The organism is Streptomyces sp. NPDC003691 (genome assembly GCF_053981115.1).
Genome location: NZ_JBSFNQ010000015.1, coordinates 55392 through 109124, shown reverse-complemented (window position 1 = coordinate 109124; position 53733 = coordinate 55392). Strand labels below are relative to the sequence as shown.

Genomic DNA, 53733 nt, shown 5'->3' with positions numbered 1-53733 from the left:
CCGATGAGTCCGTGGACCAGGGGGACGCCGGGGCAGGCGAAGCGGGAGAGGCTGGCGCTCTCTTCGCTCAGGAAGGCCGCTCGGCATCGCGTGCACTGGAGGCGGCCTTCAGGGCGGCGGCGCAGATGGTGTCGCTTCACTTCCGCTTGGCGAGGAGCTGCTCGAAGGCGTCCTCGGTCTGGAGGTGGTGCCGGCGCTTCTCCAGGTGGGTGACGCGGTCCTGGAGTCCCTGGATCTTCCGCTCGATCATGCGGATGTCGGAGTCCGTCTTGTCGTAGCGCATGTGTCGCTCCCGGCGCGCGAAGTCCTCAGCCTTCTTGTGGGCGAGTCCGCTTACGCGGTGGTGCCATGCGAGGGCGTAGATCACCTGTCGCGTCTTGGCCTGGGTGCCGCTGGGAGCGGGCTCTTCGTAGATACCGCTGAGGTCGGGGCGGCGGACGGTGAACCTGGTGTCCGGCGTGTCGAGGGTGACTCCGCCCACGAGAGGTACTCCGTTGACTTGAAGTGTCCCTTCGGAGCAGCGGGGGAAGTGGTGACGCTCGCGCCTCCCGTAGTAGATGCGCAGGGCAGACGGGATGACCTCGTAGGCGACCTCGTCGGGGATGCCGTACGGCTGGGAGGAGAGGACGGGCTCGTGAAAGGCGGGCTCGATCACGACGGTGCCCTCAATGCGGCGTCCGGCAAGCCGGTAGACGGTGGCCCAGGGGCGGTCTTCAGGGTCGTCGAGGCGTTCGACTGTGACGGGGCCGGACTCGATGGTGACGGTGTGCATGTGGGCTCTCCTCTGGGTGGGGCCCGCCCTGCCCGCGAGGAGCGCGGGCGGGCCGTGATCGGGGTGGGTCAGGCGCCGTAGCAGGCCCGGACGGGGATGCCCTCGGCATTGGCGTGTTGGATGCAGTTCTCGGCGCACTCGGTGAAGAAGGCGAGGGCATTCTCGGCGGCCTCGTCCGCAGTGCCGGCGAACTCGTAGCGCGGGTTCTGCATGGGGAGCAGCTCCCGGCCGTCGAACATCAGGTAGAGGTTCTGGCCGCTCCAGTAGATCCGCCCTCCGCCTCCCGGGTTGTTCGAGTTCTGCTCGTGGAGTACCGCGTCGTCGGTGATGCCTCGCTCGACGCGGACCCGGACCGTGGCGCCGTCCGAGAGGGTTACGCGGTCGGTGCAGGTCTTCATGTCAGCTGCCCTTCGAGGCGTTCGCAGAGCAGGCCGTTCCGGTCGACGGCCCAGGTGTGGCCGGGGTTCGTCCAGAAGTCCAGGTCGGGGTCTATGTGAGAGCCACAGCTTGAGCAAGCGAACTCTCTGGAGGGCACGGCATGGAGGGGTCCGGCGCCGCAGTTGCACCAGGCGTGGAAGTGTTCAGGGACGTAGGTGTTCACGCGGGGCCACCTCGGCGGGCGGCGAAGGCGCTCAGCGCATCACGGGCTTCAGCGCGGGCGTAGGGGCCCCCATAGAGCCCCCAGGAGTTGTCGACCATGTCCCACGCTCCCGCGGAATCGTCTGGATCCTCATCGCGGGTCCAGTCGACGCGCTCCTCGACGGCGAAGCCCCACACGTCACCTGCGCGCCATGCTTCGTACTCCTCCATCTCCGCTTCGATGTACGCCTCGGAGAGGAGTCCACGGTCCAGGTCGAAGATTTCCGGGCCGGTCATGTACCAGAGGGAGCGCGGACCCTTCTCCGGTGCGGACTCCAGGACGATGCCGCCGTGCATGATCGACACGTAGCGGGTGAAGGTGTCCACGCCGTTCCAGCGGTTCCACTTCAGGCGCTCCCAGGCCCAGGCGAGCGGTCCGCCGTCCGGGTCGACGGGCGGGTACTGGTCGAGGTGGGTGTCGATCGTGATGACGTGGGCGACCGCGTCGTGGCGGGGGTTGGGGGCGTTCTTGTCGCGGATCCGGCGGACGCGGAAGCGGCCGTCGTCGGTGGTGGCGAGTACGGACTCGGACACGAGATCTCTGGTCATGGGTCAGACCGCCGCGTGGTCGTTGATGTCGTAGACCGTGCGGTCGTTGACACGCATGTCCGTGAGCTCGATCTTTTCGATCCAGTGGTCCTCGTTGTTGTTGAGCCAGTCCTTCAGTGCGTCGGGGTCGCCCAGCAGGGCGTCCGCCTCGGCGGCGTCCACCTCGATGTCGGTGTTAATCGTTCCGAGGGTGACCTCGTTGAAGTCGAAGCTGACGCGGATGGTGCGGGTGTTGCTCATGGTTGGTGTCCTTCGGTTCAGGCGGTGAGGGCGGAGCGGGCGTCGGTGTCCCAGGCGGGGATGGCAAGGCGGAGTTCGAGGTACCGCTCGGCCCGCTTCTTGGCGCGGCGGGCCCCGGAGAACTCACAGCCCTTGTGGCGGCGCGGAGGGGCGGGGTTCTTGCCCGTGCGTTCGCGCATGTGGCTGGGGTAGGGCTCGATGTCGACGGAGCACAGCAAGCAGTGCAGGGCCCAGCGGTGTTCGCTGCCGGGGTAGCCCTGGTGCACGCCGACGCATCGGGTGCGGGTGCAGCCTTCGGGTTCGTCGACCGGCTCGGTTCGGGTGGTGTATCCGAGTTCGACCGCGCGCAGCCAGGCGGCGGCGAACGAGTCGCGGTTGCGCTTGACGTTGGGCAGGAAGGAGGAGAGGGACGGTCCGGCGGTCATGTTGGCCTTTCTCAAGAGTTGGGAGATCAGTTGCCGTTGGCGCGGTCGAGGGCTTCGTCGGCGTGGTCGGTGAGGATTCGGCGGGCGGTCTCGTGCTGCCGGTACTCCCCCGCCATCCGGGCGAGGGTTGCCCCGTAGGCGCCGAGGTATCCGACGTATGAGCCGAAGTCCAAGGTCACGGCGTGCTTCATGTCGGCGTCGATCTGCGCCTTCTCTGCGGTCAGGGCGTCGTGGTCGTGGATGCTCTTCACAGGGGTGTCCCAGGTCCAGGGGGAGTCGGGGGCGGGGAGGTAGCCGAGGGTGCCGGCGGAGTCGACAGCCCAGACCTCGCCGGGGTCGAGGACGAGATCGCTGGCGGTGATCTCGGAGCGGCAGTGGTCGCAGCGGAAGAGTCCGGCGACCGTCACCCCGAAGGGGGCTTTGCTGCACTCGGAACAGATGATGGTGATCACGGGTAGCCTTTCCGGGCGGCCCCCTCCCTCTCCCTGTGGGAGGGGGCCGTGCGCGTCAGGAAGTGGTCTTGAAACCGTCGCGGCACGTGATGTGCGTGGTGTCTCCGACCAGGGCCCAGCAGTCGTGGTGGCCGTCGTATTCGCCCCACGGGACGCGGCCCTCGGTCTTCATGCGCTCGGTGAACGCGGGGGTGGGTGTCGGTTCGGCGGGCTTCGGCGGATGGTCGGCGCCCACCTGGGCGGCGAGGAGAACGGACAGGGTGGCGGCGAGTCCGGCGGCGGTGGCGCGGAGGAGTTTCACTTGCCCTCGCTCCCTTCGAGCAGCGCGAGGATCTCGGCGCAGGCCGCGTACTCGCCGGGGCTGACGTAACGCCACTCCTTGTCGGGGAGCATCTCGACTGGCAGGGACAGGGCCAGGCTCTCGGCGGTCTCGGAGAGGTTGAGGAGCGTGTACCACTCCTGCGTGCCGGGGTCGTAGTCGGTGCGCCACTGGGTGATCTCTCGCGTGGCCTTGAGCACGTCGGCGACGAGGTTCTTGATCCTGTCGAACGCGATCGACTCGGTGTTCCGGATGGACGGCATCATGTGAGCGTCTTTCGGTGTGGGGGCCGCCCCTGCTCTCCCTGTGTGCAGGGGCGGCCGGAAACGGGGGAGGCAGTCAGGCGGAGAGGGCTCGTCGTCCGACGACGCGGGTCTGACCGAGGTCGGCGCGGTTGGCCGCCGCGCGGCCCTCACCGGCACCGCTTACGCCGCGCGCCAACCTGCCGCGCGACCGGATCTTGGGGTACGCGCTCGTGAAGCGCGCCTGAACGACGGCCTGGCGGTCAGCGACAACCAACTCGGCGGAACGGCCGGAAGCAGCGGGCGAAGCTTCCTGCCGGGTGCGGGCTTCAATCTCCAGGAGCCGTTCATTGATCCGGAGGATGAACCCAGCGAGCCACGACTTCCGATAGGTGACCGCGCTCTCGCCGTACGTAGGGCGGGCATTTCTCACGCCGTTGAACATCTGGAGGAGGAGCGAGGTAAAGAGAATCTCTGTGCGATCGAGATCGGACTCGTAACCGAATAGGTGGACCTCCGATCCATCCTTACCCTTCTTCAGGGTCACGCACCGGCAGTTGAAGGCCATCGCGATGTACCTGAAAAGGATTCGCCGGTCTTTCTCGTACACGCCTTTGATGGTGATGATGCGGTCACCGGGGCGGTCGAGGTTGGGGTCGGAGTCGGCGAGCATTGCTCGCTCGATCCCGTACTTCGCCATCAGCTCAGCGGCCTTCGCGAAGTAGGATTGGGCCTCTTCCGGGGTAGTCGCCGGGTCCTCCGCTTTCGCGAGGAGGGCTCGAACCTTGGCGAGCTTGCCGTCTTCAGGCATGGAGGTGTTCATTTCACTGCTTTCGGAAGTTTGATGGGAACCGGGTATCGCGCAGGGCGGCGGGCACAGCCTGCCCGGCCTCAGGCTGTCGCAAGAATCGCGGCAGCTATCGATTCACCCAGGTAGAGACTCACGGGCATTGCGATCCCAGCAGTCTTCAGCGGTTGTCCGCCCTGGGTTTGGGGGGCAATGTCTTCGCGAACAATGCGCATGGGGCGCCTTGGGTGGTGCGCTTCAATGTGAAATCCTGGAGGCAGGCGGTCAAGCCATTCACTGTTGGCTGCGATGGGCTCGGCGCGGGAGATGCCTCCGAGGCGCGCGGGGCCACGGGCCGCGCCGGTGTATGCCCACTCAGACCAGAAGACTGGTTTCCATTCCCCCGCCCGGTCGTCGGACGTACGCGAAAAGTGAGATTCCGAGGATTCGGCGCTGAGGTGTTCACTACTCACGCGCACGGCCGTGCCGTTTTTTCGGAATCTGTAGGTTCCTGGGGCGGCGATTCCATCCGGGCACTGCACGCCCGACAGGAGGGAGATGTCCCACATGACGCACTGATCAGTCAAGAACTGATTGGTCACGTATACCTTTTCCGGTCGAATCATTAGGTCGTACAGATTCTTCATGGATCCTCGTTTCTTAATTCACTTCCGATCGGCGCCGCCAGGGGCAGTCAGGTGCTGATCAGGTCCCAGCCGCCCATGATGTGGGCAATGGCAATGGCGTCGATGTGGGCTTTCGCCGCAGCCTCGCGCTCCGCATACGCGGGAAAGTCATACGTCACGGTCAGCTCGGCAAGGGGTTCGTGCGCCAGGGCTGCGAAGAGCCCCGCTACTAGCACGTCGCCGAATCGAAGGGTGAGAGAGTGCGCGCCGCCGTCTGAGGAGCGGAAGGCAATTTGATCGTCGGGCTTGATCATGATTGAGGTCACTTTCCGAAAGGGCCTCCCTGCTCTCCCTGTGCGCAGGGAGGCCCGGGGCGGGATGGTCAGACGGAAGGGGTGCGGAATGCGTCACGCACAGCGGTGAGCTTCAATTTCAGCTCGGCGCACCCGTCTGCGTTCGTCGTCGCGCGGCTGCACTCCCAGGCCCAGATTTCGCCATAGACCTTGTCGTCCGGGTTGCTGGCGAGCAGGCTCTCGGCCCGGTTCTTCTCGGCCAGGTCGTACGCCTCGCGGCGGACCACGGCCCCCAGAAGCGCTTCCCAGTGCAGCGCGATCAGCTCGGCGTCGTCTATGTACGGCCAGGAGACGGCGTGGTGCAGCCCGGCCGCGAGATCGGCACGCTGGTGGTACTCCTCCGCCCTGTCCGGAAGGTTGCTGTCCTCGGCCTTGCGTGCCAGCAGGCGGAACTCCTGGCGGTCGTACGACAGGGCGAGGCAGTAGATCGCGGAGTACGGGGCCAGGGTGCCGGCGGCAGCCGTCACCGCGGATTCGGTGTGGGTGTTCATGTGTCCTCGTGTTCGTGTGAGTGGTGCTGACGCTGGTTGGCTCGTCAGAGGGCAGGGTCCGCCTGCCGCTGACGCCCCGGAGGGGGCGTTTCGCCTTTGGTCAGGAGTGGGGGCGCCGGGTCATGGAGTGGGCGGTCGTGTGGTCCCTGGATCGCCCGGCGTTGGCGCGGAACCCATGGCGGCCGTAGAAGCGGCGGAGGCGGTGCACGCTGGTGGCGCCGAATTCGGTCGTCGGGGTGCCGGACATGGTCACGGCCTGGCGGTCCGCCTCGGCGGTGAGGAGTTGCATCACTCGCGTCCCGATGCCCTGGTTGCGCAGGTGGCGTGGGACGACCAGCTTGTTCAGGGTGAGGTGTCCGGCGGAGTCGAAGGCGATCCAGATGTGGACCTGTGGGGCCTCGGCCGCTATCTGCGCACGGAGGGGGGCGAGCCAGTCGGGGGCGAGGTTGGTGTACCCGGGCTTGAGCATGAGCTGTGCCTGCTTCTGGTGAGGACCGCGCTCTCACGTCCGGCGCAAGAGCGCGGCTGTCGGGCTGTGTGTCAGGCGCAGAGAAGCGGCGGGGTGATCAGGGACATCTCTCCCTCGACTTCCTGAACGGAGATGCCGTGGGGCTCCCAGAAGCCGCACTCCGGGTCTTCTCCGCACGGGCAGTCGCGGCGGGCGGTCTCGACAAGGGCCGCAGCGCCATCACGGGCGAAGTCCAGGGCGGCGCCCTCGCGGTCGAACTCGGTCTCCTCGTGGTGGTCGTAGGTGACGATGTACCGGTCACGTCCAGCACGCTGGACTTCCCACACTCCGAGCAGATCGGCGGCCTCGTTCCAGACACGGACCTCGTACGGCCGGGCAGTAGACATGTGTCCTCGTATTCGCAGGCAGGGGCCGCCCCCGTGGGGAGGCAGGAGACGGCGGCGGATCAAAGGGAGTCAGGCGGGAATGAGGGCGGTCTGCCCGGGGATCTCGTTGCGCATGAAGGTCCGGCCGAGATCAAGGAAGTGCAGGTCGCGGCCCAGGTCGTACGCACGCCGTGCGTCGTCCAAGTCCACGTAGCCGTCGGGCTCGTTGTGTTCCAGCTCCCACAGGTCATCGGAGGCGTGCTCGACGATGCCCCTGTGGTCCTCTTCGGTGTCGCAGGGGAAGTGCAGCCGTATGTCTTCCAAGACCGCGTCAAGGCTGGCCTCGAACGTCTCGCGGCGCTGCTCGTAATAGTCGTCCTCGTCGAGGAACGGGTGATCATTCTTGATGTACTCGGCGAGGGCGACGGCCGTACGGAACGCTGCGGTGTAGGTGCGGGTCCCCCGGCAGTCGCCTTCGCAGTCCTGCCCAAGGCAGAGCTCTGCCGTGGACTCCAGCCGGGCGATCAGGGCCGGAGGCAGGAAGACGCGCGCCTTGCAGTAGGTACACCGCTGCTCGGCGTCCTCGGCGGTCGCCTCCCGCTCATAGAAAGAGGCGTCGAAGCAGTCGAAGCATCGGAAGTCATTCGCCCGGATGAGAAGGCCGGTCGCCCGGCCGTGGGTGCGCTCGCGGTCATCGAATCGGTGGCGGACCTCAGCAGAGGCGTCACACTCAGGCGGGCACTCCTGTGCATGTCCAGGGCAGTCATCCGGGCAACCGCCCTCGTAGACCTGGACGTAGAGCTGTGCCACATCCCAGGCGCTGGACCCACCACCACACTCGTACACCTGCTCATCCGACACCTCCGTGTCGGTGCGACCCTCGTCAGCAGCCGCCCGGATCAGGCAGCGGGCCCCCTCAACGTTCGACTTGTCGCCGATCCATCCTTCGTTGTCCCTGTGCCACCACATCAGCTCGATATGTGTGGGCACGTCCTCCCGATGCGGCCCTGTGAACCACGACGGCCAGGAGCGGGTGTAGTCGCCGAGGAGCGAGGCATACCGGGCAAGAACTTCATCGGATGGCGCATCTGGCTTGAGCATGTGACCGAACCTTTCCGATCTGGTCTTAACTTAACACTTGCTGCGGATTCGCCGCTACCTAGCCGGTCCGGCGGAACATCGCCCCCATCGAGCCGTAATGCGCTCCCACATGGACTGGCCAGCGCTGCGATCTCATTTCGCAACCCCAGGGCCATGACCCGCGACGGGCGCCCCGACCCTCAGGCCGTTCCGCTCGATGTGGTCTTACCTTAACACTCTGTCCGGAGGATTCCGCAACTCCCTTGCGAGCGATGCGCCTTCACTGTCCGGATCGCACCGCCGCCCGGCCCGTTCCCGGCCCGTTCGCTGCGGTGTGGTCATAACTTAACACGCCATCGGGGGGAGAGCGCAAGTCAGCGGCACCGGCCCCGCCGGTTCCTCAGCCTCTGCGCGCGCGTACATGCGAGCACCGGACAGAGCAATGGCCCCCTATGCGGACATACGCCGCGATTGCCGTGCGCGTGGCGCAGCGGCGGAGGGGGTGGGGGTATGACCCCCGAAGGGCGACCTCCCCGACCACCAGGTCTTAGCAGCTCTGGTTCTGCCACGGTTCCAGGGTTCGTCAGTCCAGCGGCGAACTGAAGAGAAGACGGTAAACCCGCAGGTCGCAGCCCTGGCGAGGGCTTGTTGCAGCGGCGGGCGACTGCAAAGAATGAGGTGTTTCACCTACTGCCCGCCCTGCCGGCTGTGGGGCGACAGTCGAGCCTGAGCAACGCGACGGCGAAGGGGAGGGCAAGGGGGCAAGCCCTGGTGCAGCGGCGAGCGGGAGTGTCCGCGAGGGCAGGCCGCAAGGCTTTCGGGCTTCACCTTCACCCCCCGGAGGGGGGCATCTCCCCGCAGGCCCTTGCCTTTGCGTAAGCCGCCTTCGCCTGTCGCCCCCGGAGGGGGGCGCCCTGCCGAAGACCCCTTCGCCGCTGCCTGCCCTCTGAGCCGTGCAGGCAGATGCCCGCCGCTTCTCGCCGCCGCCTGGTCGCCGCCGAGGCGTGACCGAGGTCACGTCCCTTCGCCTTTCCGAATCCGGGATCATCCTGCGACTTCTATATGTAAGTACGTAAGCGGCAGACAAAGGCTCTTGGCCCCTGTCGGGGCCCGCAAAAATGAAGACGCCTTGCCGATTTACATGTCCGCGAATTGCGGAATTGGCCCCCGGAGGGGGCCATCTGAATGAAGACGAAAGACGTAAGCGGGAAAGCGCGTCTTTCATATCTGGGGGGTCTGCTTGCGGATCCTTGAGCTCTGCGCAGGGTACGGCGGTCTCGGAATGGCTGTCGCCCCTCTTGTCGGGGGACGGGTCGCCTACGTGGCCGAAGACGCACCAGGCCCAAGTGCCGTCCTCGCTGAAACATATCCGGACGCCCCGAACCTCGGCGATATCCGCGAGATCGACTGGACCGAGCTCGTCGGCCTGGTCGACGTAATCACGGCGGGAACACCCTGCCAGGACATCAGCATTGCGGGGAACCGGGTTGGAATTCGAGGTGCTCGCTCTGGAATCTGGGCCAATGCCCTTGATGCAATTCGCATCATTCGACCGAGGCTCGTCTTCCTGGAGAACGTCTCAAATATCCGGACGCGCGGCCTCGACGTCGTCCTCGGTGACCTGGCCGAGATCGGGTACAGCGCGCGGTGGGTGTGCGTACGAGCTACCGCAGCTAAGGCTCCTCACCTCCGTGACAGGTGGTTCTGTGTCGCGTCCCCTGAAGACCCCGACCTCCAATCTGGGGTCTAACGGCGGCGCTCGCCCTCCGGCCGAACGTCGAGCTGGTGGTCACGGCCCCACGCTCGATGACGAAGCCTGCTACCTCCTTCCGTACTCGGAGGCGATCCGCGAAGGCCGCGAGCCCGAAGCCGCGGTGGCCGGCACCCGCTCCCCCGCCCACTGGTGGGGCGAGTACCTATCGGCCATCCGGCAGTGGGAGGACGTGACCGGCCGAGCGGCGCCGCCGCCCACGGAGGCCGGACGCAAGGGCGGGCCGCGTGTGACCGCCGAGTGGGTCGAGTGGCTCATGGGACTCCCCCTCGGTCACGTCACGTCCGTCCCCGGCCTGACGCGCGGACAGCAGCTCCAGATTCTCGGAAACGGGGTCGTCCCCCAGCAGGCCGCGCGCGCGTTCGCTGCGCTTCTCGACCTGGAGGTGTGATGCCGAACTGGTCTGGGTCGGACAGGCGCGAGCGCCTGCCGGCCGACTGGTCCCGCATCCGCCTTCGGATCCTCCGGCGGGACGGCCACCGCTGCACTCACCGCGATCAGTACGGGGAGCGCTGCGAGGAGCTGGCCACGGATGTCGACCACATCGTGCCTGGTGATGACCATCGAGACGCCAACCTGAGATCGCTCTGCGGGTGGCATCACCAGGCCAAGTCCGCGCGCGAGGGGGGCCTTGCTCTGGCCGCCCAGCGTCGGCGTATCAACGGCAGATTCAGGCGGATGGAGGCCCACCCCGGCCTGACCGGCTAGGAGGTGAGTCCATGCCCGGACCTGTACCGAATCGCGAGTCCGACCTCGCCCGTCCGCGTGAGCGCAAGGGCGGCGACATCATGCCGGTGACGCGGGGCGTCGCCCGGCCGTCGAAGGTCCCGAATGCGGATCGCGAGTGGCATCCAATCGCCCGCCGCCTCTGGGATGCCCTCAAGGTGTCCGGCCAGGCCGACTTCTATCAGGCAAGTGACTGGGCATTGGCCTACTCGCTGTGTGAAGACCTGAGCTTCTACAAGAAGTCCGGGAAGCGGTCGGGCCAGATGCTCCAGACCATCTATTCGGCCTTCGAGCGGCTGCTCGTCGCCGAGGGTGATCGCCGTCGCGTGAGGGTCGAGCTGCACGAGCCGGAGCCGGAGACGCAGTCTGCGGCGGTGCTGGCCATCGCTGATTACAAGAGGGATCTCGGACTCGACTGAGCGCCGCCCTCTCGGACCTTGCCGAGGGGGTGAGACCTATCGCAGCTCTGACCGCTGAAGAGATCGACGCGCTTGAACCCATTTTCCTCGGACCCACTTGGAAGCGCGGGCCGGATGGCTCGTGGCTGCTGCCCAAGTACACCCTGGGGTGGCAGATCGCCGGGTGGTGCGCGGAATATCTGAACGCCGAGGACGGCGGGCCGTGGCGCTTCACGCCTGAGCAACTCCGCTTCATTCTTCACTGGTACGCCGTTGACGAGTCCGGCCGGTTCACATACCGGAAGGGCGTCCTTCAGCGGCTGAAGGGCTGGGGCTTACCGGCAAGGATCCGCTCCTCGCCGTCGTCTCGCTAGTCGAATTCGTCGGCCCGTCCCGATTCTCCCACTGGAGCCCGGACGGACAGCCGGTAGGAATTCCGCACCCGCAGGCGTGGGTACAGGTTGCCGCGACGAGCCGCGACCAGACCCGCAACACCATGACTCTGATGCCGAGCCTGATGAGCGAAAAGCTCATCGAGACCTACGGCATCAAAGCGGGGGCTGAGCTGATCCGTGCCAACGGCGGCCGTCAGCGCCTTGAGGCGGTGACAAGTAGTTACCGCGCCCTGGAAGGGGCGCGGTCCTTAAGTCCACGTTCGTATGCATCAACGAGTCTCATCACTGGGTCAGCGGCAATACCGGTGACCGGATGTACGAGACGATCGACGGCAACACCACCAAGCGGGACAGCCGCTATCTCGCCATCACGAATGCTTACTTGCCCGGCGAGAATTCCGTCGCCGAACGAATGCGCGAGGCATACGAGAAGGTAGTCGAGGGCCGCGCGGCGGACATCGGCTTCATGTACGACAGCATCGAGGCGCACCCCGCGACTCCGCTGACGCCGGAGGCGATTCGGATCGTCCTGCCGAAGATCCGCGGTGACGCGGTCTGGCTGCGCATCGAGACGATCCTTCAGTCGATCCTCGACACGACGATCGCCCCGTCGCGGTCGCGCCGGATGTGGCTGAACCAGATCGTGGCGTCCGAGGATGCCTTGTACGGGCCCGCGCAGTGGGACGTACTGAGGGACGACTCGCTGACGCTCCGCCCCGGCGACGAGATCGTTTGCGGCTTCGACGGGGGCCTTCGGGATGACAGCACAGCATTGGTGGCTCTGCGCGTGTCCGACATGGCGGCCTTCGTGCTGGGCCTGTGGGAGAAGCCCGACGGCCCGAAGGGGCAGGGCTGGGAAGTCCCCCGCGCCCAGGTCGACTCGGCCGTGCACGATGCCTTCCGCACCTTCAGCGTGCAGGGCTTCTACGCCGATGTCGCTCTCTGGGAGAGCTACATATCCGAGTGGGACGCAGCGTACGGCGAGGGCCTGGCCGTGAAGGCGCCCGGCAAGGACGCGGTCGGCTGGGACATGCGGACCAGCCTGAAGAGTTCGACCCTCGCGAACGAGCGGCTGATGCGCAGTGTCTACGACCGGAAGCTCAAGCACGACGGCGACCGCAAGTTGCGCCGGCATCTCCTGAACGCCGTGAGGCGCACGAACAACTACGGCGTTTCCTTCGGCAAGGAGTCCCGGGAGTCCCCCCGGAAGGTGGACGCCTACGCCGCGCTGATGCTGGCGCACGAGGCCCTGTTCGATCTCCGCGCTCGCGGCAAAAGGGTCCACAAGAGGACCGGCCGGGGCTTTTTCCTTTGACCCACGTTTTAAGTTAGTACCAGGGGTGGTGAACTATGGCCGCTCCTTCTCCGCTGTCGCTCGCCCGGCAGCTCCTCGGTGTTCTGCATCGGGACGGCGACCGGCTGCGTCGGATCGACGACTATCTTCACGGTCGGCACGCGGACCCGTACATGCCGCCGCAGGCCGACTCGGAGTACCGGCTGCTGGCCCGCCGGTCGGTGCTGAACTGGCTGCCGCTGATCGTGTCGACTCCGGCGCAGGCGCTGTATGTGGACGGTCACCGGCCCGGACGCGGCACGGATTCCGCGGTGGAGCCGGATTCGGCGACGCCGGAGTGGGCGCACTGGCAGCGCTCGCGCCTCGATGCGCGACAGGCTGCTGTCTACAGGGGGGCCCTCGCCTACGGACATTCGTTCACGGTCACGGAGCGGGACCGTGCTGGCCAGGTCGTAACCCGGGGCCTGTCGGCCCTGAAGACGGCCGCGCTCTTCGAGGATCCGGCGAACGACGACACCCCGGCTGCGGCGCTGACTGTGACTGCATGGCCGGTGGGCGAAGCCCGGGGCCAGGCCCGGATGTGGGACGAGCGGCGGGAGTACACCGTCTCCTTCCTCTCTCTCACCGACGAGAAGTCGATCCGCGTCCAGGCGCGGCGACTCCACGGTTCGGCGGAATGCCCCGTGACTCGCTTCGCTGCGAGCGTCGACCTGGAGGGCCGGACCGTCGGGGTCATCGAGCCGATGATCCCGACCCAGGACCGGATCAACCAGACTGTCTTCGACCTGCTGTTGGCCCAGTCCTACGGCTCCACCAAGGTCCGGACCGTAACCGGCATGGCGCCTCCGATCCGGCGGGATCCGGAGACGGGCGAGCCTGTGCTCGACGCCTCCGGCAATCCGGTCCCGCTGCCGATCAACCACAACTCGAAACGCTTCCTCTTCGCGGAAGATCCAGACGTCAAATTCGGCTCCCTTGACGAGACGCCCCTCGGCGGCTTCGTCGAGTCGCTGGAGATGTCGATCCGGCATCTCAGCGCGCTGGCACAGGTGCCTCCCCACGCGACGCTCGGCCAGATCGCGAACCTCTCAGCTGAGGCGCTCCAGGCGGCCGAGGTGTCCCTGTCGCGGATGGTCGCGGAGTTCCGGACGAGCTTCGGCGAGTCGTGGGAGCGGGTCTTCCGGCTCGCGGGCGAGCTGGCCGGCAACACCGCGTCGGCCGTCGACTACAGCAGCGAGGTCATCTGGCGAGACATGGAGTCCCGGTCGCTGGCCCAGGTCGCCGACGCCCTCGGAAAGCTCCGCGAGCAGCTCGGCATTCCGAAGAGGGGTTTGTGGCGACGTGTTCCCGGTGTGACCCAGACGGAGCTGGAGGACTGGGACGAGTGGGAGGAGGAGGGCGACTCGGTGAGGCAGCTCGCCGGAGCCCTCAACCGTTCCACTCCCGACACACGACCAGTTGAAGCGGTGGCGGCGTGACCGCGCCCGCTGCCCGGCACGCGGAGACCGACCAGGCCACCGAGGCGTTCCACACCGCGCTCGCGCAGATCGGTGCGGAGACGGCTGCCGGGGCGCTGGCTCTGTGGGCGGATGTGCCGGCCGATCTGCGGGGGGCGACGGCCGGGGCCTGGCTGAGGCGGGCGATCACGCTCGTCATGGGCCAGCGGCGGCGGTCGCGAGACCTCGCCAGGGCGTTCTACCGTCTCGCCCGCGCTCTTCAGACCGGCCGTACGGTCGCCGACCCCTACCACCCAGAACCGACACACGTCACCCTCGCTGATCTGCGTCGCGAGTTCGCGGCGCTGGCGGGCCCTTCCCGCCCTGCGGCCCCGGCCGGGGGTGGGGCCGCGACCGGCGAGCCCGGGGAAGCCCCGCACCTGGCCGACCAGGACGAGCGCGTTCTCGTCGAGGAGCTGCCCGGCCTGCGGGAGTCCGAGGAGCTGATCGAGCGCCAGGCCGAGGAGGAACTCGCCACGGTCCTCGAAGCCCTCGGCACCCTCAACCTGAACCGCAAGCTCGCCGAGGTCGACGACGGGCAGCCCGCGCGGGACGCCGACCGCGAGCGGGCAGAGGCCCACCAGCAGTCCGGTGCCCAGCAGGCCGCCGCAGCGGCCCGGGTCGCCATGAACGGCGCCCGGTCAACGACGTGGAATCACATGCGCAGGGACGGAAGGGCCATGGGCTATGTCCGGCTCTCCAAGACGGGCACGCCGTGCGGCTGGTGCGCGATGCTGATCAGCCGGGGCGCCACCTACAAGAGCCGCGAGTCCGCGACCTTCGCCGACGGCGACAAGTTCCACGACAACTGCCTCTGCTACGCCGTCCCGGTGTTCAGCAGGCAGCAGTTCCAGGGCTCGGAGCTGATGGCCCTGTCCCGCGAGTACGGGGCCCTGTGGCCGACGGTCACCAAGGGCCTGTCCGGCAAAGCAGCCGTGAGCGCCTGGCGGCGCTTCATCCGCCAGAAACACCGCGCCGCAGCCCAGGAGGCCGCGCGGCAGTCCACCGACACCGCCCAGGAGGCGTGACCCTGTCCGAGCAGAACACCACCGCGACCAGCACCGACGACGTGACCTCCCCGTCCGGCGAGAGCACCGAGGCGCCCGCCGGGCAGCCGGAGCAGTCCGGGCCCGACGGCCAGGAGGACGCCCTCCCGGAGTGGGCCCGCAAGGAGCTGACGAAAGTCCGCGGTGAGGCCGCCTCGTACCGGACCCGGCTCCGTGACGCCGAATCCCGCCTGTCCGAGGCGAAGTCCCCGGAGGAGTTCGAGACCGCGCTCGCCGAGGTGAGGGCGAAGAACTCCGCCCTGGAGCGCTCTTTGCTGGTGACGCGAGTCATCGCACAGTTCGACCTCCCCGGGGAGCTGGCCGACCGGCTGCGCGGCGAGTCCGCCGCCGAGCTGGAGGCCGACGCGAAGGCGCTCCGGGCTCTGCTGGCCCCGGCCGCGCCTGAGGCCCTGTCCGGCGGGCTGGACCCGTCCGGCGGGGACGACGGCGAGATGGACCCGCGCGCGCTCGCCCGCCTCGTCCGCCGCTGACCTTCCCCCCTTTCCCTCTCTCCCGCCTCCGGTCTCCCGGGGGCTTTTTTATGCCCTCAGGAGGCTTTAGTCAGTGACATTTGAGCACCAGGTCGTCAAGCCGGAAAAGCTGATCGCCACCGCCATCGGAATGCTTGAGCAGGAACTCACCGTTCCGAACCTTTTCGTCAAGGAAGGCACCGACAAGTTCAAGGGTGCCAAGGACGACACCGTCAATGTGAAGATCGAGGGTGTCCTTCCGTTCCATGACTACGAGTGGCGCTCCGGTTCGGCGAAGAGTTCAACGCCCGGCGTTCGTCAGCGGGTTGTGTTCGACGAATACTCGGAGAGGACCGTCCCGGTCAAGTTCGGCGGCAACGTCTACAACGGTGTCCGCCTCACCGACGAGCAGAACGACTTCGACATCCAGCAGTGGGGCAAGCTCCTCACCCCGCAGGTGAAGGCGGTCTCCCGGGGCCTCCAGCGGCGGGCCGTGAAGACGCTGGTGACCCAGCCGTACGCGGTGACCATTGGCAACGCCGAACAGGCCCTGCGGAAGGCGATCATCGAGGCCCGGCGGGTGATGCGGAAGTTCAACGCCCCTCAGGGGTCGTGGTACATGGTGGTCGGCTCGGACTTCGAGACCGCCCTTCTGTCCGACCCGGATCTGAATCTGGCCTCGAACGTCGGTGACAATCAGGCCGAGTCGGCTCTCGTGAACGCCACCCTCGGAAACCGGTACGGATTCCGCTTCATTGTGGACCAGACGATCCCGTCCGATACTGCTTTCGCGTTCGCGTCCTCGGCGTTCATTTTCGCCTCCGCCGCACCGTCGGTTCCGCAGTCGGTTCCGTTCGGCGCCACCACGTCGTTCGAGGGCCTGGCGCTGCGCTGGCTCCGCGACTACGACAGCGAGTTCTTCCAGGACCGGTCGATGGTGAACTGCTATGCCGGTTTCCGCTCGGTCGAGGATGTTCTCGTGGGCTGGGATCCGGTCGCGGAGAAGGAGATCATCTCCACGGACGAGCACTTCGTCCGGGGCATCAAGCTGACCCTCGACGGCAAGTCCGACTACCCGGCGGCTTCGTCCGAGCTTGCGAAGATCACCGGTATCTCCGACGCGAAGGTCTGGACCCCGACCGGCGGCAAGCCGGAGACCGACCCGGCCAACGCCTGATCCCCCCTCCCCTGACCGGCAGGCCCGGCGCCCCTCGTGGCGCCGGGCCCTCGCTGGTCTGCCCGAAGGAGGGCGATCACTCTGTACGCGACTCTCGACGAGCTGCGCGAGCGGGTCGACTGGGAACTCGACGCGGATGAGCTGCGGATCGGGGCCTCGGCGCTCCAGGACGCCTCGGATCTGGCGATGATGCACGGCCGTGAGTGGCCCGTCGCTACGGTCCCCCGGCTGGTGAAGACCCTCGTCCTCAAGGCGGCCAGCAGGTACCTGCGCAACCCCAACGGCTACACACAGTCGAGAGCGGGTGACGAGACGCTGGCCTGGGGCGACGCGCACGGCCGCGACGCCGGGTCGGTGTACTTCACCCGCGAGGAGATCCGTCTCCTGGAGGAACTCGCGGGGCGCCGGCCGACCCTGTCGAGTGTGCCGGTGATGGCCTGGGGCACGGTTCTCGGCTCGGCCGTCGGCAGCGGCCGGGTTCCGGTCGACGGGCCCGGCAAGTCCTTCCCGTTCTTCCCTGACGACGGGGGGCCGTGGTGAGTGTTCAGCGCCGCCGGGGCCAGAAGGCGAAGGTGTGGCGCACGGTCGCCACCACCGACCGGCGCGGGAACACGGTCTTCATGGCCGACCCGGGCGGCCCCATCGAGGTGCGGGCAGCGTTCATCCCCCAGCGCTCCGCCCGCGCCGAAGTCCCGGGCCAGCAGCAGATCAACGTCACGCGCATGATCGTGGCCGCCGACCTGCCCGGAGTAACCCTGTGGTCCCGGGTCGAGTGGGCCGGACGGGAGTGGGACATCGTCTCGCCGCCCGCCTACCACCACGGGGACCGCCGCACCCGGCACTGGTCCATGGACCTGCGCGAGCGCCCCTGATGGCCCAGGTCTACGACAACGTGCGCGGCGGCCAGCAGTTGGAGAGGTTCCTCGCGACCATGCCCGGCGTCCAGGCCGAGCTGGACAAGGCGCGTTTCGAGATCGCCGCCCGCGCGGAGGAACTTCTCCTCCAGCACCGCCAGGAGGGCCACGCCAGCATCGACGTTGAAGACGGCAAGGTCGACAAGTACGTCGTCCTGGACGACGAGCGCGGCGCGAAGGCCGCCCTGTCGATCGAGTACGGCCGGGCCGAGTCCATCATCGTCCGGCGCCGCCGCGACGGCTCGACCTACCTCGACGTACTGCCCGGATCGCAGGGCCTGTTCATCCTGGCCCGCGCCGCGAACCTCCCGAAGAAGCGGAAGGGCAAGGTGCACCTCTGATGGCCGGACTGCCCGACCACGTCAAGGCTTTGGCCGAGCTGAGCCCCGTGGAGGATCTGCTCCTGGCCGTGCTCCGGGAAGGTCTGCCCGGCGTCCGCGTGAAGTCCCTGATCGACCAGCGGGAAACCTTCCCTCTGGTCCTGGTCCGGCGGGACCCCACCTGGGGCGAATGGCAGGGCGATCCCCGGTTCACCGACGCCGCCCGCATCGTCGTCCAGTGCTTCGTCCCGGACCCGGACGGCGACCAGGACGCGGCCATTCTCTCCGAGGCCGTGCGGGTCGTCCTGCGGAACGCATGGCTGAACCAGCGGGTGTATCCCCGGCTCGGTCACATCATCCGCGTGGACATGAATTCGGCACCCCGCCGGGCCACCGACTGGGCGACCGCGACGGGGCCGGTGCAGTACGCCGACCTGCCCACCGGGATCTGGCGCTACGAGAGCGTCTTCGACGTTCAGATCCGGAAGCCACGCACTCGCCCCTACTCCTGACCGACCGCTCACCAAGAAGGGCCTGCCGCACCTGCGGTGGGCCCTTTTTTATGCCTGGAAGAGGACCGTTTCTCTTTGCCCATCAATGATTCCGCAACACTCGTCGTCGGCAGTGGCAACTATCTGACGGCCCCCGTCGGAACCCCCATGCCCGCCGACCTCCTCACCCCCACTTCCCCCTGGCAGGCCGTCGGCCACACCAGCCTGGAAGACGTTTTCGGCATCACGTCCGAAGGCGGCGAGGCGACCACCATCGGGTCACTTCAGAACAACTCCCTCCGCACGAAGTATTCGGCGAGGGTTGAGACAATGACTTTCACTTTGCAGCAATTCGACACCGCCGCCCTCCGGCTCTACTTCGGCGCCAACTCTCCGATTCTGCCCGATGGTTCAGTCGGCGTCCCGACGACTCCGGAGCCGACCCAGTCCGCGTTTCTCGCGATCTTCGTGGACGGTGAGAATTTCTTTGCCTTCTACGCGCCCCGCAGCGAGATCTACCGCGCGGACGACATGGCCATCGCTGACACGGAGTCCCTGGCGGGCCTCCCCCTCGGCGTGAAGCCCATGGCCTACGGCAGCAACCCGTGGACGTACGCGATCACGCCGCTCGGCGGGGTCCTGGCGACCGGCGCGACCGCCGGCACCCCGGGGGCCTTCACTCCGGACGGCGCCACGCCCCCGGCGGGCCTGTCATCCCTGTCCAGCGTCATCGCGACACCCGCGACAGCCTGGCCAGTCGGTCAGCACGTGGTGCTGGGCGACGCGTCCCGGGCGCACTGGAACGGCACCGCCTGGGCCGCCGGACAGGCCGCCTGACGGCTCCCGGCGCGAGCGCTGCGGACCCGCCCGCGCCGGGCCCCCCGGCCTTCCGGTCCGCCCCTCAACTCCCCCCTCTTCCTGTTTCGTTCTCCCGGAGGTCCGCACCCCCTTGGCTTCTTACACCCTCGACGACATCCGCGCCGCCGCAGACCGCAAGTACGGCTCCACCGATATCCAGACCGGCGATGAGATGGTCCGGCTCCTCAATCCGCTCCGCCTCCCCAAGAGCAAGCGAGATGTCCTACTCGGTCTTCAGGAGCAGATGGTCCGGGACGACGCCGACCAGGCGGAGCTTCTGTCTCAGGCGATTCGCACGGTGGCCGCGTCCGAGACCGCCGCGGATTCCCTTCTCGCCGCTATCGACGGCGACCTCGCTGTTCTCGCCGAGGTGTTCGGCCGGTACGGCGACAACACCCAGGCGGGGGAAGCCTCGGCCTCGCACGGCTGATCGACGAGTATGGGGCCGGGATCTATCCCGATCTCCTCTTTCATTTCGGTGTCGATTTGACCGAGGTGATAGCGGGCCGGGGCCCGGCTCCGTCGCTTGTCCTTCTGCTTGTGGAGAGGCTTCCCGACACTTCTCTCACGACCGCTCTCGCGTCCGGCGGCCGTGAGCATTTCGGCTGGGGCCAGGACCGGCACCTGTCCGCCGACCTTTTCGACGCGATCAATCAGAACACCAGGTCGACCGGTCAGTGGGAAAAGGGCAAGGTCCCGAAGATTCCCGTCTATCCGCGCCCGCAGGCAAAGACGGCTCCGGCTGATACTCCGGCCAAGCCGCGCTCCGTTGCGGAGATTTACCAGCACTTCCAGCGGAGGTAACACCTTTTGTCGGACGCATCAGTCGTCGGCCGTGTGGCCATCAAGGTCATGCCGGACACCGCAGGGTTCCGGGACGACCTGAAGGACAAGTTGCGGCGCATCGAGCGGGATCTCGATGTCACGGTGGACGCCCGGCTCGACGGCGACAACCTCGGCCGGCAGGCCCGCGCAGCCCGCGACAACGCCCAGCGGCAGCTCAAGGATCTCAAGATCCGGGTGAACCTGGACAACCAGGAGTCGGTGAAGCGGGCCATCGCCCAGACCCGGCGGGCCCTGGACACCCTGCGGGAGACCGTGATCGAGGTCGACCTCAACGAGGCGTCCTTGCAGGCCGCGATCGACATGTTCGAGGAGCACCTCGACAACATCGCGACCATCTCCCTCCAGGTCGACCGCGACTCCGAGTCCTCCGTCAAAAGCGCGGTCGCCCGCATCGACCGGGAGTTGGAGCGCCTCGCCGAGACCGAACTCGTGGTCCGGCTGGACCGGGACGCTCTGGAGGAGGCCAAGCGGGACCTCCTGGCCGCGTCCCGCGCGGCGGCCCAGCAGGCGGCCGACGAGATCCAGGCGGCACTGGACGACATCGACATCCGCCCGGAGCTGGACCACGCGCACGTCGCGAAGACGAAGCGCGAGCTGGAGGCGGCGTTCGTCCGGATGCGGGAGCTGCGGGCGAAGATCACGCCCGAACTCGACGCGCTCGCGGTCCGCGCGGTCGAGCGGGACATGGAGGAACTCCAGGAGCGGATCGACGGCCTGCGGGCCGAGATCGAGCCGGAGGTGTCCCGCTCCGGGGCGATGGCCGCCCTCGCCCACATCGCGGCTCTCGCGCGCGATCGGATCGTTCAGCTGGTACCCCGGGTGAGCCTGTCGGCCGCAGCGGGCGCGACCGCGATGCTCAAGGCCCTGTCCGGGGGCCGGGTGATCACCAGCATGATGGAGCGGCTGGGCCGGACGATCAGCAACCTCGACAAGTCCGTCCCGATCATCGGGACGATGGCGACCGCCATCGCCGGACTCGCCGGGTGGGGCATCACCGCAGCCTCCAACCTCTTCACGCTCGCCGCGTCCCTCGCCCAGATCGGCTACACCGCTCTCCTCCTGCCGGGTCTCCTCGGCGGTATCGCCGTCGGCATCGGCGTCACCGTCGCGGCGCTCAAGGACTTCAACAAGCAGGTCCCGGAGGCGAAGGCCGCGCTGGCTGGTCTCCAGGACGCCATCTCGGACAACTTCTGGGACAAGGCGCGGGAGCCGATCCGGTCGCTCGTCGAGGAGCTGCTCCCGCAGTTCCGGAAGGGCCTGGAGCAGACCGCCGGCCAGCTCGGCGGTTTCTTCGGCGGCCTCGCCACCGGGCTGGAGGGCGCGCTCAGTCCGGCGCTCGACCAGATGTTCTCGGACCTGTCCGAGTCCATCGGCATCGCGACCGAGGGAACCGACACTTTCGCGTCGGTCATCGCGATTCTGGGGAAGGTCGGCACCAGCTATCTCCCGGAATTGGCGCGGTGGTTCGTCACCATCGCGGAGCGGTTCGACTCCTTCCTCAAGCGGAAGGGCGAGTCGGGTCTCAAGCGGGAGATCGACGAGGGGATCGAGGCCCTCCAGGATCTCGGCTCGGTCCTGTTTCACACCGGCGGTATTTTCGCCGGGTTCTCGCGGGCCGCGACGGCGGCCGGTGGTTCGACGCTCGACTCCCTTGCGGGCGGGCTGGAGCGGATCCACAAGACGGTCGACTCGCCGTCGTTTCAGTCGGGCCTGACCCAGCTTTTCTTTGCCGCGCACGAGGCGATGCGGGAAATCGCCACCGTGTCCGGCCCGGCGGTCGAGGAGTTTTTCAAGTCCTTCGGCCGTCTGCTGCGGGATATCCTCCCGCAGGTCGGTGCCATCATCGGCACCGCGATGGATGCCATCGCCACGGCGCTTTCCCAGCCTGCGGTGACCGACGGCGTCAAGGGGCTGTTCGACGGGATTCAGTCCGCCGTCGATGCGCTGGCCCCGGCGATGGTGCCGGCCGGTGCCGCCCTCGGCACCCTGCTGGACCTGGCGGGAGCCCTCGCGGCCAGCCTCGGCCCCCTCGCGGCGGCCGTCCTGGTCCCCCTCTCGGACACGTTCGTTCAGCTCGGATCTGCGGTCCTGCCGCTGGTCGGACTGCTGGGGGATGTCCTCCTCGGCGTCGTCGCAGCGCTGACCCCGCTGTTCATGTCGGTCGTCGCGGCCGTCGTCCCGCTGGTCGATGCGCTGGTCACCGGGCTGACCCCTGTCGTCCCGATCCTGACCGCTGCCTTCCAGGTGATGTCGGAGGCCCTTCAGCCGGTCGTCGACATCCTGATGAGGATTCTGACGGCTGCGATCCTGCCGCTGATCCCGATTGTTCAGCAGCTCGCCGCCGAATACATTCCGCAGCTTTCCGCCGCCTTCTCGGCGATCGTGGAATCCCTCCAGCCCTTTTTGGAAGCGCTGGAAGCGATCGTCGATTTCCTGATGCCCATCCTGGGCCCGGCGATCATGTTCATCGCCAGTGTCCTGCTGGATTCACTGGTCACGGCGGCGAATGCCGTAGCCGATGTTTTCAACGGCCTGCGGGGCATCCTCGTTGGCATCTGGGATTTCCTTGTCGGCTACTTCAAGGTCATCGTCGGATTCTTCAAGGGCACCCTAACCGGTGACTGGTCGATGTTCTCCGATGGACTGAAGCAGCTCTGGAACGGCATCAAGGGTTTCCTCTCCGGCCTGTGGGATGTCATCAAGGGGCTTTTCCTGCTCTTCCTGAGCGTCGGGATCCTCGGCGCCGCGAAGAAAATCCTCGGCGGGGTAAAGACCCTGTGGAACGACATCTGGAACGGCATCAAGTCCGCCGCGATCTCCTCGTGGAACTCGATCCGGTCGAACTTCAGCAGCTTCATGACGACGCTGCGGGAAACTCCCGGCGCCGCCCTCCGCGCGATCGGCCAGTTGTTCTCCAGCACCTGGAGCAGCATCCGCACCGCAGCCGGAGAGGCGTGGGATGCCGTCCGCAGGATCTTCGCCGACAAGGTGAACGGATGCGTTGAGGTGGTCCGGGGCCTCCCGTCCACCCTGCGGGGCATCTTCAGTGACGCGAAGAGCCTGCTCGTGGACGCCGGTCGGCGGATCATCCAGGGCCTGATCGACGGCCTCAAGTCGATGGTGGGGTCGGTCAAGTCGACCCTGGGCGACCTCACGTCGAAGATCAAGGACTGGAAGGGGCCGCCGAAGAAGGACGGCCGCCTCCTCTACGACGCGGGCAAGCTGATCATTAAGGGCCTCGTCAAGGGCTTGGAGTCCGAGTACGACAAGGTCCGGCAGTCCCTGAACGGACTGACGGCGAAGATCCCGAAGACCGCGTCCAAGGGGCTGAAGGACCGGGTCAACCGGGACCGTGCCGAACTGCTCAGACTGGCCTCCCAGTGGGAGACCGGGGCGGCGCGACTGGAGGCCGCCCGCGACCAGCTCGACAAGCTGCGCGAGGAGGCCCGGAACTACGCGGCCCAGGTCGCGGAGCGGGTGATCGACACCGGCGACGTGACCAAGGTCAAGGACCCCACGTACGCGTCGATCGCCGACTCCTTGAAGGCGGCGGTCGAGCAGGCGAAGAAGTTCGCGACCGTGCTGGCCCGGCTCAAGGCACTCGGCCTCAACCAGACGACGTTCGACCAGATCGCCATGGCCGGACCGGAAGCCGGTCTCGCCGCAGCCGAGGCCATCGCCAACGCGGGCAAGAGCGGCGTCGGTGAGATCAACGATCTCCAGAAGGAGTTGGAGAAGCACGCCAACGCCGCCGGGAAGACCGCCTCGGCGCACATGTACGAAGCGGGTCTCGCGGCGGCCGAGGGCCTGGTCAAGGGGCTCGAAGCCAAGCAGGCCGTGATCGAGAAGGCCATGCTCCGCATCGCGGAGTCCATGGTCGGTGCGATCAAGAAGGCGCTCGACATCAGGTCTCCCTCCAGGCTCCTGCGGCGGATCGGCTCCTTCGCGGGCCGGGGCTTCGGCCTCGGCGTCGAGGACGAGACACAGCTCGTCGAGCAGGCCGGGCAGTCCCTCGCCCGCAGCGCCGCCACCGGCGCATCGGGGGAGATCACGGCCGCTGTCTCCGGCGGCCTGGCCCGGCCGGACGCCCAGGCGGCGCCGGTCACGAAGGTTCTCAACTACTACGCGGGCACCAGCAGTTCCCTCTCCAGCGAGGAGGAGCTGTTCACGGCTGCCTCGCGGGCAAGGATGGTCGGCTGGTGAAGCTCGAACTCGCTTCCCTCTCGGACAGGCTGGATCTGTCCGAGGGGGAGACGGGCGGGGTGGGGTACCAGGCCCTCGCCGGGATCACCGGCATGGGCCTGCCCCAGCTCTCCGCGCAGTGGCTCGAAGGCGCCGGGGACGGCGGCGCCTACCGGGGTCGCAGGGTCCTGCCCCGTGACCTGGACATCCCTCTCGACATCTGTGGCCGCGACCGGTCGCATCTCGCCGAGCTGGTCGCCCGCCTCGCGCGGGTCCTCGCCTCGGACGCGTGCACCCTCACCGTCATCGACACCTCCGGCGACCGCTGGACCACCCCCGTCCACTGGACCGGCGGAGGCGCCATCGACCCCGGAGCCGGACAGCGCGACGTGCAGACGATCATCACCCTCCGGGCCCCGTCCCCGTACTTCCTGGCGGAGACGGCGCAGACGGTCACCATCGGGGGCAGCACCGTGGCCCCGTTCCTCTCCTCCCTGGCATCCATACCCCTCGCCTCCTCGCAGGCGCTGGGTTCGGTGACCCTCACCAACGTCGGCGACGCACCGGCCTACCCCGTGTGGGAGGTCACCGGCCCCGGCGAGAACTTCAAGGCGGTCAGCCCCGACGGCCGGGCCCTGCACTGGACCGGCCGCCTCCAGGCCGGGGAGACGCTGACCGTCGACATGGGCGCCGGCACCGTCCGCGACCACACCGGCACCAGCCGGTACGCCTCCCTCGCCCCCGCGCCGGCGTTCTGGTCCGTCCCGCCCGGCGAGTCGACCGCGACCGCATCCCTCGACGGCATCACACCCGCCTCCCGGGTCGTGTGCACCTGGCGACCCAGGAAATGGGTGGTGATCTGATGCGTATCGAAGACCTCCTCGTCGAGGTCCGCGACAAGACGCTGACCCGCGTCGGGGCGATCCCTTCGGAGCAGCTCCTCCTCGAAGCCGAGGTCCCCCACAACAACGTCGGCACCTGGAAGGTGCAGCTCCCGGACGAGCATCCCCTCGCGGCCGTCCTCTCCACCCCCGGCGCGGGCATCATCGTCACCGGCCCGGGTGGCGTCCTCTTCTCCGGGCCGGTCGTGCAGGCGGATTCCGCGGTGACCGCGACCGACCCCCTCGGCACCCTCACCGTCGAGGGAGTCACCGACGCCGTCGTCCTGTCCGACATGCTCGCCTGGCCCGACCCCGCCCAGCCCGACCCCGCGAAGCAGGCGGTCGCGGCCGACGAGCGGACCGGACCGGCCGAGTCCCTCATGCACGCCTACGTCTCCGCGAACTGCGGACCGGCCGCCCCGGCCGCCCGCCGCAGGGCCGGACTCATCATGGGCCCCGACAGCGCGCGCGGCACAACGGTCACCAAGTCGGCGCGGTTTCCGCAGCTCGGCGAACTGTGCAAGGAACTCGCGGAGCCGAACAACCTCGGCTTCCGGATCGTTCAGCGCGGACACCAGCTCGTGTTCGAGACGTACGCGGTCACCGACCGCACCAAGGACGCCCGCCTCGGCGTCGTGAACAACACCCTCGCCGGACAGCGCACCAGCACGGCCACCCCGCAGAGGACGCGGGTCATCGTCGGCGGCGACGGCGACGGCACGGCGCGACTGTTCGTCGGCGTCGACAACCCCGACTCTCGCGCGTCCGAGGAGGCGTGGGGGCGGCGCATCGAGACGTTCATCGACGAACGCTCCTCCAAGGACACCGCCGAACTCGCGCAGAAGGGCGCGGAATCCCTCGCGGACGGCGGCCGGACCCGTACCGCCGCCCAGGCCGTACCCATGGAGGACGCGGCACTCGTCTTCGGGGAGGACTGGGCACTCGGCGACCGGGTGTCGGTCATCGTCGGCAACACTGAGATGGCCGCGATCGTCACCGGGATGATCCTCAAGGCCACCGAGGACGGCGTCCGGCTCGGCGCCACCCTCGGCGACCCCACCCCGCTCAGCCCCCAGACGGCCGACGCGAAGGCTGCCCGCGCGCTCGCCTCCCGGGTCTCCCACCTGGAGCGCACCGCGGAATCCTCCCCGGCCGGGCCCCGCGTCCTGGAGCCGGGCCCGCTGACACAGGCCAGCCCGCCGGACGCCTGGCCCGAAGGCGCGAGCAGCATGTACCTCACCTCCGCCCAGTCCACCAGCGGGGGTTGGGACTTCGGCGGCCAGTGGGGAGAGCTGACCACCTGGCGGCAGTCCGGTGGCAACACCCACCAGACCTGGCGCCGCCTCCACGGTGCCGCGACCGCCCCGGAGGAATGGATACGCGGAGGCAACCGCACCGAGGGCTGGTCCCCGTGGCGGCAGGTCGCGTTCGATCACGTCCTCTCCCCCGGCCAGGTCACCCAGGCGTCTCCGCCCTCCGCCTACCCCGCCGGCATGTCCACCCTCGTCCTCGACTCCGCCGACGCGGCGGCAGGCGGCTGGTCCTTCGGCACCGGCAGCCGGTACGGCGTCCTGCGCACCATCCGGCCCCCGGCCGCGACGTACGCGCATCAGACCTGGCTGCGGCTCAGCCCCTCCGCGACCGAGGAGTGGACCCGCTCCGGCTCCACCGCATCCGGCTGGACCCCGTGGCGCACCAGCGCCCACAACGAGAAGTCCGCCAAGGGCATCGTCTCGATGAGGGAGCTGGAGACGACCGCGTATATAGGGGACACCCCGACCGTCGTCTACAGCCAGACGGTCACCGCCGAGGCGGGCCGCTGCTACAAGGTCGCCTTGCGGGTGGCGTCGGTGGACACCGACACGACCGGCGACGCGACGACCCTCCGGTACGCGAAGCAGTCCGCGTACTCCACCGTCCGCTGGGCGGCCGGATCCACGGTGGCCACCACGAGCAGACTCGTCGGCGACGCCTTCACGACCACGTTCGACGACGACTCGCTCACCTCGACCGGCCTCGACATGGCCTGCTACATCAACAACCCCCCGGCCGGGCTCATCACCGTGGGGGTCACGCTCCACGCGCGACGCCCATCAGCGACATACGGCCAGGTCCGTTTCCTCGTCGGCAGCCTCTCCACCCTCGTGGTCGAGGACGCGGGCGCAGCCCTCTAAGGAGTCTCCTCTTTGGCGATTACCGCCTACCCCTTCGACAACCAGGTTGTGACCGAGACCGAGTTCAGCCGCATGTTCAGGGAGTTCCAGGACTCCGGCGTCGTCGCCTCGACGGACGCGGCGGGCTTCCTCGTCGCGCCGGGCAGCGGGCTGACGGTGACCGTGCAGGCCGGGACGGCGATCGTGCGCGGCCACATGGTCCACTCCACGGCGACCGAGACCCTCCCTCTTCCTGCGGCCGGCACATCCGGCCGGGTCGACCGGGTCGTTCTGCGACTCGACCCGACGGCCAACACGATCAGTCTCGCGGTCAAGCAGGGGACAGCCGGATCATCGACTCCGCCGTCCCTCACCCAGACCGACACCGGGACATTCGAGCTGTCCCTCGCGACCGTCGCCGTCGGGGCGAACGCCACCACGATCAGCGCCGGGGACACAACCTCGACACGTCCCGTCGTCGGACACCGGGTCGGGACATGGACCACGGCGACCCGCCCGACCGGCCCGCGCCGGGGACGCCTCGGCCTGAACACCGACAGCTCAACGTGGGAGTTCTGGACCGGCACCGCATGGTCCCCGCTCGTCTCCGGCATCGACTGGAACAACCTCTCCGGAAAGCCGCCGAGTTTCGTCCCCAGCGCCCATACTCACCGGTGGGCAGACCTGACCGACGCGCCCGCGTCCCTGCCCCCGTCCGCCCACACTCACGACTGGGGGCAGGTCACGGGCAGGCCGACCAGCTTCGCCCCGTCGGCGCACGGGCACGACTGGGACGACATCACCGGGAAGCCGTCGAGTTTTGTCCCGTCTTCCCACACTCACGCGTGGTCGCAGGTCAGCGGGAAGCCGTCGACTTTCGCCCCGTCGTCCCACTCGCACTCCTCGTACCTGGAGTCCGGGGACACGATCGCGTGGGCCAACGGGAGCAAGAGGGTGCACGCGGACTCGGTATCCGGCTCAGGGACGTATTACGCCGTCTGGGTACAGGGGGACGGTAGTTTCGCGAGAAACACCAGCTCACAGCGGTTCAAGCAGAACATCCGGGACATCAGTGTTGACCCGTCGGCGGTTCTGTCCCTGCGTCCCCGCGTCTACGACCGGCGCCCCAAGGAAGACGGCGGGGACTATCTGAAGGACGAGTTCGGCCTCATCGCCGAAGAGGTCGCCGAGCATGTCCCGGAAATCGTGACCCGTGACGAGACGGGGCAGATTGACGCCCTGCGGTACGACCTGCTCGGCGTCGCGCTCCTGCCCGTCGTCCAGGACCAGGCCGAGCGCATCGCCCGCCTGGAATCCCTGATCAAGGAGATGACCCCATAGACCCCACTGTCCAAGTCGCCCTCGTGTCCGCCGGGGGCATGGTCACCGCGGCCTTGGTCGGCGTCCTCGTCGAGCTGGTGCGGCGCCAGAGCAGCGTCATCGACGAGGTCCGTGCCCATACCCAGGAGGCCCGCGACCAGGTCGCCAACGACCACGGCACGAACTTGCGCGACGACCTCGACAAGGTCTCCAGCACGCTCGCCCAGGTACTCGAAGGCCAGACCGAGTACCGCGAGCAGGTGAAGGCTTTACGAGCCGAGCTGGCCCACGAGAGGGCTGAGCGCCTCGCGGTCTCCGCCCGCCTGGACACCTACACGAAACCGCCCGCCGTCCCCGAAGGCGGCTGACCACCACGCACGGCCCCGGAACTCCCGGGGTCTTTTTTCATGCCCGGAGGCACCCTCTGACCATCAGCATCACCCACCGGAAGGACTGGGGCGCGCAGCCCTGGACCACCGCCCCCAGCTCTGTCCCCATCGCGGAGCGGCGGGAGTTCTTCATCCACTACGACGGCGCCCACCCGGTCGGGAAGACCGGGTCGTCCGTACCGCAGGCCATCGAACGAGTTCACCTCAACCAGGGCTGGTCGGGAGTCGGGTACAACTTCATCGTCGACCAGGCCGGGACCATTTTCGAGGGGCGCGGCTGGGGCCTCCAGGGCGCCCACTGCCCCGGCCACAACCGGACCGGGATCGGCGTTCAGATCGCGATCGGCGGGGACCAGAAGCCCAGCGACGCCGCCCTCCGCTCCGCGCGGGCTCTCTACGACGAGGCGTGCAAGCGTGCCGGCCGAACCCTCGCCAAGCGGGGACACAAGGACGGCATCGCCACCGCGTGCCCCGGCGGGCCCCTCTACACCTGGGTCACGGCCGGAATGCCCGCCCCCGGCGTGGCGAAGCCGAAGCCGCCCAAGCCGAAGCCCACCTCGAAGATCGTCGCTCTCCACAGCGGCGTACGGCCCGGCGCCCGGCACGCCCAGGTCAAGGAGCTTCAGCAGCTCCTCATCAAGGCGGGCTACGGCCCGATCAAGGGCGCGGTCACCGATCTGTACGGCCCGGAGACCCAGCGTGCCGTTGCCCGCTGGCACGACCGCAACCCCCAGTACCGCACCGGCCAGCACGACCCCCGGATCGGCCCCAAGGGCTTCGTCGCCCTCCAGAAGCAGGCGGGCCGCCGATGACCAAGCTGCGCGGCCCCGCCGCCGCGATCCTCGCCGCCCTGCCCGTCCGGTACCGCTCTCGCGCCACCGCCGTTATCGCCGCCTTGGGCGTCGTCGTGAGCGCCGTGGCCATCGTCTACGCGGACCGCCCAGAGGTCGCCCTGATTGTCCAGGTGGCCACCTCTATCGGGCTGATCGACGACCCGGAGAGTTCCGATCCTGAGTAACAGCGAGCGCCCCCTCATCAGCCGTGACGGCTGGTGAGGGGGCGCTTTCGTTCGTTGGACCTACAGTTTGCCCTCGGCCTTCAGCGTCTCAATCTCGGTGATGGTCAGGCTCTTGGTTCCGGCCCTCTTCCGGGGGGCTGCCTTCTTCGCAGATGCCGCTTTCTTCGGCGCCGCCTTCTTGGGCTCGGCTACCTCAGCGGGGGCTTCCTCGGCAGGGGCCTCCCCGGCGGGCGCGGCGTTCTGCTCGCGCCACTCCGCCTCGCGCCGGGCGCGGCGGGCTCTGTTCTCCCTCTCCTGCTCACCCATGAGCGTGAGGAGATGCTCCTTGAAGGCGGCCTCGGGGCTCAGCTCCTCCGCAGGTGCCAGGGGGCCGAAGGCGGCCTCAAGCGGGGCCGCATCCTCGGCGCACAGGTCGCGCGTCACCGGCTCCCCGCTTTCCACGGTGAGCGTGTAGCGGGTCGCGGGCCGGTCTGTCCTCTTGCACTGATCGCATCCACGCACAGTGATCGTCAGGTCCATTCTGGTTGTACTCCTCGCCGTGCGGGACAGTGGAGGACCACTATCCCGCACGGCGAGCGAGGCGGGTGTCAGGTGGCGGCGTTGAGCTTCTTCAGGTAGCGGCTGCCGGTGCGACGGTCGCGGCCCATGAACTTGGCAAGGTTGGGTCCGGTGACATCGAAGCCATCGGCCTTGAGGGCTTTCACGGCAGCCTTGATCTCGTCGAGGCCGGGCGACGGACGGCCGGGCCGACGCTTCGCGCGAGCCTTGGCCACTTCGTCCATGGACAGTTCCTCACCGCCGACAGTGGTCCGTGCACGGGGAGCGCTCTGTTCTTGAGGCCCGTCCTCATCGGCGATCGTTTCGGCTGCCGCCGGCACCTCGCGGGCGGCTCGAATGATCATGTGTGCGACGTGGCCCGCGACGATGCCCGGAACAGTGGAGACGGCGGCCGTGAGCGTCATGGACGATTGCATGTACCCAGCGGCTATCCAGTGGGCGACGATCTGTCCGACGACGGTCATGGACAGGGCGCCAACAGCACCAGCAACGGCGGTACCGCGCCCTTTCTCGCCCTTCTTTCGGGACTCGACGAACCAGACGGCGAAGCAGGCGTAGACGCTCATACAGACCGGCATCCCGGCGGCGGTCAGGGGCCCCCATCCAGCGGCGCGAGCCAGCTGGTACTCACCCGGCGCGGACATGGCGAGGGCGACAGCGAGGACGAGACCGCCGACTGCGTAGACGTACCGAGGCATTGCAGGCGTAGGCACGGGGTGCCCCTTTCCGGATGGTGCTGACGGTGTGCGGGCGGCCATCAGGCGCGCATGGTGGCGCGGGCCGCCCGGAAGACGGCGAGACCGGCTTCGGCAAGGGGCTCACGCTCGGCGCTGTCGCTGGTCGAGTCTCCGGTGACCTTGTCGGGCGCTTCGGCTGTGCCGAGTGCGCACCCGGCACAGATCCCGGCGTCCTGGTCGACGGGGAGCAGTCCTCGGCACTGGGGGCACTCGTGCATCTGCTGCCACTGGCGCCTGCGTTCCGGGCGCTTGCGCTCAAGGCGGTCGGCGATCAGGCGTGCAGGGGAGTAGATCTTCGGCGGTAGGCCCTGGGTCACCGCGTCGGTGATCTCGCCGACCGTCGCCCCACGGTCGAGCCAGTCAGCAGCGGACGGGGCGAGCCTGCTCACGTGCCGCTCGGAGAGCTTGAGGCGGCTGTCGATCGCGGCAAGGCGGCGCAGGACGCGTGCGGCCTCCGCTGTCTGCTTGTCTTCCGTTCCGCTGATGCCCTCCCGCTGCTCAGCCCTGGGCGAGGTGTCGGTGTCGGCGTCCTGGGGAGGGCAGGGAGGGTTCTTTCTCCCGTCCTTTGAGGAGTCCTTTTCCCCCTTGGGGGACGTGCCCGTGACGGTGGTACCCGCAGGGGTGGTGACCGGGCGGGTGGGAACCGGGGGTGAGGCAAGGTTCGGCAGCTCGTACACGTCCACGGAGGAGACGATCTGATTCGACTCCTCGTCGCGGCCGGTCTTCGTCACCCAGTAGCCGAACTGCCGCAGCTCGGCCACGGCCTTGGCGACCGCGGACCTGCCTTGCGGGTAGTCGTCCGAGAGAGTGCGGACGTTCTCCTTGACCCCGTTGGGCAGGGAGAGAACGAGGGCCAGGATGCCGCGTGCCGTGTGGCTGATGCGCGGGTCCTGGATGGCCCTGTTGGCGATGATCACGAAGTCGCGTTCGTGTCGGGGGATACGATGGATTTGCATGGGAGTAGCTGCTCCGGTGCCGTGCCCCGGGGCGTTGCGAGCGCCGCCGGGGTTCTCAGTACAACAGTGTTAAGTCGGGACCACGTCCGTGGTTGGTCATAGGTTGACACTTAGATGGAGTGCGCGTCAACCTTGATCACCGTTAACATGTGACCTTGAGACCAGTTCCCGTTGCTGCATGCACGAAGGGGGCGCCATGCCCAGTACGAAGATCAAGAACGAGCAGGAGGCTATTGACTGGCTAGAGGAAGGGCGCACTTACGCCTGGATCGTCGAGCAATACAAGATCAAGTACGGCATCGATACCACGGTCGCCATGTGGTCCGCTTTCAGGCGGCGGCGCGGAATTCCCACCCGCGTCACGCGCGACACCGACCTCATCCCGTGGCGCGTGCAAAAGAAGCACATTATGGCCTATCCGCTGGCCATGCTCCGCGCCGAGGCGCGCAGGCGGGCGGGCGAGGAACTGAAGGGTCGTACCGCCTCGAAGCTGGAGAGCTGGAAGGCCGCGCTCACCAGGGATGAGCGAGTCGTCTACTACGATCCCGACACCGAGGACGGATTCTTCTACGTGCCCCGCGAGGAAAGGGACTCCGATCTCATCCGCAAGCCCGCCACCGGACTTCGCCCGCCGAGCGACGACTAGCACCTCCAGAAATCCCCATGCCCCCGCGCCCGACGGCCGGGGGCATTCTCATGCCCTTCTCATCCTCATTCAATGCCGTGCTCAGGTTTGAAATTTACATGCCACATACCCATGCGTGACCTAGGATCCTCATACCCGTGATGGCCGGCTGAGTCAGCCGAACCCGGGCCCCCATCTCTGTCGCGGCGCCCAGGCTGCCCGCCCCCGCTCGGCAGGGTGAGGACCGAACTTCTGGTACTACCTTAACGATGGGAGGAAGCTTTGAGCGCTCTCTGCCTCACCTACGGCGGAGCCGTTCTGGTGTGCGACCACGAGGAGTGGGTCTACACGATCACCGCCCCCTCTGATGCCCGTCCAGCCGACGTTGCCGAGGCTCTCGCAGCCGCCGAGCTCCTCGGCCTTGAGCCGATCCAGGACGAGCTCCCGGACATCCTCGATGACGGCTCGGTGCTCATGTGGATGCACCCCGCCGACCTGTCCCTCAACCCGTTCGAGACGGAGACCCGCGTCCTGTGCACCTCGTCGATCTGACTCCCGCCCCGTCTGTACCCCGGGACGGCTGGGGCCGCCCGCTCGTCGTCCCCAAGGAGGGAGGCAAGCCCCGGCCGATGACCCGGACCACCACCTTCATCGACTGCCTCGAAGACAAGTCGGCACTCACCGACTGGAAGGCGCGCAATACCTTGCTCGGAGCAGCCGCGCGGCCGTCCGTTCTCGACGCGGCACGGCGGCTCGACCCGGCTGATCCCGCCGACAAGCGCAGGCTGAACACCCTGGCCAGGCAGGCACAAGACATCGCCGGGGCCAGCACCGCACGGGACCGGGGAACTCACCTGCACACCCTGAGCGAGTACGTGGACCGGGGCGAGCCACTGCCCCCCGGCGCCTCGGAGACCGACTTCCGCGACATGGCTGCATATCTGACGAAGACCGCCGTTTTCGAGGTGAAGGCCGTGGAGGTGTTCGTCGTCGCATCTGAGCTGGGGGCGGCCGGCACTCTCGACAGGGCTCTCGCCTACTCCGGGCCCGGCCCGGACGGCACACATGTCGAGGGCCTGTTCATCGGCGATGTGAAGACCGGCTCCGTGGAGTACGGGGCGCTGAAGATGGCCATGCAGTTGGCTGTGTACTCGCGGGGGGAGGTGTACGACTTCAACCGCTTCCCCGTCGACACGACGGACAAGCGCGCGGTCGCGGCGTGGAAGAAGCGAGAGGTCCCGTCCGCCGAGGCCGCCCAGGCGTACAGCCCGCTGCCCGGCGTCTCGCAGGCGTGGGGCGTGATCGTCCATCTGCCCGCAGGGGCCGGGGACTGCACCCTGTACTGGGTCGACCTGGAGATCGGCTGGGCCGCCGCCCTCCTGGCCCGCGAGGTCCGCGCGGCGCGCAGCGCGAAGGGCGTGATGCGCCCATGGGTGTCCGGCGTCACAGCAAAGACCGCTTGTTAACTTAAGTCCAGGTGTTAAGTTAATACCAACAGGAGGGAAGCAGTGAACGCAGAGCAGGCAGAGATGGTCAGCTCGTACCCAGACGGCACGATCGGCGTCACGATCAAGTACGGCAAGGGGTACGAGGAAACCTGGGCGAACTTCCGGGGAAGTGCGGTGAGGCTCCGGGCGATGATCGCCGACTACTTCGGGTTCAAGCCGGAGATGGTCGCAGACCTGTCCCTGAGCGAGCTGGTCGTCGAGGCAACGAACATCGCCCACGGGAACGGCAACCTCGCCGCCTATCTCGGCGCCACGCGGATCGGCGTTCCCCAGCCGGGACAGCCGCAGACCGAGGCCGCCCAGCCCGCGACGAAGGACTCCGCAAGCGCATGGGCGCTGGCCAAGATCAAGGACCAGGCCAGCATTGCCGACCTTCAGAAGTTCTGGGCCAGCAACCAGTCCTTCTTCTCAGACCCCGGCGTGATGGCCGCCTACAAGGCGCGCGGCAGGGAGCTGCAAGCCGCATGACACGGCACACCTCCCACATCGTTCCCTTGGTCCTCGCGTCCGTCCTCACGTACGTGCCGAGCGGTGAGCCCCGTCTCTCCGGGACGCGTCCCCTGTACCTGTACCCAACCGAAGGAGCCCCCATTTGTCCCTGAACATCGTCGACATTCCCAGCACCGGTGGCGGCTGGCTCAAGCCGAATGACGTGAAGGGTGCCTTGGCCCTGCTGGTCGAGGTCAACTCGTACGAGGCCCAGCGCCCCACCCCGAACGGCCCGAAGGACAGTGCGCTGTGCACGATCAGCGTCTTCAAGGACCGTGCCGCCCTGGACGCCCTCAGCCCTGAGGTCAACACAGGAACCCGGGTTGAACAGACGCTCCTCGCCCGCGATCTGGCGGGCCTCGTCGGCGCCGCCACCATCGTGACGGTGGCCCAGATCCCGCCGACTCGCCCCGGCGCCCACCCTGCATGGGTGTGGCGCTCGGTCAATGACGCCTCGGTCCGCCAGGCCGTCATCAAGTACGCCGAGCAGCGGGAGGCCGCGGTGACCGCAGCCGCCGCGAACGCGCCCACCTTCGACTAGCGCACCGGGCCGAGGGGGCGGGCCCCGACCGGCCCGCCCCCGCCCTGACCCAGCAAGGAGTCTCCACTGCTCACACCGGCACGATCGCTCGCGATGCACAGCGAGAGCGGCAAGGAACTGCCCAGAGTCCCCGCCTTCGAGGCCCTGTACAGCCTGGGATGCCGCCCCCGCCACGGCGAGGTCATCATGATCGCGGGCAGGAGCGGCACGCAGAAGAGCGGCTTCGCCCTGTACTGGGTGGCCCAAATGGGCCTGCCGACGCTGTACTTCTCGGCCGACATGTCCGCGTTCACTGCATCCTCGCGGCTCGCGTCGATGATGACCGGCGACACCACGGAGATGGTCGAAGCCGGGATGGCTGCCGGCGGGCGGCATCGAGCCGAGTATCTGAACTCGCTGTCCGGCCTTCCAATCACCTTCTCCTTTGGCTCCCCGATCGCCTGGGCAGCAGTCGACGAGGAGCTCGAAGCATGGGTGGAACTGTGGGACTCATACCCACAAGTCCTCGTCTTCGACAATTTGATGGATTTCTCAGAGTCGGAGTCGGACTACAGCGCGCAGATGGCCGTGATGAGCGGCCTGACCGAGCTGGCCCGTGCGACGGGCGCCACGGTGATCGTGCTGCACCACGCATCGGACAAGTCATGGGAAGCCAAGAGCGACCCCTGGGCCCCACCGTCCCGCGACCAGGTGAAGGGGGGCCTCTCGGAAAAGCCGGAGTTGAGCCTCTCGGTTGCGCTCGACCCGCACAGTCACGAATACCGGGTCGCCGTGATCAAACAGCGCATGGGCCCGTCGGACCCCACGGCCCGACGCTCCGCGTCGATGCGCTGCCACCCCGAAGTGACCCAGTTCTCCAAGCTGGAGAGGCTGGCTCCGGTCGTCCCACCACCGCAGCCGTGGTCACCAACAGCCATCCTCAACAAGCAGTAAGGGGTTTTAAGTTAATGCCAGATGTGACCGCCCGGAACCGGGCCAACAAGCGCAGGGGCGCAGCGTGGGAGATCGACTTCAACACGGAGATGCGGGCGGAGGGATTCGACATCGAGCGCCTCCGCCTGGCGGGGAAGGATGACGAGGGCGACCAGGTCATCCGCGAGGGCGGCGGCCTGTTCACCGTCGTCGAGAACAAGAACGCAGCGGCGTTCACTCCCGGCCCGTTCATCGACGAGATGGAACGCGAGGTCGCCGCGTTCGCCCGCCACCGAGGCATCGACGTGCGCAGGGTTGACGGCATCGTGGCCGTCAAGCGCCGGGGTAAGCCGTGGCACCAGGCGTATGTCCTGACCACGGTGGACCGCTACTTCGGTCTGGACATCGAGTGAACGCATGGGTCTTCGAAGAGGCCGCCGAGCATGAGCGGCTTCTGATCGAGCTGGGCCGCTTCACTCCGGAGACCGCCGGAGACGCAGGACTCCACTCGCTCGGCTACCGGTCCGACCGGGGCTGGTTCGCCGGGCGGAGAGCGGCATGAGGTTCGCCCGGGTCGACCGCGACCACGAGCGCGAGGGCAAGCGGCCCGACCTGGAAGCCGTCTTCGAGCACTACGGCATCGACTTCAACTCGCAGAGGGCTGCCGGGATGACGCGGTGCCCATTCCACGACGACGAGACGCCCTCCTTCTCGTGGAACACCGACAGGCAGCTCTGGAAGTGCCACTCCTGCGGCAAGGGAGGCGACGCATACAACCTGATCATGGAAAAGGAAGGCATCAACTTTGTCGGCGCGAAGTCCCTTGCAGCCAACCACCGATTCGCAACGCGCGATGATGGAGGAGGCGACCGCGACCTATCAGGCAGCAATTACGCCAGCCGCCGCGCAGTATCTCCTCAACCGGGGAATCGATCCCGCCCAGGCGGCTACACACCGGCTTGGCGTCGTCGGTGACCCCTTCCCGGGGCACACTCGATTCCGCGGAATGCTGACCATTCCGTACCTGGGGCACGACGGCCGGGTCTTGGCGATCCGGTTCCGCTGCCTCCAGGACCACGACCACCGCAAGTACGGTCACGGCAAGTACAACTCCCTCAAAGACGACCCGCCGAGGCTCTACGGCATCAGCGACATTCACCAGGCCGGGGACACTCTGGATTTGACCGAGGGGGAGTTCGACCGTCTCATCCTCCGGTCTCTCGGCCTCTACGCGGTGGCGGCCCCCGGCGCCTCGCTGTGGCTCGGCCGGCACCGGCGGATGATCGCCGGATTCTCGCGTGTCCGTGTGTGGGGCGACCCGGACGACGGCGGCGCCCAGTTCACCGCCAAGGTGTGCAGATCCCTCCCCCGGTCCGGCAAAGGCGTCCGGCTCAAGGTCGGCGATGTGTCGGAGACCTACCTGCGGGAGGGCGCACGGGCCCTCCTGGCCTTGGCCGAGTCGGCGGCACTCCCGCCCTCGGTCGCCGAGTCCCACCCCAGGCAGGCGCCATGAAAGCTCTGGTATGCCCGGACTTCATGGGCGGCCGGGGCTGTGGGTACGTCGGGCCGATCGGCGGCGATCTCGCCGACGCGAGGGAACGCCTGCGGGATCACCTGCTGCACAGTCACAGGAAGGGCGCCTGGTCGACGGGAGAGGCCGAGAGCGCCGCCCGCCGGGCCCGTCCGAGATGCGCGGAAAGGGCTGTGAGGCTCCAGCTCACCTACGCGATGCGCCGAAACGTCGGCCTGCCGGGCTCCCCCGGCCCTCGGCTCACAGGCATCTGGATAGCCCTCGACTGCGAGGGGCGAGCCGCATTCCAACGCGGCATCCGAGAGGGCGTCGCAACCAAGGACATCGTCTGTTTTCTCACCGAGTACGGATTTTGTGTGTCCGCGTCGACCATCCGGCGATACCGGCGCCGACTGCGCCAGGAAGAGAGCACCAGGCTTGAGCAACGCCTCTGGAATGACCGGGACAACCGTGGCCAAGCCCGCCTCCCGCAAGGCACCAGCGTGCCAGCCCGATCAGATCGACCGGGAGGCGCAGTGACGAAGGCCGAAGCGTTGCGCGAGGCGGCCGAACGGCTGGACAAGCACGAGCTGAACGACCCCTGGGGCGCCGACTTCTACGTCCCGCCGGGGCTCCGCGAGGCAGCGTGCCTGCTGCGCGAGTGGGCGGACGAGGGGGAGCGGTGACCGGCCTTCCAGGCGAACCCGGTCCGACTCTGGCCCGCATCTGCGAGGAGCTGGGGCCCGACGTACGGGAGGCCGTCGTCTTGCGACTCCTCGACCACACCGCCTCCGCCGAGCGCCTGGCGCTCATCCTCCGCAGACACGGCCACTCCGTGTCCGCATCCACCATCCGCACATACAGGCGCCGACTGCGCCAGGAAGAGAGCCACACCGCTTGAGCAACACTCTCCTCGACGACCTTCTCGCAAAGCCCGTCGGCCCCTCCCTGCCCATCCGCCGGGCCGACCCGGACAAGGACTTCACCCACAAGCTCGAAGTGTCCGGCGACGCGGCCGAGGTCACCGTCCGTGTGCCTGACGGCATCGACACCGAGTCCACGGCCACTGAGGTGCTCCGCGCACACCAGCTCGACCCTGCGGAGTGGGAGGTGAAGGGGTTCAGGTCGAGCCGGTGGACCATGCCGTCCGGTGAGGACGGCGTCTCGGCGCGCTTCTCCTTCGCCCGGCGGAGGTCGGGCGCTTCCGTCGAGCAGCCCAGTATCGACGAGCTGCTGCGGGTGTTCGACGAGGCCGCCGGCTTCGTGCCGGTTATCGAGGACGGCGAGTTCACCTTCCTCGTCGCGCTGGGCGACATGCAGTTCGGCAAGATCGATGGCGACGGATACATGGGCACCCTGACGCGGGCGATCGAGTGCATCGACAAGGCCGCGCACCTGCTGGAGGTCTACCGCACCCGCTTTCAGATCGAGCACGTCCATGTTGCGTGGCTCGGAGATCACATCGAGGGCTTCGTCTCCCAGGGCGGCGCGAACACCTGGAGGACGCAGCTCAGCCTCACCGAGCAGATACGCCTCACCCGGCGCCTGATGGCACACGCCGTCATCCGCTTTGCTCCAGCCGTCTCGCGCCTGACCATGGCGGCGGTTCCCGGAAACCACGGTGAGGCCGTTCGGCCGGGCGGCAAGGGCGTGACCCGTTACGACGACTCCCACGACACGGACGCCTTGATCTCGGTCGCCGAGGCCCTGGCCCTGGCCGGGGAGGAGTACGAGCACGTCGAAATCTTCGTCCCGGACAACGACGAGCTGACCGTGGTGGTCGAGTGCTCGGGGTCGGTCGTCGCCCACGCACACGGGCACCAGTGGCGGCCCGGTAAGCACTTCGAGTGGTGGAAAGGGATGAGCTTCGACAAGACCAGCGCCATGCACACGGCGGATCTCCTGCTGGCCGGACACCTGCATCACGAGTTCGTGGACACCGACGGGCCGAGGACGTTCGTCCAGGTGCCGGCCATGGAGTCCGAGTCGACGTGGTGGCGGCACCGCACCGGCACCAGGGGTGCCCCCGGCCTGATGGTCATGGTCACCAAGGACGGCGAAGTGCCTGTCAAGGAGGTGGTCAGGTGACCGCCCCCCCGGCCGAATGGGGCGTTCTCTCGCGCCCCGGGGTGCTGGCCCTGGCGGGCCGGGCGGCCCGCCGCATCGCCAACGGCTACGAAGACACACTGACCATGGAGTACGAGGACGCCCGGCAGGAAGCCGTCATCATCCTGGCGACGAAGCCAGCGATGGTGAACGAGTGCCTCGACGACCCAGATCTCGGCCTCGGCGTTCTCTATCACCGCCTGGTGCTCGACCTCGTCGACCGGGTGAAGACAGAGGCAAAGCACCGCGTCAGACACACCTCGTACGAGGGCGTCACCGAAGCGGCCGGGGGGCGGGTATGAGCGGATACGACCGGCGCCTCGTCGAGCATCTGCTCCCAGCAGTCTGGAGCACGGACGCCGCGTACGGGCTCCGCTCCCCCGTCGCCCCGGATCCGGACATGCCGAAGGGAACAGTCGACCCCCGTTCCGCGAGCATCCTGTTCGTCCACCTCGCCGACATCCGACAGGCGTGGAAGAACTGCGAACTCTCCCTCGCTGAGAGGCGGGCGCTGTTTCTGCGCTACGGCCTCGACTGGCCGGACGACCTGATCGCCGCCCGCGATGGGGTCACCGGTCGGGCTGTCCGGTACCGGCTGGAGCGCGGGGTGGGCAAGATCGCGGCCTGGCTCTCCGGCCAGCCGTACGTGGACGGCTACGAGTCCTTGGGGAGCGCGTCCAGCAGGTGCTGAAAGTGGGAGTTGCTCCGGGCTGAGTCCTTCACCCCCAGGCGTTCCGTGGACTTGCGGCATGTGACCTCTACGAGAGTTTCCACGGCAGCCCGGTCCGCCTGTCTCCAACTGGCGAATCCGTTGAGCCATGCCAGGGCATCTTCCGGTGGCTGGCCGTAGCTCATGAGCCAGGTGGCCGCGTATGCGGCGTCGACCCACGGGGGGCCGAGTGCGGGCATAGCCCAGTCCACTACGTACGCCTGTCCTCGGCCGATCAGCACGTTGTGCGGATTCATGTCCGTATGCAGCAGGCGAGTTCCACGCAACGCTTCCGCCTCCCCCGGCTTCAGATATCCAGCAAAGGCGTCAGCCAGTTGAGGTATCGGGAATGCTGGTGTCTTCAGCCGGTGCATCATGTGGAGGACGGCGGTCAAGTGCCCCAGGTCAGGCGTCCCGGGGCCATAGTCGATGTGTCTGCCCTCGATGTGGACGAACGCGAGACAGACCCACCCTGCTACCTCAAAGCGGTGCCGGATCATGGCCCCGATGCCGCCAATGGCTCGGTTGATCCGCTCTTCGCACAGCAGGCCGGTCATGCCCTTCTCGTCGCTGAGGCGCACACCCTTGAGGAACAGGAGCCCGTTCCTGCGGGTGTGGATCCTAAAGGCCAGGGTGCAGTTGAATCCGGTGTTCACGGTCTCGACAGCGTCCACCTCCCCTGTGCGCTTCTCGATCGCGGCCCGCAGTTCAGCCGGCAGTTCTTCCCACCGAACTCGTTCAATCATTTGCCCCCCATATCGGTACGGGGAGGGGCGTCGGCCTACCCGACACCCCTCCCCTGCCTAGATCACTGCTTGGTTGCACCGCACTTGCGGCAGCGCTCGGCACCGCTCCAGGGGCGCCAGTCATGGTCACACTCGCTCAGAATCCACGGTTCCTTCATAGCCGAACCTCTCTTCTGTCGGGTGGTGCGTTCCCCCGGCCCGGATGGGCCCCAGGGGTTTCCCCCGCCCTGCTGGACAGGCTGTCCGCCTGTCTGCGGGGCGGGAAGTCTCGTGTCTACCACTTGGCCCGTCGGGGCCTCAGCCGCTTGCTACCGGCCTGTAGAGCCCATGCGAGGAGGGCCACTTCGGCGCGGGTACGAAGGGGGATTCCCCAGTCGGTGAACCGGCCCCGGAGCCATGTCCGGTCCACACCGTACGAGCGGGCCAGGGCCGTCATCGGCTCCCGCTTCAGGTACCGCTCGACCACGAGAGTTCTGTCCTTGAGGACACGTCCGCGTGCGGCGAGGGCTTCCGGGGACAGGCGTGGCACTGGCTGTTTCTCCTCGTGAGGGTGGTGTCCCGCCGGGCTGTCGCAGTGAGTTCAACAACCCGGCGGAGGTCATGCCCGCCCCCGCCGGTTCCATCGAGCTTGGGGAAGCTGATCGGTCGGCTACCGGCAGGGGGCGGGGGTCGTGTCCCGCCGGGCTGGCAACCGTCACGCAACCAGTCCGGCGGGGGTAGGGCCCGTCCCCGCTGTGACCACCATGGGGCGCACGGATAGGTCGGACAGCGGGGACGGGGGATCAGTAGGCGGTACGTGCCGCCTGGGTCACTGCGGAACGTCCCCGTATGGGGACCTCCCACGATTCGAGGGTGGTTCTCAGCCATTTGTGCGTGACGCCGTAATCGGCCGCGAGAACGCCGAGCGGAACCTTGTCGAGGTACCGGCGGGTGATGGTCTCCCGCGCCCGGTGCACGGCCGCCTTGGCCGCTTCCATCTCCTCTGGCGTGCGCCGGACGTTGCGCCCGTCGCGGGTGACACGCTTCTTCGGTGCCGGTTCGCGGGCCGCAGCCCTTCCGGGGCTCACGTGGGCTTGGGCCTCATGGAGTTCCCGGAAACCCTGCGCGGCGATCACCCCGTCCATGTCGCCTTTGGCGGACTTCTCGCGGATCGCGTCCCGGACGGTCTTGCACGGGGGACAGTCCTCCGACGGCGGCCCCTCCTGAGGGGCAATGAGTTCTTCAAGGGTGAGGGTCACTACGGGGTTCTCCGGGTTGGGGTGGCCCCGGCCGGGACCCATGGGGGCAGGTCTGCGGCCGGGACCGGTCCGCCCCCCGCTGGACTCGTCGGCCCGGGGGGAGCCTTCCGAGTACGCGTACCGGCAGGGGGCGGAGTCTTCAGGGACTGTTCCTCACGGTGACGACCAGGAGGAACGCGACAGCCGCGTAGGCGAGGGCGTAGCCGAGTGCGACGGCGCAGGAGCGGAGCTTGTTCACGGGGTTCCTCCTCGGCCTGTACGGCGGTCGTTGTCGGCCCGCACCCAGGCGCGGAGCCCGGCGAGTACGGGACTGTCCGGAGGCTCGTCGGGGGGCTCCCGGCCCGCCGGCTCAGCGGGGTCGCGGTCGGGGCAGTCCGGGTTGGGGCACCGGCACGGGGGGTACCGGAGGGGGTTCTCGTCCCTGCCCGTGCGCCGTTCCCTGCCGGGCTCTTCGGGCTTGTGGGGGTGGGTTGCGATGAAGCGGCTGAGCCTGCGTACCCCGGCGTGGTCGCCCCGGGCGCGGCAGCGTTCGCGGGCGGTGTCCGCGTGGCCGCATCCTTTGCACCCTTCGACGGCGACGGGTTCGAGCGGGGGGCCGGGGACGGCGGGGGGTTCACTGCCGTTCACGGTCCACCACCTCTTTGAGGTACCGCCGGAGCCCTGCTTCCGCCTGCCTGAGTACGGCGGGGGTGCCGGTGGTCCAGCCCTGAACGGGTTCGAGGAGGACCCATTGCAGGGGTCCGTTGGCGCGTAACCGGGCGACCATGACGGCGAGGTCTTTGCTGTGGTTCTCGCTGCTGGTCATCGTGGTCGCCGTCCCTTCCCGGCCGAGGTCACTCCTGCGTGTGACTTCCTGGTTACAGCATCGGCCCGGAGGGCTACGCTCAACAGACCGAAAGGTTGGACAACAGCAACTGTCCAAGAAGCGTGGGGGGTTATATGGCTGTCGAATCCGAGCCCGGGGAGCCGATCAAGGGCATCGCTTCACCGCTTGCCCACTTCGGGAGCGAGGTCAAGTTCGAGCGGGAAGCGCTGGGCATTTCCCGCATTGAGCTGGGCAAGGAAGCGGCTTGCAGTCAGTGGCTGGTAGCCAAGATCGAGACCGGTGAGCGGGTCCCTCAGCTCGCCTTTGCCGAAGCCTGTGACCGTGTCTTCCCCCACTCCCGGGGACGCTTCGCCCGACTGTGGCCACTCGCGATGAGGTACGCCTTCCCGCCATGGTTCCGCCAGTACGTAGAGCTGGAGTGGCAAGCAACCGTGGTGCGCATGTTCCACTCACAGCTTCTCCCCGGGCTGGTGCAGACACCGGAGTACGCGAGGGAGGTGCTTCGGGCTGGACGCCCGGACAACCTCGATGATCTGGTTACGGCCCGGATAGAGCGTCAGCGCATCCTCACCCGGGACAACCCCGCGCGACTCTGGCTGGTCCTCAATGAGTCAGCGCTGAGGCACTGGGTAGGTGATGCATCGGTGATGCGAGCCCAGCTTGCCCACCTCCGTCGTCTGGCGGACACCCCAACGCACCGTGTGCAGATCATCCCCGCATGTGATTCCAACAACGTGGCGGCGAGCCCGTTCGGCCTGTTGTCCTTCCGCGAAGGAGAGGACGTTGTCCATGTGGATGGGTTCCCGCGCGGGTATGTCCTGGCGGATCAAGACGACGTTGCAGCCGCCCAGGATGCCTATGATCTTCTCAAGACCATGGCCGCGCCGCTGAGCGAGTCGGCAGCACTGATCGACTCCATTTCAAAGGACTGTTACTCATGACCCTTCCCCCGATCCCCGCACCGGACTGGACGAGTTCGAGCTACAGCCAGAGCAACGGCGGGGAGTGCGTCGAATGGGCCCCCGGGTACGCGTCCACCACTGGCGTCGTCCCCGTTCGGGACAGCAAGGTCACTGACGGGCCGGTTCTCATGGTGTCGCCCACGGCGTTCGCCGGACTGGTGACCCTGGCCCGGGACACGCACATCTGAAACGCCCCCACTGGGGCCTGCGGGTCCGATGTGAACCCTCGCTCCCTTCCGGGCGGGGGTTCTTTCATTCGGCCGCCTGCGGCCCTTCGGTGCCCCCTGTGTCGTCACAGGGCTCCGCATCGCGTCACAGGTCCAACGGCGGAGGTGCCGGAGCCACTGCCGGGGTCACCATGCCGTTGTCCTCCAACGCGATCTCGTCCAGCTCGACACTGCGAACCAGCACGCCCGGGAGGTCCTCGAACCGGCTCAGCGCGTCGGCGATGGCCTCGGTCAGCGTCTCGGCCTCGAAGGAGCACGTGAACCGAGAGTAGCCCGGCCGTTCCGCCAGGTGGATGCGCCCGTCGTGGAAGCTTGCCAGTTCCGTCAGCCTGTCGTCCTGCTCTTCGGTGAGGGCATCCTGAAGGACCAAGGTGAAGTACCAGTTACGCACAGTTCCGATGCCTCCGGATGAATCGATCAATGTCCTGGGCCTCTTCGCTCGGATTCTGCGGGGTGCAGGCCACCGGGTACTTGTCATTGCAAGGGCAACAGATGACGAGCCCCCAGCGGTGCCCCTTCCCTGTATGCGTCACCTTGAGTCCGGCCGCCTCCGCCCTCCGGAGGGCCGCTTCCACATCCTTCTTCTGGTGCCGGCTACCAAGTCCCATGGTCACCACGTACTAGCACCCCCCGCAGGCGGGAGCCTTCGAACCGTGCCCCTATCGCCCTATCGAGTGACCCCCTGGCCCTGAAGTGACCGCGCAGGGCGGCTAACCACTACTTCGCCGAGCAGCCCGCCTCCTGCTCGCCTTCAGCCGACAAGGTCCGGCTATGCGAACGAGGTTCCAGACCGCCGCCCTCTACGCCGAAGCACGGGGCGGAACGGCTCGCCACGGCCCCGGACAGAGGGGCGGCGTGTTGGGACAGATCGCCCAGCGGCTCACTGGGCGGCATGTCACTGGCGTCCGATCCCTGCTGCGTATGGTCCAGGGCGATGCCAGACGCCCCGGGCGCCATACCGCCCACGCCATTCGCGTCGCCCTCGGAGGGAACACTCTCGCGGGCAACCGCGGCTTCATTCACCGCGCGCACCGCGCGCACCGCGCGCACCGCGCGCTGTTCCCCCGGCCCTGCGGTCGCCCCGAAGTAGCCCTGCGCCTGCTGCCCGAACGCTACGGCGGCCACGGTGGCGAGGTTCGGTGCCTTGGTCGCGAACGGGGCGACCAGCTCCTGCCCCGTCTCGGTGTCGGTAGTCCACGTGACCAAGGTGGGAATGTCGTCGTCAATGAGCTTCGTGATCTCCGTCGTGATGGTCACACCACTCTTCGTCTCCGTGATGACCGTCACCTTAACCTCGCCGGTCTTCCTGGAGACCGAAGGGACCACCGTGCTGGAAACACTGAAGGTCGACTTACTCCACCCCTGGAAGGGGTTCAGCGCTCCGATCAGGTCGCCGAGGGCGTCGCCGTAGTCGAAGTCAGTGTCGGACCCGGGCGCCGCCCCACCGTCGAAGGTGAGACGGCTCTTCTCGGACACGCCAGTCGGAGAGTTGTCGCTCTCCGGTACAACCTCGATAGGGCTGCGCTGCTGCCCCACCACTCCCCCTTGACTCTTCTGCGGGCGAGAGCTGGCAGGGGGCTCGGCAGCGCCTCTACTCGGTGCGGTCGAATCGGTCTGGGCGTCGAGGTGGCGCAGGGCGGAGAGGGTGATCAGGCTAAGGGACTTTCCGCCTTGGCCGGAGATGTACTCAGCCCTCTCAAATGCCTTCATCTCCTCACGCAAGGACGCAGGGATGTCGCCAGCATTGAGCAGAGTCGTAGCTTCCGCCTCTGTCAGCCCGGCACGCTTCAGCGCGATCATGAATGAGCTGCGGGCGAGTTCGCTCACCTTGCGACCGGACACCTCTCCAGGCCCAGTGATCGAGCGCAGAACAGAGGCAGCGTCATCGGCGGCCTTCTGGTCGGATGTGCGAGCTGAGGTCGACTCGTCGTCGACAACTATGAGCGGCCCCGGAGCGGGAGCCTCGGCCGTCTCGTATGTAAGGCGCCCCGCCGAAACGGCAAGCGCAACGCAAACGAGTCCGAGACCCGCCGCAGTCATGACAAGGGGGACTCGCCCCTTCGGCTTGCCGGGGAGGTACCGAGACTCAACGCCGATGTCAAGCCGGCGGGTCGGGTCGGAGAGGAACATACAACAGCCCTAGTGGTGGTGCGTGCGTTGGCAGAACCGAGAGTCCGAGTTGATTCAAACTGTATGCTTCTCGAATACGCTTTCGAATCATCTCGCGGCAACGAGCCTGCCACAGGGCTCATACGTTTGCAGTTAATAATCCCTGCGTAGGCCATTTGCCACGTTGCGTGCACTTGCGATGCGCCACCTTGATCGAACGCGCGTCCTCTATGGCCCCGATCCTGTCCCGTAGGCTGGCGTCGCAGATCAGACTGCATGAAGGGCCCAGGGGCCGGAGGGTTGGAGATCATGACCGAGCGCAAGCCGATCGAGGCGTGGCTTACCGACATGGACGGCGTCCTCGTGCAGGAAGGCGTGCCGATCCCGGGGGCCGACGCGTTCCTCAAGAAGCTCCAGGAGTCGGGCAAGCCGTTCCTCGTCCTGACCAACAACTCCATCTACACCCCGCGAGACCTGAAGCGCCGTCTCGACCTCATGGGTCTAGATGTCCCCGTCGAGAACATCTGGACCTCCGCCCTCGCCACCGCTCAGTTCGTAGACTCTCAGCGCCCCAACGGGACGGCATACGTCATCGGCGAGGCGGGACTGACCACGGCCCTTCACGAGGTCGGCTACACGATGTCGGATGTAGACCCTGACTACATCATCCTTGGCGAGACAAGGGTCTACTCATTCGAGGCCATGACAAAGGCCGTGCGCCTCATCAACGCCGGGGCCAAGTTCATTTGCACCAACCCGGACGAGACCGGGCCCTCCACCGAGGGCCCGCTGCCGGCCACGGGCTCCGTCGCCGCCCTGATCGCCAAGGCCACCGGCAAGGACCCGTACTTCATCGGCAAGCCGAACCCCCTGATGATGCGCGCCGGGCTGAACGCGATCGGCGCGCACTCGGAGACTGCGGCGATGATCGGCGACCGGATGGACACCGATGTACTCGCCGGTCTGGAGTCCGGCTTGGAGACGTTCCTTGTCATGACGGGCCTGAGCAGCCGTGAGAGCATCGGGCAGTTTCCGTACACGCCGACCCATGTCGTCGACTCCATCGCCGATCTGGTCGACCTGATCTGAAGCCGCTGGTAACGCAGAAGGCCCTCCCGCTATCCTGGGAGGGCCTTCTGTGATGGTGGACTGAGCGTCTACTCATCGTCACCGTTGGCGACAAACCGCAGGTCAGCGCCAAATATGTTTCGGTAGTCCGGGTCTCACCGAGCACCACGTAGTCCGGGTCGTGGTCGGTGAGGACGTACCCGATGTCGTGGAGCGCGGTGGTCAGACCGGCCTCGCCGATGACGTACGCCGTACCGCCGGGCCGCTGGTCGTCGAGGAACTGCGCGGTCGCCAGCGCGGACGTCCAGATGTTCTCCACCGGTACGTCCAGCCCCATCCGGGCCAGCCGGGCGTGCAGATCGCGGGCCGTGTAGATGGAGTTGTTCGTCAGTACCAGGAACGGCTTCCCGGTCTCCCGGAGCTTGCGGATGAAGGCGTCGGCGCCCGGGATCGGCACACCTTCGTGGATCAGGACACCGTCCATGTCGGTGAGCCAGGATTCGATCGGCTTGCGCTCTGCCATCAAGGGGGCTCCTGCCGTGCGTGGGGCGTACGGATCCGGTCACGGGATCCGGGACCGGCCGGGCGGCCGGACGGGTGTCCGTGTCCCCGTACGCGATGTGCGGGATGCCGGAGGCACGGCTCTGTGGTCCCCCGACACCGACAGCCTAGTCAGCACCCGGCCTGCTGTTCGAGCCCTGATCATCACCCCGGTCGTCCGGCGGCCGCGCGGCGAGCGCGGGGGAGCGGCCGGGGATCGGACCTGGTCACCGGCGGACGGACCGCCGCGCGGGGCGCCGTGCGGGCGCGCGGGCCGGGTTCGCCGGGGCTGTGGTCGGGGCCGGTGGCCGGGCCGGCCGGGGCTCAGCCCCGGGCCCGGCGCAATCCCCGGGAGAGCAGGACGAGCACTCCGCCCGCGCCCAGCACCATCCCCAGCGCGGCGGCCAGCCGGAGGGTGGAGCCGGTGCCGGTGGTGGCCAGTTCGTCACGGGTGACGGTGGCGCCGGTCCCCCGGTCCTTCAGGACGGCGAACCGGTAGTCGCCGGACTCCCCGACCCAGTCGCCGTCGTCGCCGCGCCGCTGGACCACGGCCGCATTGACCGTGACCTGGTTGGGCGGGGTGTCGCCGGTGAGGGCGAGCCGGACCTTGACGGTGACGGCGGAGCGCGCCGCGACGGTGAAGCCCCCGCCGCCGCCTGCCCGCCGGGTGCCGAGCACGGCAACGACCTCGTCCTCGTCGGTGGCTTCCAGCGGTGCGGTACGCCAGCGGGCGGCGCCGGGGTCGTAGAACTCCAGCATCATCCGGGCCGGGGTCAGCCCCCGGTCGCGGGCGGCGAAGACGAGGACGGGGTGGACCTCGCGGCAGGCGCGGCCGGTGGTGTTGGCCAGCTCCACGGCCCACGGTTCGAAGCCCGCGCCGGTGTGGTGCACATCGGGACCGCCGTACAGCCGGGTGGCGATGGGGAAGGCCCCGCCGGTGGCGGACCCGCAGCCGACGGGCGCCCGGTCGCCCGCGATCCCGCTGATCCCGCTGATTCCGGTATGGGGCGGTCGGCCCTCGGCGCGCGCGGCCAGGACCAGGGGGGTGCCGGCGGAGTGAGCGCGGGGAGCGGGGACGGCGGGGACCGTCACCGCGGGGGCGGGGCGGGTTCCCGCGGCGGCGGGAACGGTAGCCGCCGGGGCGGGGCGGCCGGCGGGCGGGGCGGTGGCGGCGGGGGGTTGCGGGACGGCGGGAAGCGCCGGGACACCGGCCACCGCGGCGGGGAGCGCCGGGCTTCCGGTCAGCAGAACGGCCGCGACCGCGGTCGCGGCGACGACGGCGAGAGCGGTACGCGTTCGCATGGGGTGCATCGGCCTCTGTGCTCGGGAACGGGGACTTGCCCCGACGATGGCACCCGGGCCCGCGCCCGGCCGGACGCCACGACCCGGCACGGACCGGAAGGCCTGGCGAATCCGCCCCTTCAGCGTATTGTCCGACTTTCCGACTTACCGGCCGGTGGTAAGCGGGCGAGCGGCGCGACTGGGCGGGGACGAGCACGGCCCCGGCGGTGGCAGGCAGCGACGGCGCGGCAGCGACAGGCCGGGGCGGGCACGGCCGCGACGGGCGGGGGCGGCCGCCGGGCGGCATCCGGCCGCCGCGGGCCGCCCCGGGAACGCCGCCGCCCGACGTCAGCCGCGGACGGCCGGAGCGGTACCGAAAAGGGGCGCGAGGACGAGTTCGGCCGCGCCCCGGGCCACCAGGTGCGGGCCGCCGTTCGCGAGGGCGACCGGGATACCGGCGCGGCGGTGCACCTCGTCGACGAACAGCTCCGCCACCGCTCCGTCGCTCTCGATGATCCGGCCGCCGAGCAGCACCCGGTCGATATCGAGGAGCGCGACGAGGTTCGCGGCTCCGACGCCGAGTATCCGGGCGGCCCCGGCGAGGTCGCCGCGGGCGACGGCCGCCAGGCAGAGTGCCTCGATGCAGCCGCGCCGTCCGCAGCCGCAGACGGGTCCGTCCAGTTCGATCACCTGGTGGCCGAACTCCCCGGCGCCGGTGCGGCCGCCCCGGTGGACCGTGCCGTCCAGGACGAGTCCGGCGCCGAGGCCGGTGCCCAGGTGCAGATAGGCGTACGAGTCCCCGGATACCGCTCCCGGCCCGAGCCCGAGGGCCCCCGCGTTGGTGTCTTTGTCGAGGACGGTCGGCATGGCGAGCCGGGCGGCGACGGCGTCCCGCAGGGGGTAGCCGTCCCATTCGGGGAAACGGGTGACCCGGCGGGTGATCCCGGCCGCGTGGTCGAGGGGCCCCGGCATCGCCACGCCCACCCCGAGCACCGCCCCCCGCGCCTCCGCGGCGAGCAGTGCCTCCACCTCCGCGGCCGCCCGCTCCACCACGGCTGCGGCGCCCGCGCCCAGGTCGAGCGGGGTCACCCGGGCGGCGACCACGGCTCCGTACAGATCCACCAGCACCACGGTCAGCTCGTCGCGGTCGAGGTGGAGCCCCACGGCATGGCGGGCGCCGGGGACCAGCCGGAGGACGGTCCGGGGCTTGCCGCCGGTGGAAGCGCGCTGCCCGGCCTCGGCGACCAGGCCGTCCGCCCGCAGCCTGGCGACGATCTTGCTGACGGCCTGGGGGGTGAGCCCGGTCCGCGCGGCCAGCCCGACCCTGCTCAGCCCACGGTCACGGGCGGCCCGCAGCAGGGCGAGGACCAGGGCGGTGTTGTGCTCGCGCAGGGCGGGCAGATTGGCTCCACCGCGGCTCCCGGCAACGGCGGCGACGGCGGGCACGGCAGCGACGACAGCGGCAGGGACAGCGACAGTGGCAGGGACGGCGGAGACCGCGGCGGCGGCCCGCCCGGAGCCGGTCCCGCCGGAGCTGCCCGCAGCCGTAGCGCCCGTACCGCCCGGGCCCGTACCGCCGCCGCCGCCCGGAGCCGTACCGCCTCGCCGTGCGCCCTCCGCTTCCGCCGGGGCCGGACCCCCGCCGGCCGGAGCCGTACGGCCGGAACTCCTCCGGCCCGGCTCCGTACGGCCGTCCCCGTGTCCGTGTCCGTCCCGGTCCCCGCCACCGGCCGCCATCGCCCCCGGATCGGGGCGCGATCCGCCCCCGCTGCTCTCTTCCACTCCCCCATTCTCGCCCTTGCTTGCGCTTTGGCAACAGCGTTGCTTAAGTGACGCCCATGACGACTGGAACGACGACCGGAACCGATACGGACACCGGCCCCGACCGCGGCACCAGCACCGGCCGCCCTCTCTCCGTGGGGCTCATCGGCTACGGCGTGGCCGGCTCCTTCTTCCACGCCCCGCTGATCGCCGCTGCCGAGGGCCTCGTCCTCGACACGGTCGTCACCTCCGCTCCGGACCGGCAGGAGCAGGCGCGGGCCGCGTTCCCCGGGGTACGGATCGCCTCCTCCGCCGACCGGCTGTGGCGCCGGGCGGGCGAACTCGACCTCGTCGTCATCGCGTCGCCCAACCGGACGCACGTCCCCCTGGCCACCGCCGCGCTCCGGGCCGGGCTCGCGGTCGTGGTCGACAAGCCGCCGGCCGCGACCGCCGCCGAGGTCCGTGAGCTGGCCGCGCTGGCCGCCGCGCGCGGACTGCTGCTCTCCGTCTTCCAGAACCGCCGCTGGGACGGCGACTTCCTGACCGTCGCCGACTTGGTGGCGAGCGGCGAGCTGGGCGTGGTCCAGCGCTTCGAGTCGCGGTTCGAGCGGTGGCGGCCGCAGCCCAAGGGCGGCTGGCGGGAGTCCGGCGACCCCCAGGAGATCGGCGGGCTCCTCTACGACCTCGGCAGCCATGTGGTCGACCAGGCGCTGACCCTGTTCGGCCCGGCGGTCCGGGTGTACGCGGAGTCCGATGTACGGCGGGGCGGCGCGGAGGCCGACGACGACACCTTCTTCGCCCTCACCCATGCGAACGGCGTCCGCTCCCATCTGTGGGTCAGCTCGACGGCGGCGCAGCTCGGCCCGCGCTTCCGGGTGCTGGGCTCGCGGGCCGGGTACACCGTGCACGGCCTGGACCCGCAGGAGGCTGCGCTGCGGGCGGGGCGGCGGCCGGTGCGGGGCGAGCCGTGGGGTGTGGTGGAGGAGTCCCGGTGGGGGCGGATCGGTGCCGGGGAGCCGGCGGATACGGGCGGCGGGCGGCCGGTCCCGACGGTGCCGGGTGACTATCCGGCGTACTACGAGCTGATCGCCCGGGCGCTGCGGGAGGGGACCCCGCCGCCGGTCACCGCCGAGCAGGCGACGGCGACCATGGCCATCCTGGAAGCGGCCCGTCGTTCCGCCCGTGAGGGCATCACCGTGGAGGTGCCGACCGTATGACCGCTGCCACGCCCGCCGCATCCGGCCCGGACGAGCCGACCGTGGTGCGGCCGGTCACCGGTGCCGCCACGGACGGTCCGGGGGTGGAGGAGCTGTGCGCGCAGGAGCGGCGGCTCGTACTGGACCGGTTCACCCACTCGGACGCCTGGGCGCTGGGCACTCTGCTGGTGGAGATGGCCCGGCTGCGCAACGCCCCGGTCGCGGTCGACATCCGGCGGGGCGGCCAGCAGCTCTTCCACGCGGCACTGCCGGGCTCCAGCCCGGACGACGACGCGTGGATCGACCGGAAGCGGCGGGTGGTGGCGCGGTACGGGGAGAGCAGTCTGCTGGTGGCGGCCCGGTACCGGTCCCGGGGCGTGGGCTTCGAGGAGGCCGCGCGGCTCGCCCCGGCGCGCTATGCGGCGGTCGGCGGCTCGTTCCCGCTGGCGGTGGCGGGGGCGGGGGTGATCGGGGCGGTGACGGTCTCGGGTCTGTCGCACCTCGACGACCATGCGCTGGCCGTCGAGGCGCTGGAACGGTTCCTGGCGACGACGCGGACGCCGTCGGGGGTGTGAGGGCGGTTCCTCCCGCCCTCACACCCCCCTTGCGCCAGGCGTCCTCCGGAGCCGCCCCTTCCCCTTCAGGATCAGCCGTCCTCCGGATTCAGCCGTCCTTCGGATTCAGGCGTCCTTCGGATTCAGGCGTCCTTCGGATTCAGGCGTCCTTCGGATTCAGGCGTCCTTCAGGGTCTGCCGCTGACGGCCCAGCCCGTCGATCTCCGCCTCGACGACGTCCCCGGCACGCAGATAGCGCGCGTCGGCGCCCCGGCCGAGGGCGACCCCGGCCGGAGTGCCGGTGTTGATGACGTCGCCGGGGTAGAGCGTCATAAAGCGGCTGATGTACCGGACGACGTCCGCGACCGGGAAGATCTGGTTCGCCGTCGAGCCGTTCTGCCGCAGTTCGCCGTTGACCCGGAGCCGGAGCCCGAGGGCCTGCGGGTCGGGCACCTCGTCCGGGGTGACCAGCCACGGGCCGAGCGGGTTGAACGTCTCGCAGTTCTTGCCCTTGTCCCAGGTGCCGCCGTGCTCCAGCTGGAAGGCGCGTTCGGAGACGTCGTGCGCGACGGCGTATCCGGCGACGTACGCCAGGGGGTCCTCGTCGTCGCCGATGTACC

The 53733-nt window shown here is 68.5% G+C and carries 70 protein-coding genes and 2 pseudogenes (2 of these 72 running past the window's edge); 44 read left to right on the top strand and 28 right to left on the bottom strand.

Annotated elements, in window-relative coordinates:
- The 16 genes from ACWDR0_RS10525 to ACWDR0_RS10450 all read right to left on the bottom strand — a co-directional run.
- Positions 1–140 carry the beginning of a hypothetical protein gene (locus ACWDR0_RS10525; RefSeq protein ID WP_456351255.1) on the bottom strand. The gene continues 211 nt to the left of window position 1, outside the view, so the window shows 140 of its 351 coding nt (coding positions 1–140); its start codon is at positions 138–140; the stop codon falls past the left edge of the window.
- A complete protein-coding gene (locus ACWDR0_RS10520) occupies positions 137–772 on the bottom strand; it encodes a hypothetical protein (RefSeq protein WP_456351254.1) in 636 nt (211 codons plus the stop codon). Before ACWDR0_RS10520 ends, ACWDR0_RS10525 begins: the two co-directional genes overlap by 4 nt.
- A gap of 68 nt (positions 773–840) precedes the next feature.
- The gene (locus ACWDR0_RS10515) at positions 841–1170 is read right to left on the bottom strand and encodes a hypothetical protein (protein ID WP_456351253.1); all 330 of its coding nucleotides are present in this window, start codon (positions 1168–1170) and stop codon (positions 841–843) included.
- Positions 1171–1369: 199 nt separating this feature from the next.
- Positions 1370–1960: a hypothetical protein gene (locus ACWDR0_RS10510; RefSeq protein ID WP_456351252.1), complete on the bottom strand. Its 591-nt coding sequence runs from the start codon at positions 1958–1960 to the stop codon at positions 1370–1372.
- Between the two features lie 3 nt (positions 1961–1963).
- Positions 1964–2200: a hypothetical protein gene (locus tag ACWDR0_RS10505; RefSeq protein ID WP_456351251.1), complete on the bottom strand. Its 237-nt coding sequence runs from the start codon at positions 2198–2200 to the stop codon at positions 1964–1966.
- A gap of 17 nt (positions 2201–2217) precedes the next feature.
- The gene (locus tag ACWDR0_RS10500; protein WP_456351250.1) at positions 2218–2625 is read right to left on the bottom strand and encodes a hypothetical protein; all 408 of its coding nucleotides are present in this window, start codon (positions 2623–2625) and stop codon (positions 2218–2220) included.
- A 26-nt stretch (positions 2626–2651) separates the two neighbouring features.
- Positions 2652–3077 carry a hypothetical protein gene (locus tag ACWDR0_RS10495; RefSeq protein ID WP_456351249.1) on the bottom strand — a complete coding sequence of 142 codons (426 nt, stop codon included), beginning with the start codon at positions 3075–3077 and terminating at the stop codon, positions 2652–2654.
- A gap of 55 nt (positions 3078–3132) precedes the next feature.
- A complete protein-coding gene (locus ACWDR0_RS10490; protein ID WP_456351248.1) occupies positions 3133–3378 on the bottom strand; it encodes a hypothetical protein in 246 nt (81 codons plus the stop codon).
- Positions 3375–3662: a hypothetical protein gene (locus ACWDR0_RS10485; protein ID WP_456351247.1), complete on the bottom strand. Its 288-nt coding sequence runs from the start codon at positions 3660–3662 to the stop codon at positions 3375–3377. The genes ACWDR0_RS10490 and ACWDR0_RS10485 overlap by 4 nt, the downstream gene beginning before the upstream one ends.
- A gap of 73 nt (positions 3663–3735) precedes the next feature.
- The gene (locus ACWDR0_RS10480) at positions 3736–4461 is read right to left on the bottom strand and encodes a DUF2786 domain-containing protein (RefSeq protein WP_456351246.1); all 726 of its coding nucleotides are present in this window, start codon (positions 4459–4461) and stop codon (positions 3736–3738) included.
- A gap of 68 nt (positions 4462–4529) precedes the next feature.
- A complete protein-coding gene (locus ACWDR0_RS10475) occupies positions 4530–5072 on the bottom strand; it encodes a hypothetical protein (protein ID WP_456351245.1) in 543 nt (180 codons plus the stop codon).
- Between the two features lie 47 nt (positions 5073–5119).
- Positions 5120–5365 carry a hypothetical protein gene (locus ACWDR0_RS10470; protein ID WP_456351244.1) on the bottom strand — a complete coding sequence of 82 codons (246 nt, stop codon included), beginning with the start codon at positions 5363–5365 and terminating at the stop codon, positions 5120–5122.
- Positions 5366–5433: 68 nt separating this feature from the next.
- Positions 5434–5895 carry a hypothetical protein gene (locus tag ACWDR0_RS10465; RefSeq protein WP_456351243.1) on the bottom strand — a complete coding sequence of 154 codons (462 nt, stop codon included), beginning with the start codon at positions 5893–5895 and terminating at the stop codon, positions 5434–5436.
- 100 nt (positions 5896–5995) lie between these two features.
- Positions 5996–6364 carry a GNAT family N-acetyltransferase gene (locus tag ACWDR0_RS10460; protein WP_456351242.1) on the bottom strand — a complete coding sequence of 123 codons (369 nt, stop codon included), beginning with the start codon at positions 6362–6364 and terminating at the stop codon, positions 5996–5998.
- A gap of 71 nt (positions 6365–6435) precedes the next feature.
- A complete protein-coding gene (locus ACWDR0_RS10455) occupies positions 6436–6750 on the bottom strand; it encodes a hypothetical protein (RefSeq protein WP_456351241.1) in 315 nt (104 codons plus the stop codon).
- A gap of 69 nt (positions 6751–6819) precedes the next feature.
- The gene (locus tag ACWDR0_RS10450) at positions 6820–7830 is read right to left on the bottom strand and encodes a hypothetical protein (RefSeq protein WP_456351240.1); all 1011 of its coding nucleotides are present in this window, start codon (positions 7828–7830) and stop codon (positions 6820–6822) included.
- Between the two features lie 1261 nt (positions 7831–9091).
- Between ACWDR0_RS10450 and ACWDR0_RS10445 the strand changes: the two genes are divergently transcribed.
- The 24 genes and pseudogenes from ACWDR0_RS10445 to ACWDR0_RS10330 all read left to right on the top strand — a co-directional run bounded on the left by ACWDR0_RS10445 (position 9092) and on the right by ACWDR0_RS10330 (position 29954).
- Positions 9092–9559 carry a DNA cytosine methyltransferase gene (locus ACWDR0_RS10445; RefSeq protein ID WP_456351239.1) on the top strand — a complete coding sequence of 156 codons (468 nt, stop codon included), beginning with the start codon at positions 9092–9094 and terminating at the stop codon, positions 9557–9559.
- A gap of 250 nt (positions 9560–9809) precedes the next feature.
- Positions 9810–9971, top strand: a complete 162-nt coding sequence (locus ACWDR0_RS10440; protein WP_456351238.1) for a hypothetical protein — start codon at positions 9810–9812, stop codon at positions 9969–9971.
- A 328-nt stretch (positions 9972–10299) separates the two neighbouring features.
- On the top strand, positions 10300–10725 hold the full coding sequence (locus tag ACWDR0_RS10435) for a phage terminase small subunit (protein ID WP_456351237.1): 426 nt from the start codon (positions 10300–10302) through the stop codon (positions 10723–10725).
- A gap of 29 nt (positions 10726–10754) precedes the next feature.
- Positions 10755–11078, top strand: coding sequence for a hypothetical protein (locus tag ACWDR0_RS10430; RefSeq protein WP_456351236.1), 324 nt, complete (start codon positions 10755–10757; stop codon positions 11076–11078).
- A gap of 334 nt (positions 11079–11412) precedes the next feature.
- The gene (locus ACWDR0_RS10425; RefSeq protein WP_456351235.1) at positions 11413–12414 is read left to right on the top strand and encodes a terminase; all 1002 of its coding nucleotides are present in this window, start codon (positions 11413–11415) and stop codon (positions 12412–12414) included.
- Between the two features lie 35 nt (positions 12415–12449).
- Positions 12450–13871, top strand: coding sequence for a phage portal protein (locus ACWDR0_RS10420; RefSeq protein ID WP_456351234.1), 1422 nt, complete (start codon positions 12450–12452; stop codon positions 13869–13871).
- Entirely contained in the window at positions 13868–14917 is a 1050-nt protein-coding gene (locus ACWDR0_RS10415) for a VG15 protein (protein ID WP_456351233.1), read from the top strand. The genes ACWDR0_RS10420 and ACWDR0_RS10415 overlap by 4 nt, the downstream gene beginning before the upstream one ends.
- A complete protein-coding gene (locus ACWDR0_RS10410; RefSeq protein WP_456351232.1) occupies positions 14914–15426 on the top strand; it encodes a hypothetical protein in 513 nt (170 codons plus the stop codon). The genes ACWDR0_RS10415 and ACWDR0_RS10410 overlap by 4 nt, the downstream gene beginning before the upstream one ends.
- 73 nt (positions 15427–15499) lie before the next feature.
- Complete coding sequence (locus ACWDR0_RS10405) at positions 15500–16582, top strand: hypothetical protein (protein WP_456351231.1); 1083 nt, start codon at positions 15500–15502, stop codon at positions 16580–16582.
- Between the two features lie 36 nt (positions 16583–16618).
- Complete coding sequence (locus ACWDR0_RS10400; protein WP_456351230.1) at positions 16619–17122, top strand: hypothetical protein; 504 nt, start codon at positions 16619–16621, stop codon at positions 17120–17122.
- Positions 17119–17454 (top strand): phage head-tail adapter protein, encoded by a 336-nt coding sequence (locus tag ACWDR0_RS10395; RefSeq protein ID WP_456351229.1) that lies wholly within the window; start codon positions 17119–17121, stop codon positions 17452–17454. The genes ACWDR0_RS10400 and ACWDR0_RS10395 overlap by 4 nt, the downstream gene beginning before the upstream one ends.
- Positions 17454–17837, top strand: a complete 384-nt coding sequence (locus ACWDR0_RS10390) for a DUF5403 family protein (protein WP_456351228.1) — start codon at positions 17454–17456, stop codon at positions 17835–17837. Before ACWDR0_RS10395 ends, ACWDR0_RS10390 begins: the two co-directional genes overlap by 1 nt.
- Entirely contained in the window at positions 17837–18328 is a 492-nt protein-coding gene (locus ACWDR0_RS10385) for a hypothetical protein (RefSeq protein WP_456351227.1), read from the top strand. The genes ACWDR0_RS10390 and ACWDR0_RS10385 overlap by 1 nt, the downstream gene beginning before the upstream one ends.
- Before the next feature lie 75 nt (positions 18329–18403).
- Positions 18404–19144 (top strand): phage tail tube protein, encoded by a 741-nt coding sequence (locus ACWDR0_RS10380; protein WP_456351226.1) that lies wholly within the window; start codon positions 18404–18406, stop codon positions 19142–19144.
- A 112-nt stretch (positions 19145–19256) separates the two neighbouring features.
- Positions 19257–19595, top strand: coding sequence for a phage tail assembly protein (locus ACWDR0_RS10375; protein WP_456351225.1), 339 nt, complete (start codon positions 19257–19259; stop codon positions 19593–19595).
- Between the two features lie 110 nt (positions 19596–19705).
- Positions 19706–19969: a hypothetical protein gene (locus ACWDR0_RS10370; protein ID WP_456351224.1), complete on the top strand. Its 264-nt coding sequence runs from the start codon at positions 19706–19708 to the stop codon at positions 19967–19969.
- A gap of 6 nt (positions 19970–19975) precedes the next feature.
- Positions 19976–24214, top strand: coding sequence for a hypothetical protein (locus ACWDR0_RS10365; protein ID WP_456351223.1), 4239 nt, complete (start codon positions 19976–19978; stop codon positions 24212–24214).
- Positions 24211–25056 carry a phage tail family protein gene (locus ACWDR0_RS10360; RefSeq protein WP_456351222.1) on the top strand — a complete coding sequence of 282 codons (846 nt, stop codon included), beginning with the start codon at positions 24211–24213 and terminating at the stop codon, positions 25054–25056. Before ACWDR0_RS10365 ends, ACWDR0_RS10360 begins: the two co-directional genes overlap by 4 nt.
- Positions 25056–27248 carry a siphovirus ReqiPepy6 Gp37-like family protein gene (locus tag ACWDR0_RS10355; protein WP_456351221.1) on the top strand — a complete coding sequence of 731 codons (2193 nt, stop codon included), beginning with the start codon at positions 25056–25058 and terminating at the stop codon, positions 27246–27248. The genes ACWDR0_RS10360 and ACWDR0_RS10355 overlap by 1 nt, the downstream gene beginning before the upstream one ends.
- 12 nt (positions 27249–27260) lie before the next feature.
- Positions 27261–28568, top strand: a complete 1308-nt coding sequence (locus tag ACWDR0_RS10350) for a tail fiber domain-containing protein (protein ID WP_456351220.1) — start codon at positions 27261–27263, stop codon at positions 28566–28568.
- Between the two features lie 23 nt (positions 28569–28591).
- Positions 28592–28915: a DUF2746 domain-containing protein gene (locus ACWDR0_RS10345; RefSeq protein ID WP_456351219.1), complete on the top strand. Its 324-nt coding sequence runs from the start codon at positions 28592–28594 to the stop codon at positions 28913–28915.
- A pseudogene (locus ACWDR0_RS10340) lies at positions 28912–29400 on the top strand (N-acetylmuramoyl-L-alanine amidase); the annotation flags it as partial. The gene ACWDR0_RS10345 and the pseudogene ACWDR0_RS10340, both read left to right, overlap by 4 nt.
- 57 nt (positions 29401–29457) lie before the next feature.
- Entirely contained in the window at positions 29458–29748 is a 291-nt protein-coding gene (locus tag ACWDR0_RS10335) for a peptidoglycan-binding domain-containing protein (RefSeq protein WP_456351218.1), read from the top strand.
- Positions 29745–29954, top strand: a complete 210-nt coding sequence (locus tag ACWDR0_RS10330; RefSeq protein ID WP_456351217.1) for a DUF7439 family protein — start codon at positions 29745–29747, stop codon at positions 29952–29954. The genes ACWDR0_RS10335 and ACWDR0_RS10330 overlap by 4 nt, the downstream gene beginning before the upstream one ends.
- A gap of 60 nt (positions 29955–30014) precedes the next feature.
- Here ACWDR0_RS10330 and ACWDR0_RS10325 read toward each other — a convergent pair whose 3' ends face one another.
- The 3 genes from ACWDR0_RS10325 to ACWDR0_RS10315 all read right to left on the bottom strand — a co-directional run bounded on the left by ACWDR0_RS10325 (position 30015) and on the right by ACWDR0_RS10315 (position 32205).
- On the bottom strand, positions 30015–30473 hold the full coding sequence (locus ACWDR0_RS10325) for a hypothetical protein (protein ID WP_456351216.1): 459 nt from the start codon (positions 30471–30473) through the stop codon (positions 30015–30017).
- A gap of 68 nt (positions 30474–30541) precedes the next feature.
- On the bottom strand, positions 30542–31078 hold the full coding sequence (locus ACWDR0_RS10320) for a hypothetical protein (RefSeq protein WP_456351215.1): 537 nt from the start codon (positions 31076–31078) through the stop codon (positions 30542–30544).
- A 191-nt stretch (positions 31079–31269) separates the two neighbouring features.
- Positions 31270–32205, bottom strand: coding sequence for a hypothetical protein (locus ACWDR0_RS10315; RefSeq protein ID WP_456351214.1), 936 nt, complete (start codon positions 32203–32205; stop codon positions 31270–31272).
- A 196-nt stretch (positions 32206–32401) separates the two neighbouring features.
- Between ACWDR0_RS10315 and ACWDR0_RS10310 the strand changes: the two genes are divergently transcribed.
- The 15 genes from ACWDR0_RS10310 (at position 32402) to ACWDR0_RS10240 (ending at position 40587) form a co-directional block, all read left to right on the top strand.
- A complete protein-coding gene (locus ACWDR0_RS10310; RefSeq protein WP_456351213.1) occupies positions 32402–32851 on the top strand; it encodes a hypothetical protein in 450 nt (149 codons plus the stop codon).
- Between the two features lie 261 nt (positions 32852–33112).
- Positions 33113–33382, top strand: coding sequence for a hypothetical protein (locus ACWDR0_RS10305; RefSeq protein ID WP_456351212.1), 270 nt, complete (start codon positions 33113–33115; stop codon positions 33380–33382).
- Positions 33364–34296 carry a hypothetical protein gene (locus ACWDR0_RS10300; protein WP_456351211.1) on the top strand — a complete coding sequence of 311 codons (933 nt, stop codon included), beginning with the start codon at positions 33364–33366 and terminating at the stop codon, positions 34294–34296. The genes ACWDR0_RS10305 and ACWDR0_RS10300 overlap by 19 nt, the downstream gene beginning before the upstream one ends.
- A gap of 42 nt (positions 34297–34338) precedes the next feature.
- Positions 34339–34806 carry a hypothetical protein gene (locus tag ACWDR0_RS10295; RefSeq protein ID WP_456351210.1) on the top strand — a complete coding sequence of 156 codons (468 nt, stop codon included), beginning with the start codon at positions 34339–34341 and terminating at the stop codon, positions 34804–34806.
- A 124-nt stretch (positions 34807–34930) separates the two neighbouring features.
- Positions 34931–35368, top strand: a complete 438-nt coding sequence (locus ACWDR0_RS10290) for a hypothetical protein (RefSeq protein ID WP_456351209.1) — start codon at positions 34931–34933, stop codon at positions 35366–35368.
- A gap of 93 nt (positions 35369–35461) precedes the next feature.
- Positions 35462–36301: an AAA family ATPase gene (locus ACWDR0_RS10285; RefSeq protein WP_456351208.1), complete on the top strand. Its 840-nt coding sequence runs from the start codon at positions 35462–35464 to the stop codon at positions 36299–36301.
- Positions 36302–36315: 14 nt separating this feature from the next.
- Positions 36316–36693 carry a hypothetical protein gene (locus ACWDR0_RS10280; RefSeq protein ID WP_456351207.1) on the top strand — a complete coding sequence of 126 codons (378 nt, stop codon included), beginning with the start codon at positions 36316–36318 and terminating at the stop codon, positions 36691–36693.
- Complete coding sequence (locus ACWDR0_RS10275; RefSeq protein WP_456351206.1) at positions 36690–36842, top strand: hypothetical protein; 153 nt, start codon at positions 36690–36692, stop codon at positions 36840–36842. The genes ACWDR0_RS10280 and ACWDR0_RS10275 overlap by 4 nt, the downstream gene beginning before the upstream one ends.
- Positions 36839–37255: a CHC2 zinc finger domain-containing protein gene (locus ACWDR0_RS10270; protein ID WP_456351205.1), complete on the top strand. Its 417-nt coding sequence runs from the start codon at positions 36839–36841 to the stop codon at positions 37253–37255. Before ACWDR0_RS10275 ends, ACWDR0_RS10270 begins: the two co-directional genes overlap by 4 nt.
- A 31-nt stretch (positions 37256–37286) precedes the next feature.
- Complete coding sequence (locus ACWDR0_RS10265; RefSeq protein WP_456351204.1) at positions 37287–37793, top strand: toprim domain-containing protein; 507 nt, start codon at positions 37287–37289, stop codon at positions 37791–37793.
- Between the two features lie 533 nt (positions 37794–38326).
- Positions 38327–38476 carry a hypothetical protein gene (locus ACWDR0_RS10260; RefSeq protein ID WP_456351203.1) on the top strand — a complete coding sequence of 50 codons (150 nt, stop codon included), beginning with the start codon at positions 38327–38329 and terminating at the stop codon, positions 38474–38476.
- Positions 38473–38691, top strand: coding sequence for a hypothetical protein (locus ACWDR0_RS10255; protein ID WP_456351202.1), 219 nt, complete (start codon positions 38473–38475; stop codon positions 38689–38691). The genes ACWDR0_RS10260 and ACWDR0_RS10255 overlap by 4 nt, the downstream gene beginning before the upstream one ends.
- Entirely contained in the window at positions 38688–39878 is a 1191-nt protein-coding gene (locus tag ACWDR0_RS10250) for a hypothetical protein (RefSeq protein WP_456351201.1), read from the top strand. Before ACWDR0_RS10255 ends, ACWDR0_RS10250 begins: the two co-directional genes overlap by 4 nt.
- Positions 39875–40198: a hypothetical protein gene (locus ACWDR0_RS10245; RefSeq protein WP_456351200.1), complete on the top strand. Its 324-nt coding sequence runs from the start codon at positions 39875–39877 to the stop codon at positions 40196–40198. The genes ACWDR0_RS10250 and ACWDR0_RS10245 overlap by 4 nt, the downstream gene beginning before the upstream one ends.
- Complete coding sequence (locus tag ACWDR0_RS10240) at positions 40195–40587, top strand: hypothetical protein (protein WP_456351199.1); 393 nt, start codon at positions 40195–40197, stop codon at positions 40585–40587. Before ACWDR0_RS10245 ends, ACWDR0_RS10240 begins: the two co-directional genes overlap by 4 nt.
- On the opposite strand, the gene ACWDR0_RS10235 is transcribed toward ACWDR0_RS10240, so the two are convergent.
- The 3 genes from ACWDR0_RS10235 to ACWDR0_RS10225 form a co-directional block, all read right to left on the bottom strand.
- Entirely contained in the window at positions 40551–41351 is an 801-nt protein-coding gene (locus ACWDR0_RS10235) for a phosphotransferase family protein (protein WP_456351198.1), read from the bottom strand. The genes ACWDR0_RS10240 and ACWDR0_RS10235 overlap by 37 nt on opposite strands.
- A 782-nt stretch (positions 41352–42133) precedes the next feature.
- The gene (locus tag ACWDR0_RS10230) at positions 42134–42589 is read right to left on the bottom strand and encodes a hypothetical protein (RefSeq protein WP_456351197.1); all 456 of its coding nucleotides are present in this window, start codon (positions 42587–42589) and stop codon (positions 42134–42136) included.
- A 613-nt stretch (positions 42590–43202) separates the two neighbouring features.
- Positions 43203–43394: a hypothetical protein gene (locus ACWDR0_RS10225; RefSeq protein ID WP_456351196.1), complete on the bottom strand. Its 192-nt coding sequence runs from the start codon at positions 43392–43394 to the stop codon at positions 43203–43205.
- 134 nt (positions 43395–43528) lie between these two features.
- Here ACWDR0_RS10225 and ACWDR0_RS10220 point away from each other — a divergent pair, with 134 nt between their 5' ends.
- Positions 43529–44356 carry a helix-turn-helix domain-containing protein gene (locus ACWDR0_RS10220; protein WP_456351195.1) on the top strand — a complete coding sequence of 276 codons (828 nt, stop codon included), beginning with the start codon at positions 43529–43531 and terminating at the stop codon, positions 44354–44356.
- Positions 44353–44565: a DUF397 domain-containing protein gene (locus ACWDR0_RS10215; RefSeq protein WP_456351194.1), complete on the top strand. Its 213-nt coding sequence runs from the start codon at positions 44353–44355 to the stop codon at positions 44563–44565. The genes ACWDR0_RS10220 and ACWDR0_RS10215 overlap by 4 nt, the downstream gene beginning before the upstream one ends.
- Before the next feature lie 124 nt (positions 44566–44689).
- Here the strand turns inward: ACWDR0_RS10215 and ACWDR0_RS10210 are convergent, their stop codons facing one another.
- Together ACWDR0_RS10210 and ACWDR0_RS10205 are read right to left on the bottom strand one after the other, a co-directional pair.
- Entirely contained in the window at positions 44690–44995 is a 306-nt protein-coding gene (locus tag ACWDR0_RS10210) for a hypothetical protein (RefSeq protein WP_456351193.1), read from the bottom strand.
- Positions 44996–45321: 326 nt separating this feature from the next.
- A complete protein-coding gene (locus ACWDR0_RS10205) occupies positions 45322–46431 on the bottom strand; it encodes a hypothetical protein (protein WP_456351192.1) in 1110 nt (369 codons plus the stop codon).
- 591 nt (positions 46432–47022) lie between these two features.
- Here ACWDR0_RS10205 and ACWDR0_RS10200 point away from each other — a divergent pair.
- Positions 47023–47802, top strand: coding sequence for an HAD-IIA family hydrolase (locus tag ACWDR0_RS10200; protein ID WP_456351267.1), 780 nt, complete (start codon positions 47023–47025; stop codon positions 47800–47802).
- A gap of 124 nt (positions 47803–47926) precedes the next feature.
- Here ACWDR0_RS10200 and ACWDR0_RS10195 read toward each other — a convergent pair.
- The 3 genes and pseudogenes from ACWDR0_RS10195 to ACWDR0_RS10185 form a co-directional block, all read right to left on the bottom strand.
- Positions 47927–48304, bottom strand: a pseudogene (locus tag ACWDR0_RS10195) (TIGR01457 family HAD-type hydrolase); the annotation flags it as partial.
- 341 nt (positions 48305–48645) lie between these two features.
- Positions 48646–49623 (bottom strand): hypothetical protein, encoded by a 978-nt coding sequence (locus ACWDR0_RS10190; protein WP_456351191.1) that lies wholly within the window; start codon positions 49621–49623, stop codon positions 48646–48648.
- A 327-nt stretch (positions 49624–49950) separates the two neighbouring features.
- A complete protein-coding gene (locus tag ACWDR0_RS10185) occupies positions 49951–51048 on the bottom strand; it encodes an ROK family transcriptional regulator (RefSeq protein ID WP_456351190.1) in 1098 nt (365 codons plus the stop codon).
- 392 nt (positions 51049–51440) lie between these two features.
- Between ACWDR0_RS10185 and ACWDR0_RS10180 the strand changes: the two genes are divergently transcribed.
- Complete coding sequence (locus tag ACWDR0_RS10180) at positions 51441–52580, top strand: Gfo/Idh/MocA family oxidoreductase (protein WP_456351189.1); 1140 nt, start codon at positions 51441–51443, stop codon at positions 52578–52580.
- Positions 52577–53134, top strand: coding sequence for a heme-degrading domain-containing protein (locus tag ACWDR0_RS10175; protein WP_456351188.1), 558 nt, complete (start codon positions 52577–52579; stop codon positions 53132–53134). The genes ACWDR0_RS10180 and ACWDR0_RS10175 overlap by 4 nt, the downstream gene beginning before the upstream one ends.
- A gap of 156 nt (positions 53135–53290) precedes the next feature.
- On the opposite strand, the gene ACWDR0_RS10170 is transcribed toward ACWDR0_RS10175, so the two are convergent.
- Positions 53291–53733 carry the 3' portion of a fumarylacetoacetate hydrolase family protein gene (locus ACWDR0_RS10170; protein ID WP_456351187.1) on the bottom strand. Its footprint extends 421 nt past the window's final position, so the window shows 443 of its 864 coding nt (coding positions 422–864); its start codon lies off the right edge, out of view; its stop codon occupies positions 53291–53293.

Coding starts and splice junctions, on each gene's coding strand:
- ACWDR0_RS10520 (WP_456351254.1), bottom strand. CDS start 772: ATGCACACCGTCACCATCGAGTCCGGCCCCGTCACAGTCGAACGCCTC.
- ACWDR0_RS10515 (WP_456351253.1), bottom strand. CDS start 1,170: ATGAAGACCTGCACCGACCGCGTAACCCTCTCGGACGGCGCCACGGTC.
- ACWDR0_RS10510 (WP_456351252.1), bottom strand. CDS start 1,960: ATGACCAGAGATCTCGTGTCCGAGTCCGTACTCGCCACCACCGACGAC.
- ACWDR0_RS10505 (WP_456351251.1), bottom strand. CDS start 2,200: ATGAGCAACACCCGCACCATCCGCGTCAGCTTCGACTTCAACGAGGTC.
- ACWDR0_RS10500 (WP_456351250.1), bottom strand. CDS start 2,625: ATGACCGCCGGACCGTCCCTCTCCTCCTTCCTGCCCAACGTCAAGCGC.
- ACWDR0_RS10485 (WP_456351247.1), bottom strand. CDS start 3,662: ATGATGCCGTCCATCCGGAACACCGAGTCGATCGCGTTCGACAGGATC.
- ACWDR0_RS10480 (WP_456351246.1), bottom strand. CDS start 4,461: ATGAACACCTCCATGCCTGAAGACGGCAAGCTCGCCAAGGTTCGAGCC.
- ACWDR0_RS10475 (WP_456351245.1), bottom strand. CDS start 5,072: ATGAAGAATCTGTACGACCTAATGATTCGACCGGAAAAGGTATACGTG.
- ACWDR0_RS10470 (WP_456351244.1), bottom strand. CDS start 5,365: ATGATCAAGCCCGACGATCAAATTGCCTTCCGCTCCTCAGACGGCGGC.
- ACWDR0_RS10465 (WP_456351243.1), bottom strand. CDS start 5,895: ATGAACACCCACACCGAATCCGCGGTGACGGCTGCCGCCGGCACCCTG.
- ACWDR0_RS10460 (WP_456351242.1), bottom strand. CDS start 6,364: ATGCTCAAGCCCGGGTACACCAACCTCGCCCCCGACTGGCTCGCCCCC.
- ACWDR0_RS10455 (WP_456351241.1), bottom strand. CDS start 6,750: ATGTCTACTGCCCGGCCGTACGAGGTCCGTGTCTGGAACGAGGCCGCC.
- ACWDR0_RS10450 (WP_456351240.1), bottom strand. CDS start 7,830: ATGCTCAAGCCAGATGCGCCATCCGATGAAGTTCTTGCCCGGTATGCC.
- ACWDR0_RS10445 (WP_456351239.1), top strand. CDS start 9,092: ATGGCTGTCGCCCCTCTTGTCGGGGGACGGGTCGCCTACGTGGCCGAA.
- ACWDR0_RS10435 (WP_456351237.1), top strand. CDS start 10,300: ATGCCCGGACCTGTACCGAATCGCGAGTCCGACCTCGCCCGTCCGCGT.
- ACWDR0_RS10425 (WP_456351235.1), top strand. CDS start 11,413: ATGTACGAGACGATCGACGGCAACACCACCAAGCGGGACAGCCGCTAT.
- ACWDR0_RS10420 (WP_456351234.1), top strand. CDS start 12,450: ATGGCCGCTCCTTCTCCGCTGTCGCTCGCCCGGCAGCTCCTCGGTGTT.
- ACWDR0_RS10390 (WP_456351228.1), top strand. CDS start 17,454: ATGGCCCAGGTCTACGACAACGTGCGCGGCGGCCAGCAGTTGGAGAGG.
- ACWDR0_RS10385 (WP_456351227.1), top strand. CDS start 17,837: ATGGCCGGACTGCCCGACCACGTCAAGGCTTTGGCCGAGCTGAGCCCC.
- ACWDR0_RS10355 (WP_456351221.1), top strand. CDS start 25,056: ATGCGTATCGAAGACCTCCTCGTCGAGGTCCGCGACAAGACGCTGACC.
- ACWDR0_RS10330 (WP_456351217.1), top strand. CDS start 29,745: ATGACCAAGCTGCGCGGCCCCGCCGCCGCGATCCTCGCCGCCCTGCCC.
- ACWDR0_RS10325 (WP_456351216.1), bottom strand. CDS start 30,473: ATGGACCTGACGATCACTGTGCGTGGATGCGATCAGTGCAAGAGGACA.
- ACWDR0_RS10320 (WP_456351215.1), bottom strand. CDS start 31,078: ATGAGCGTCTACGCCTGCTTCGCCGTCTGGTTCGTCGAGTCCCGAAAG.
- ACWDR0_RS10315 (WP_456351214.1), bottom strand. CDS start 32,205: ATGCAAATCCATCGTATCCCCCGACACGAACGCGACTTCGTGATCATC.
- ACWDR0_RS10310 (WP_456351213.1), top strand. CDS start 32,402: ATGCCCAGTACGAAGATCAAGAACGAGCAGGAGGCTATTGACTGGCTA.
- ACWDR0_RS10285 (WP_456351208.1), top strand. CDS start 35,462: ATGCACAGCGAGAGCGGCAAGGAACTGCCCAGAGTCCCCGCCTTCGAG.
- ACWDR0_RS10280 (WP_456351207.1), top strand. CDS start 36,316: ATGCCAGATGTGACCGCCCGGAACCGGGCCAACAAGCGCAGGGGCGCA.
- ACWDR0_RS10270 (WP_456351205.1), top strand. CDS start 36,839: ATGAGGTTCGCCCGGGTCGACCGCGACCACGAGCGCGAGGGCAAGCGG.
- ACWDR0_RS10265 (WP_456351204.1), top strand. CDS start 37,287: ATGCTGACCATTCCGTACCTGGGGCACGACGGCCGGGTCTTGGCGATC.
- ACWDR0_RS10240 (WP_456351199.1), top strand. CDS start 40,195: ATGAGCGGATACGACCGGCGCCTCGTCGAGCATCTGCTCCCAGCAGTC.
- ACWDR0_RS10235 (WP_456351198.1), bottom strand. CDS start 41,351: ATGATTGAACGAGTTCGGTGGGAAGAACTGCCGGCTGAACTGCGGGCC.
- ACWDR0_RS10225 (WP_456351196.1), bottom strand. CDS start 43,394: ATGACCAGCAGCGAGAACCACAGCAAAGACCTCGCCGTCATGGTCGCC.
- ACWDR0_RS10220 (WP_456351195.1), top strand. CDS start 43,529: ATGGCTGTCGAATCCGAGCCCGGGGAGCCGATCAAGGGCATCGCTTCA.
- ACWDR0_RS10215 (WP_456351194.1), top strand. CDS start 44,353: ATGACCCTTCCCCCGATCCCCGCACCGGACTGGACGAGTTCGAGCTAC.
- ACWDR0_RS10200 (WP_456351267.1), top strand. CDS start 47,023: ATGACCGAGCGCAAGCCGATCGAGGCGTGGCTTACCGACATGGACGGC.
- ACWDR0_RS10190 (WP_456351191.1), bottom strand. CDS start 49,623: ATGCGAACGCGTACCGCTCTCGCCGTCGTCGCCGCGACCGCGGTCGCG.
- ACWDR0_RS10180 (WP_456351189.1), top strand. CDS start 51,441: ATGACGACTGGAACGACGACCGGAACCGATACGGACACCGGCCCCGAC.
- ACWDR0_RS10175 (WP_456351188.1), top strand. CDS start 52,577: ATGACCGCTGCCACGCCCGCCGCATCCGGCCCGGACGAGCCGACCGTG.